The 57,671-nt window shown below is 44.1% G+C and carries 50 protein-coding genes and 2 pseudogenes (1 of these 52 running past the window's edge); 5 read left to right on the top strand and 47 right to left on the bottom strand.

Features of this window, described 5'->3' with window-relative positions:
* On the bottom strand, nucleotides 1-416 hold the start of the coding sequence (locus BI182_RS02140) for a chemotaxis protein CheA (RefSeq protein ID WP_286805199.1). Its footprint begins 1,663 nt before the window's first position; 416 of the gene's 2,079 nt are visible here — the first part of the coding sequence; its start codon is at nucleotides 414-416; its stop codon lies beyond the left edge, outside the window.
* 12 nt (nucleotides 417-428) lie between these two features.
* Nucleotides 429-1,025 (bottom strand): TetR/AcrR family transcriptional regulator, encoded by a 597-nt coding sequence (locus BI182_RS02135; RefSeq protein ID WP_070372344.1) that lies wholly within the window; start codon nucleotides 1,023-1,025, stop codon nucleotides 429-431.
* 254 nt (nucleotides 1,026-1,279) lie between these two features.
* On the opposite strand from BI182_RS02135, the gene BI182_RS02130 reads away from it, so the two are divergent.
* Nucleotides 1,280-2,902: an NAD(P)/FAD-dependent oxidoreductase gene (locus tag BI182_RS02130; protein ID WP_228883049.1), complete on the top strand. Its 1,623-nt coding sequence runs from the start codon at nucleotides 1,280-1,282 to the stop codon at nucleotides 2,900-2,902.
* 114 nt (nucleotides 2,903-3,016) lie between these two features.
* On the opposite strand, the gene BI182_RS02125 is transcribed toward BI182_RS02130, so the two are convergent.
* The 8 genes from BI182_RS02125 to BI182_RS02090 form a co-directional block, all read right to left on the bottom strand.
* Nucleotides 3,017-3,484 (bottom strand): flavodoxin family protein, encoded by a 468-nt coding sequence (locus BI182_RS02125; protein ID WP_148636305.1) that lies wholly within the window; start codon nucleotides 3,482-3,484, stop codon nucleotides 3,017-3,019.
* Between the two features lie 260 nt (nucleotides 3,485-3,744).
* Nucleotides 3,745-5,883 (bottom strand): clostripain-related cysteine peptidase, encoded by a 2,139-nt coding sequence (locus BI182_RS02120; protein WP_286805198.1) that lies wholly within the window; start codon nucleotides 5,881-5,883, stop codon nucleotides 3,745-3,747.
* A 315-nt stretch (nucleotides 5,884-6,198) separates the two neighbouring features.
* Nucleotides 6,199-7,869 (bottom strand): formate--tetrahydrofolate ligase, encoded by a 1,671-nt coding sequence (locus BI182_RS02115; protein ID WP_286805197.1) that lies wholly within the window; start codon nucleotides 7,867-7,869, stop codon nucleotides 6,199-6,201.
* Nucleotides 7,870-8,426: 557 nt separating this feature from the next.
* Entirely contained in the window at nucleotides 8,427-9,821 is a 1,395-nt protein-coding gene (locus BI182_RS02110) for an SLC13 family permease (protein ID WP_228883048.1), read from the bottom strand.
* A gap of 136 nt (nucleotides 9,822-9,957) precedes the next feature.
* The gene (locus BI182_RS02105; protein WP_228883046.1) at nucleotides 9,958-10,938 is read right to left on the bottom strand and encodes a uroporphyrinogen decarboxylase family protein; all 981 of its coding nucleotides are present in this window, start codon (nucleotides 10,936-10,938) and stop codon (nucleotides 9,958-9,960) included.
* A 14-nt stretch (nucleotides 10,939-10,952) separates the two neighbouring features.
* The gene (locus BI182_RS02100; protein WP_070372351.1) at nucleotides 10,953-11,582 is read right to left on the bottom strand and encodes a cobalamin B12-binding domain-containing protein; all 630 of its coding nucleotides are present in this window, start codon (nucleotides 11,580-11,582) and stop codon (nucleotides 10,953-10,955) included.
* Between the two features lie 86 nt (nucleotides 11,583-11,668).
* Nucleotides 11,669-13,036 carry an MFS transporter gene (locus BI182_RS02095; protein WP_070372352.1) on the bottom strand — a complete coding sequence of 456 codons (1,368 nt, stop codon included), beginning with the start codon at nucleotides 13,034-13,036 and terminating at the stop codon, nucleotides 11,669-11,671.
* 757 nt (nucleotides 13,037-13,793) lie between these two features.
* Complete coding sequence (locus tag BI182_RS02090; RefSeq protein ID WP_070372353.1) at nucleotides 13,794-14,297, bottom strand: GNAT family N-acetyltransferase; 504 nt, start codon at nucleotides 14,295-14,297, stop codon at nucleotides 13,794-13,796.
* A 765-nt stretch (nucleotides 14,298-15,062) separates the two neighbouring features.
* On the opposite strand from BI182_RS02090, the gene BI182_RS02085 reads away from it, so the two are divergent.
* The gene (locus BI182_RS02085) at nucleotides 15,063-17,435 is read left to right on the top strand and encodes an ATP-dependent DNA helicase (RefSeq protein WP_286805194.1); all 2,373 of its coding nucleotides are present in this window, start codon (nucleotides 15,063-15,065) and stop codon (nucleotides 17,433-17,435) included.
* Between the two features lie 22 nt (nucleotides 17,436-17,457).
* On the opposite strand, the gene BI182_RS02080 is transcribed toward BI182_RS02085, so the two are convergent.
* The 19 genes and pseudogenes from BI182_RS02080 to BI182_RS01990 form a co-directional block, all read right to left on the bottom strand.
* Nucleotides 17,458-17,748, bottom strand: a complete 291-nt coding sequence (locus BI182_RS02080; protein ID WP_084633748.1) for a nitrous oxide-stimulated promoter family protein — start codon at nucleotides 17,746-17,748, stop codon at nucleotides 17,458-17,460.
* Between the two features lie 13 nt (nucleotides 17,749-17,761).
* On the bottom strand, nucleotides 17,762-18,004 hold the full coding sequence (locus BI182_RS02075; RefSeq protein ID WP_175440961.1) for a hypothetical protein: 243 nt from the start codon (nucleotides 18,002-18,004) through the stop codon (nucleotides 17,762-17,764).
* A gap of 15 nt (nucleotides 18,005-18,019) precedes the next feature.
* Entirely contained in the window at nucleotides 18,020-19,273 is a 1,254-nt protein-coding gene (dinB, locus tag BI182_RS02070) for a DNA polymerase IV (protein WP_070372356.1), read from the bottom strand.
* 236 nt (nucleotides 19,274-19,509) lie between these two features.
* Nucleotides 19,510-20,046, bottom strand: coding sequence for a hypothetical protein (locus BI182_RS02065; protein ID WP_286805187.1), 537 nt, complete (start codon nucleotides 20,044-20,046; stop codon nucleotides 19,510-19,512).
* An 11-nt stretch (nucleotides 20,047-20,057) separates the two neighbouring features.
* Complete coding sequence (locus BI182_RS02060; protein ID WP_286805185.1) at nucleotides 20,058-20,756, bottom strand: urease accessory protein UreH domain-containing protein; 699 nt, start codon at nucleotides 20,754-20,756, stop codon at nucleotides 20,058-20,060.
* Complete coding sequence (locus BI182_RS02055; protein ID WP_286805183.1) at nucleotides 20,756-21,544, bottom strand: acyl-CoA dehydratase activase; 789 nt, start codon at nucleotides 21,542-21,544, stop codon at nucleotides 20,756-20,758. Before BI182_RS02055 ends, BI182_RS02060 begins: the two co-directional genes overlap by 1 nt.
* 121 nt (nucleotides 21,545-21,665) lie before the next feature.
* Entirely contained in the window at nucleotides 21,666-23,036 is a 1,371-nt protein-coding gene (locus tag BI182_RS02050) for a 2-hydroxyacyl-CoA dehydratase subunit D (RefSeq protein ID WP_286805182.1), read from the bottom strand.
* Nucleotides 23,017-24,843, bottom strand: coding sequence for a 4Fe-4S binding protein (locus BI182_RS02045; RefSeq protein WP_286805181.1), 1,827 nt, complete (start codon nucleotides 24,841-24,843; stop codon nucleotides 23,017-23,019). The genes BI182_RS02050 and BI182_RS02045 overlap by 20 nt, the downstream gene beginning before the upstream one ends.
* Nucleotides 24,840-26,105, bottom strand: coding sequence for a 2-hydroxyacyl-CoA dehydratase family protein (locus BI182_RS02040; RefSeq protein WP_286805179.1), 1,266 nt, complete (start codon nucleotides 26,103-26,105; stop codon nucleotides 24,840-24,842). The genes BI182_RS02045 and BI182_RS02040 overlap by 4 nt, the downstream gene beginning before the upstream one ends.
* 216 nt (nucleotides 26,106-26,321) lie before the next feature.
* Entirely contained in the window at nucleotides 26,322-26,921 is a 600-nt protein-coding gene (locus BI182_RS02035; RefSeq protein ID WP_286805177.1) for a carboxymuconolactone decarboxylase family protein, read from the bottom strand.
* Nucleotides 26,922-27,209: 288 nt separating this feature from the next.
* The gene (locus BI182_RS02030) at nucleotides 27,210-28,217 is read right to left on the bottom strand and encodes a uroporphyrinogen decarboxylase family protein (RefSeq protein WP_286805175.1); all 1,008 of its coding nucleotides are present in this window, start codon (nucleotides 28,215-28,217) and stop codon (nucleotides 27,210-27,212) included.
* 276 nt (nucleotides 28,218-28,493) lie between these two features.
* Nucleotides 28,494-30,575, bottom strand: coding sequence for an HD domain-containing phosphohydrolase (locus BI182_RS02025; RefSeq protein ID WP_286805174.1), 2,082 nt, complete (start codon nucleotides 30,573-30,575; stop codon nucleotides 28,494-28,496).
* Nucleotides 30,576-30,742: 167 nt separating this feature from the next.
* Complete coding sequence (locus BI182_RS02020) at nucleotides 30,743-30,949, bottom strand: 4Fe-4S binding protein (RefSeq protein ID WP_286805218.1); 207 nt, start codon at nucleotides 30,947-30,949, stop codon at nucleotides 30,743-30,745.
* 33 nt (nucleotides 30,950-30,982) lie between these two features.
* Nucleotides 30,983-31,492: a flavodoxin family protein gene (locus BI182_RS02015; protein ID WP_286805173.1), complete on the bottom strand. Its 510-nt coding sequence runs from the start codon at nucleotides 31,490-31,492 to the stop codon at nucleotides 30,983-30,985.
* A gap of 877 nt (nucleotides 31,493-32,369) precedes the next feature.
* Nucleotides 32,370-33,530, bottom strand: a pseudogene (locus BI182_RS02010) (iron-containing alcohol dehydrogenase).
* A gap of 237 nt (nucleotides 33,531-33,767) precedes the next feature.
* On the bottom strand, nucleotides 33,768-34,574 hold the full coding sequence (locus BI182_RS02005) for an MBL fold metallo-hydrolase (RefSeq protein ID WP_286805172.1): 807 nt from the start codon (nucleotides 34,572-34,574) through the stop codon (nucleotides 33,768-33,770).
* A gap of 809 nt (nucleotides 34,575-35,383) precedes the next feature.
* Nucleotides 35,384-37,561 (bottom strand): molybdopterin-dependent oxidoreductase, encoded by a 2,178-nt coding sequence (locus tag BI182_RS02000; protein ID WP_286805170.1) that lies wholly within the window; start codon nucleotides 37,559-37,561, stop codon nucleotides 35,384-35,386.
* A 14-nt stretch (nucleotides 37,562-37,575) separates the two neighbouring features.
* A complete protein-coding gene (locus BI182_RS01995) occupies nucleotides 37,576-37,752 on the bottom strand; it encodes a 4Fe-4S dicluster domain-containing protein (RefSeq protein WP_286805168.1) in 177 nt (58 codons plus the stop codon).
* Nucleotides 37,753-37,971: 219 nt separating this feature from the next.
* Nucleotides 37,972-38,601, bottom strand: a complete 630-nt coding sequence (locus BI182_RS01990; RefSeq protein WP_286805167.1) for a cobalamin B12-binding domain-containing protein — start codon at nucleotides 38,599-38,601, stop codon at nucleotides 37,972-37,974.
* 403 nt (nucleotides 38,602-39,004) lie between these two features.
* Between BI182_RS01990 and BI182_RS17225 the strand changes: the two genes are divergently transcribed.
* The 3 genes and pseudogenes from BI182_RS17225 (at nucleotide 39,005) to BI182_RS01980 (ending at nucleotide 41,374) form a co-directional block, all read left to right on the top strand.
* On the top strand, nucleotides 39,005-39,391 hold the full coding sequence (locus BI182_RS17225) for an IS110 family transposase (protein WP_353744731.1): 387 nt from the start codon (nucleotides 39,005-39,007) through the stop codon (nucleotides 39,389-39,391).
* 624 nt (nucleotides 39,392-40,015) lie between these two features.
* Nucleotides 40,016-41,134, top strand: a pseudogene (locus tag BI182_RS01985) (IS91 family transposase).
* A 51-nt stretch (nucleotides 41,135-41,185) separates the two neighbouring features.
* The gene (locus tag BI182_RS01980; protein WP_286805164.1) at nucleotides 41,186-41,374 is read left to right on the top strand and encodes a hypothetical protein; all 189 of its coding nucleotides are present in this window, start codon (nucleotides 41,186-41,188) and stop codon (nucleotides 41,372-41,374) included.
* Nucleotides 41,375-41,410: 36 nt separating this feature from the next.
* Here the strand turns inward: BI182_RS01980 and BI182_RS01975 are convergent, their stop codons facing one another.
* The 18 genes from BI182_RS01975 to BI182_RS01890 all read right to left on the bottom strand — a co-directional run bounded on the left by BI182_RS01975 (nucleotide 41,411) and on the right by BI182_RS01890 (nucleotide 57,449).
* Entirely contained in the window at nucleotides 41,411-41,965 is a 555-nt protein-coding gene (locus tag BI182_RS01975; protein WP_286805216.1) for an IS66 family transposase, read from the bottom strand.
* Between the two features lie 182 nt (nucleotides 41,966-42,147).
* Nucleotides 42,148-43,173 carry a tyrosine-type recombinase/integrase gene (locus tag BI182_RS01970; protein ID WP_286805162.1) on the bottom strand — a complete coding sequence of 342 codons (1,026 nt, stop codon included), beginning with the start codon at nucleotides 43,171-43,173 and terminating at the stop codon, nucleotides 42,148-42,150.
* A complete protein-coding gene (locus BI182_RS01965; RefSeq protein ID WP_286805160.1) occupies nucleotides 43,166-43,564 on the bottom strand; it encodes a site-specific integrase in 399 nt (132 codons plus the stop codon). The genes BI182_RS01970 and BI182_RS01965 overlap by 8 nt, the downstream gene beginning before the upstream one ends.
* A gap of 134 nt (nucleotides 43,565-43,698) precedes the next feature.
* Complete coding sequence (locus tag BI182_RS01960; RefSeq protein ID WP_286805158.1) at nucleotides 43,699-44,019, bottom strand: DUF6618 family protein; 321 nt, start codon at nucleotides 44,017-44,019, stop codon at nucleotides 43,699-43,701.
* Nucleotides 44,020-44,029: 10 nt separating this feature from the next.
* Nucleotides 44,030-44,830 (bottom strand): ExeA family protein, encoded by an 801-nt coding sequence (locus BI182_RS01955; RefSeq protein ID WP_286805156.1) that lies wholly within the window; start codon nucleotides 44,828-44,830, stop codon nucleotides 44,030-44,032.
* Nucleotides 44,827-46,074 carry a helix-turn-helix domain-containing protein gene (locus tag BI182_RS01950; RefSeq protein WP_286805154.1) on the bottom strand — a complete coding sequence of 416 codons (1,248 nt, stop codon included), beginning with the start codon at nucleotides 46,072-46,074 and terminating at the stop codon, nucleotides 44,827-44,829. The genes BI182_RS01955 and BI182_RS01950 overlap by 4 nt, the downstream gene beginning before the upstream one ends.
* Nucleotides 46,075-46,136: 62 nt before the next feature.
* Entirely contained in the window at nucleotides 46,137-46,658 is a 522-nt protein-coding gene (locus BI182_RS01945) for a hypothetical protein (protein WP_286805152.1), read from the bottom strand.
* A gap of 145 nt (nucleotides 46,659-46,803) precedes the next feature.
* Nucleotides 46,804-47,517, bottom strand: coding sequence for a tyrosine-type recombinase/integrase (locus tag BI182_RS01940; protein WP_286805150.1), 714 nt, complete (start codon nucleotides 47,515-47,517; stop codon nucleotides 46,804-46,806).
* Nucleotides 47,514-48,749 carry a tyrosine-type recombinase/integrase gene (locus tag BI182_RS01935; protein ID WP_286805148.1) on the bottom strand — a complete coding sequence of 412 codons (1,236 nt, stop codon included), beginning with the start codon at nucleotides 48,747-48,749 and terminating at the stop codon, nucleotides 47,514-47,516. The genes BI182_RS01940 and BI182_RS01935 overlap by 4 nt, the downstream gene beginning before the upstream one ends.
* An 82-nt stretch (nucleotides 48,750-48,831) precedes the next feature.
* A complete protein-coding gene (gene tnpC, locus BI182_RS01930) occupies nucleotides 48,832-49,896 on the bottom strand; it encodes an IS66 family transposase (RefSeq protein WP_286805147.1) in 1,065 nt (354 codons plus the stop codon).
* Between the two features lie 139 nt (nucleotides 49,897-50,035).
* Nucleotides 50,036-50,410, bottom strand: a complete 375-nt coding sequence (tnpB, locus tag BI182_RS01925; RefSeq protein WP_286805145.1) for an IS66 family insertion sequence element accessory protein TnpB — start codon at nucleotides 50,408-50,410, stop codon at nucleotides 50,036-50,038.
* Nucleotides 50,407-50,736, bottom strand: a complete 330-nt coding sequence (tnpA, locus tag BI182_RS01920; RefSeq protein ID WP_286805143.1) for an IS66 family insertion sequence element accessory protein TnpA — start codon at nucleotides 50,734-50,736, stop codon at nucleotides 50,407-50,409. Before tnpA (BI182_RS01920) ends, tnpB (BI182_RS01925) begins: the two co-directional genes overlap by 4 nt.
* Before the next feature lie 36 nt (nucleotides 50,737-50,772).
* Nucleotides 50,773-50,967: an IS66 family insertion sequence element accessory protein TnpB gene (tnpB, locus tag BI182_RS01915; RefSeq protein ID WP_286805141.1), complete on the bottom strand. Its 195-nt coding sequence runs from the start codon at nucleotides 50,965-50,967 to the stop codon at nucleotides 50,773-50,775.
* On the bottom strand, nucleotides 50,964-51,293 hold the full coding sequence (tnpA, locus tag BI182_RS01910; protein ID WP_286805140.1) for an IS66 family insertion sequence element accessory protein TnpA: 330 nt from the start codon (nucleotides 51,291-51,293) through the stop codon (nucleotides 50,964-50,966). The genes tnpB (BI182_RS01915) and tnpA (BI182_RS01910) overlap by 4 nt, the downstream gene beginning before the upstream one ends.
* A gap of 259 nt (nucleotides 51,294-51,552) precedes the next feature.
* Nucleotides 51,553-52,962 carry a PucR family transcriptional regulator gene (locus BI182_RS01905; RefSeq protein WP_286805139.1) on the bottom strand — a complete coding sequence of 470 codons (1,410 nt, stop codon included), beginning with the start codon at nucleotides 52,960-52,962 and terminating at the stop codon, nucleotides 51,553-51,555.
* Nucleotides 52,963-54,211: 1,249 nt separating this feature from the next.
* Nucleotides 54,212-54,622, bottom strand: coding sequence for a GlcG/HbpS family heme-binding protein (locus BI182_RS01900; RefSeq protein WP_286805137.1), 411 nt, complete (start codon nucleotides 54,620-54,622; stop codon nucleotides 54,212-54,214).
* A gap of 208 nt (nucleotides 54,623-54,830) precedes the next feature.
* Nucleotides 54,831-55,841 (bottom strand): aminomethyl transferase family protein, encoded by a 1,011-nt coding sequence (locus BI182_RS01895; RefSeq protein ID WP_286805136.1) that lies wholly within the window; start codon nucleotides 55,839-55,841, stop codon nucleotides 54,831-54,833.
* 210 nt (nucleotides 55,842-56,051) lie between these two features.
* Nucleotides 56,052-57,449 carry an IS1182 family transposase gene (locus BI182_RS01890; protein WP_286805135.1) on the bottom strand — a complete coding sequence of 466 codons (1,398 nt, stop codon included), beginning with the start codon at nucleotides 57,447-57,449 and terminating at the stop codon, nucleotides 56,052-56,054.
* Nucleotides 57,450-57,671: the final 222 nt, after the last annotated feature.

Genomic DNA, 57,671 nt, shown 5'->3' with positions numbered 1-57,671 from the left:
TTGTTATTTTCTTTAAGCAAGACCAGATGTGCTTTTATCTTCTCTATCAAAATTTCCGGATTTCCATCAGCTTCAGCCCCATTTTTTATTTTTTCCAACTCCTGTTTCATAAAGTCAATACCTTCAAAGACCAAGTCTGACAGGGTTGAAACATCGATATACTGAGGCTTTTCTTCCCGAATAAAGTAAAACATATCTTCGGTGGTATGCGCCAGCACAGACATATTGTTAATCAGCATCATCGCCGCCGAGCTTTTTATCGTATGCATAATCCGGAATATTTCATTAATGGTATCACTGGGGTAACTGCCCAGGGCCTCGGTTTTTATCACCGACTGTTCCATTTGTTCCAATTGCTGGGAGGTTTCAAAAATAAAAACTTCCTGCATTGGGTCATTGATATATTGCTCTGCCAATCGGTTCCCTCCTTAGATTTTGTTTTCGATAAAGCCGCTTATAATTGTGTCGACCATTTCGGCAGTTTTTTCTTTAATTGAAAAACAATACCTTTCCATTCGCCATTTCAGACAAATTTCCTTGCTGCCGCCGGTGAGAATATTTTCCAGTAGAACTGGATCCATATGTGCGCCAATGAGATTCTGATCTTTGGCCGCTTGAATTGTTTTGATGATAAAATCTGCCCGTTTATAAATGATTGCACTAACCTTTTCCGCCAACTCCTCATCGCACATCAGGCTATCATATGCTTGAATCACCACCGTAATTTCCGGATAGTTCTGATAATATTCGGCATAGGCATTATAGAAATAGCGAATCGCTTCCAGTGGCGAGAAGTTTTTTTTAACACAGGTTTCAATGATGGCATCATCATACTGAGAAAAATGATCCACTACCGCCAGCATAATATCGGTTTTAGTCTTAAAATGCCGAAACAGCGTTCCTTCCGAGACACCTTCCTGATTAGCTATCATTTTTGTCGACAAATTCTGAAGCCCCACCTCATTTAGCGTTTGAATCGTTGAAACGATAATACTTTCACGCCTTTTAATCAGTGATTTTTGCATGGCGTTCCTCCTAACGGAGTGATTACTTACTCCTATTTGAATTATACCCTTTTCCTCTTAATTGTCAACTTCTTCTGTGAAGTTCTTAAGGTTCTTTTGTGAATTTTAATCGAATTCTTTCACCCATCCCTATCTCCCTTCACCGTTGACAATCTCGTTTTCGATTGATCACCACTTAGCCACTTTTTATGTTTTTGACTTTGACAAAAGCCATGTTATAATATTTTTTATCTATTACACAACAGGAGGATCGGATGATTCGAATTCCCAATCTCAAACTCGAGATTCAGCAGGCCAAAAACAATGGGGCCGAAAAAGAGGCCTTAAGAGGCGCTATTCTGTCTAAACTAAAAATTAATCCCAAAGATTTAATCACTTTTAAAATATTTAAAAAATCCATTGATGCCCGCAAGAAAAGTGCTATCGTGTATATCTATACAGTTGATGCCCGCCTAAAAAATGAGGTGGCTGTTCTAAAAAAGGGTAGTAAATCCGGTATTATTCCCAGTCCCGATTTATCCTATCAACCAGTCTCACCGGGAAATGTTTTACTAAACCACCGACCGGTCATTATCGGCATGGGTCCTGCCGGTCTTTTTGCCGGTCTGATTCTGTCCCGCTCCGGTTACGCCCCCATTATTCTTGAACGGGGTGACGATGTCGATCACCGAAGCATCAAAATTGACACCTTCTGGCAAACAGGTGCGCTTGATCCAGAGAGTAATGTTCAGTTCGGTGAAGGCGGGGCCGGAACCTTTTCTGATGGCAAACTGACTACCCTGATTAACGATCCCCGTTGTCGCAGCATCCTTGAAGCGTTTATTGCCGCTGGTGCTCCTGAAGAAATCCTTTATCTCAGTAAACCCCATATCGGCACCGATCTGCTGCGAGAAACGGTGAAAACCCTGCGTCAGACAATTATCGATAATGGCGGCGAAGTCCGGTTCCGCTCCCAGGTCACCGACTTCCTGATCGAAAACGGTCGTCTGACCGGATTGATTATCAATGATCACAATCAACTCGACTGCCAGGTAGCGTTGATGGGAATCGGACATAGCGCCCGGGATACCTTTGAAACGCTTTATAAGCGGGGTATCACGATGACTCCCAAAGCCTTTTCCATCGGAGTGCGGATTGAACACCCCCAAAGGCTAATCGACACTGCTCAATACGGATCTGCTGCCGGATCTGCTGGCCTGGGAGCAGCCGACTACAAGCTTTCCTATCATTCCCCTAACGGACGATCGGCCTACACCTTTTGCATGTGTCCCGGGGGGTATGTGGTGGCCGCTGCATCAGAACCCAACAGCGTCGTCACCAATGGCATGAGCGAACATCGACGTGATGGTCAAAATGCCAATGCCGCCCTCCTGGTCGGGGTACAGCCTGAAGATTTCGGTGATGACCACCCCCTGGCTGGGGTTGCCTTTCAACGCCACTGGGAGGGTCGGGCTTTTGCGCTGGGCGGCCAGAACTATCACGCCCCAGCTCAACTGGTGGGCGATTTTCTGGCCGATCGACCCAGTAGCCAATGGGGTCAAGTTAAACCAACTTATACCCCGGGTCTCAAATTGACTCAGTTAAAAGACTGTCTGCCGGATTATGTGGTAGCCACCTTAAAAGAGGCACTAATTCACTTTGACAAAAAGATCACTGGCTTTGCCATGGCCGACAGCATTATGACTGGAGTTGAAACCCGAAGCTCTTCACCGGTTCGAATCAACCGCAACGAAAACCATCTGTCTAACATCTCCGGACTCTACCCGATGGGTGAAGGTGCCGGTTACGCTGGTGGAATCATGTCTTCAGCGGTGGATGGCGTTAAAACTGCTGAACAAATTATTCAGGTCTATGCCCAACTTACCCCTAAAAAATAGTTTAACCACCTTTCGCTTTTCTAATAACACCGCAAAAGAGCTCCTGAAGATTTTCTTCAGGAGCTCTTTTGCGACAAGTTACTTTCGTATTTTCAGATCGAATCCGGGTTGTGCTTAAACTGCTTTGCAAATTTCAGCGATTAAGTTGGCAATCTCTTCATCGCGTTTTTTATTCTTCCAGCTGACAATAAATGATTTTTCCACTCTGCCACCTTTTAATTCCACCACTGACTTAATCTGCCGATTTGCCTTGGTTCCGCCAGTAAATTTGGATGCCAGCTGTTTCGTCACAAAACTGAATACTCTTTTCCCCTCCAGGGATGAAACCTGTTCCAAGTATTCTTTCATCACCCCTGCCAATGAAAAGGCCCAAACCGGACTGGCAAAGATTACCACGTCGTAAGGGGTTACATCCGGTTTGCTGGTAAATACAATCGGCGGTTTAACGCCAGGATCATCATTTTCCGGAACGATTCGCTGAATTTCAGCATCCAGACCTTTTTTTACCAGAGCCGATTTCAACTCGTCGGCGACTGAAAAGGTGTTGTTTGTTTTAGAAAAGACAATAATACCAATCTTCATTTCACGCTCTCCATTTTCTTTAAAATGTGGTTATGTTTAGAATACAAACAAAGCTCATGCATTTTTGGTCATTTATAATTCTCTTGTTGACACTAAGGTACCTCATTTTATCATTTTTTTCAAGTCTTTTCGTAAATTTTACCACAAATTTTTCTAAATTATGGCAACTTTTTCGTTAACTGCTCTAAAAAAGCAGCCTGAGACCAGATGCTTTTCTCAGACTGCTTTGATTAATTACACAACTTCGTCATCGATTATTTTCATTGATTAAAATAGATCTCGCCATTGGCATCCACCGTAAAAATTTCAAAATCAGTATAGAGCGAGCTGCCAAAAATGTCATCAATCTGGAAAGAATAATAGTAGTCGCCCACGGCCAATGGTTCTTCATAGATCACCGGATCATTGTTAAACGTATATGCCTCGCCTTCGTAAACACCCTCTTCATCGGTTTTCATACTATAAGAATAATACACCGGCGTGATCAGATCACCTTTTTTTAGCTTGGTAATTTCTTTCGCCGACTGACCCGTGACCGCATCGATGCCATCCCAGGCTCCGATAATTGTGATGGTATAATTGCCATCGCTGGCAAAGTCAATTTTTATTCGTAAGTTGGTTTCCACCCCATTTAACATCACCGGCGAAGTATAGATATTGTAGGTATCACCCTGCTCAACAATATAGGTGGCCAAGGGTTGTCCATCCGGCAGTGAAACCCAGTAACCGTTGAAATTATCTTCAAACTTACCGGTATTCCAATCGGCGGTGATGTTGTCATCCAGACCCAGTTCGATCAAGGTCTCCCCATCTCCGGCATCCATAAACACATCACAATATACAGCATCTACATAATCCAGGGTATCGGCTGAAATGGTAAAGCCGTACATGCCATTGGCATTAATGGCGGGCTGTGATGAAAAGGAAACCGCACTTTCGTCTTCACTAAAATTATAAGCCTCGGTGTCCGTATGATCCAGGTCAGACCAATACTCAGATCCGGCTGCTTCATTATAGCCACTGCTCCAGTAGAGCGAGTTTTCCCCAAACCAGTCGGTATCGCTATACCCTCCGAAATCACCATTGGTGTCACTACCATAGGCCATTTTATCAACAAAGGACATATAATAGGGACTGACACAGATATCTTTAAAAATTGACAATTCCTCAGAACCCTGAATCGCCAGCGGATAATAAATCGCCAAGCCGTGAGAATCAGCCTTATCACTGCCGTTTTTCATGTAAACCACGCAGTCCTGAAGGGCCGCCAACGCCTGATCAACACCTGCGACATTTCCGGTAAGGTTTTTTAATACCGAACCCAGGTCAACCATATTGGTATAGCCTTCAGACTTGTTGTTACCACCATAGTTTTGGGCTGTCGTGATCCCTTTGATCATTTTGGAAAGAACATCGGTATTCGTGGTGGCGTTATACATTTCTTTTGCCACGTCATTAAAGGCATACACCAGTTCATCGATTTTGGACAGGTCAATACAGGACAGGGTCGCCTCATTCTGACTGTCAATGGCAACACATGCTGCATAAAACGAATCCACGATCACCTTGCCCAGCTCAGCACCACTGGCAGCCGGATTGCTGCTGATAAAACTGCCCATGGCAGTATAATCCCAACCATAGCCGGGTTCCAGTTCTTCTGATGCCACCATATAGCGGGCATGAGGTGCCAGCATATTGCCCGTTTCCACCGTTCCCATTAAACAGGCATCAAAGCCGATGAATTCAAAGCTATCCGTCATATTCGAATAAACCGAAGTCAGTGCGTTTTCCACTTCCAGCAGGGAAAGACTGTCGCTTTCATTCTGCTCATCAAAGCACACCCCAGTGATGCTGCCGCCCCCGTGATTCCAAAAAATCAGCCCCATTTTTTCAGCCGGATAAGCCGATACCCCCCAGTTCAGAAATTCTGCCAGAGTTTGGGCGCTACCCATATTGGCACCATCCTCCTCTTGTATCTGCTCCATATTCTGGTTTTCAATTACAAATCGCTGGGTCAATGAATCATCCACCAGATCATTATCCCAGGCATTGGCCCCGCCGGTCTGTACCACAAATTTTATCTGATCCGACTGGGTAGCATCTATCATTTCCTGGAGATCCATCGTAGCCAGACCACTTTCGCTTTCCAAATCTGAACCACACATATAAACAAAAATAGTCCAGGTTCCGCTCGCACCCATTTTTTTTGTCTCACTTCGGGTCAACCGTTGAATTGTCAGATCCCCACTGGAACTGACCTGCATATCCGTACTTCGGTTCAGTGATGTATCCAGGCCACTGTTTTTGTGGGTACCAACGCTTCCGCCATCATCTGAGCAAGCTGTTAATGACAGCACCATGGCAAAAACGATCAGAAATGCCATCAATCTTTTTTTCATGTTCAACCTCCAGGTTAAATGATTTTACTGGTAATTTCATGTCTTAACCATCAACGGTTAAACCCACAGCCGACAATCATTGCTGCAAAGGCTTTAACCACAATGGATTTTTACATAATACTGACTCATATTATACGCTTCCCGGATTGAATCGCAAAGAAATTTCGCACCTAAAATCACTTTTTCACGATAACTTTATAAAAAAACACAGACGCACATTGAAGTGGTCTGTGTTTTAAATGGTTTAGGGAACAAACGGTCACCCGCTCCAGTCAGAAAGACATTTAATGAACGGAATCCATAATTTCAAAATGATCAGGACAAACCGATGATTTCACCGTCTTCGGTAATATCCATACCATTAGCGGCGGGTACCTTGGGTAAACCCGGCATTGTCATAATGGCGCCGGTGATCACCACCACAAATCCAGCTCCTGCTGACAGACGCACTTCTTTTACATGGATATTGAAATCCTGAGGAGCGCCCAACAGGGTTTGATCATCAGAGAAAGAATATTGGGTTTTAGCCATACAAACTGGCAGGTGGTCAAATCCCAAAGCAACAATTTCATCCAATTGTTTTTTTGCTTCCGGCTCGAATTCTACCCCATCAGCCCGGTAGATTTCTTTGGCAATGGTTTCAATTTTCTGCTCAATTGGCAGTTCCAGTGAGTAAAGTGGTTGATATTGAGACTCACCCTGATCACAAAGCTTAACCACTTCATGGGCCAGTTCTTCGCCGCCTTTGCCACCCTGAGAAAATACATCCGAGAGGATTACCTTGACATTTTTATTTTCACATGCTTTTTTAACTGCCTCAAATTCAGCTTCGGTATCCGTCGGGAATTTATTCAAGGCAACCACAACCGGCACTTTAAACTTTTGCAAATTTTCCAGATGTTGAATCAGGTTAGCGCTGCCAGATTCCACCGCTGCCACGTTTTCGGTTGAAAGCTCTGTCTTGACCACGCCACCATTCATTTTAAGTGCCCGGACAGTAGCAACGATCACTACGGCATTGGGTTTTAAATCAGCATAACGGCATTTTATGTCAAAGAATTTTTCGGCCCCCAGGTCAGCACCAAATCCGGCTTCGGTTACTACATAATCGGCCAATTTCAAGGCTGTTCGGGTAGCCAGCACCGAGTTGCAGCCATGGGCAATATTGGCAAAGGGACCACCATGAATGAAAGCCGGGGTGTTTTCCAGAGTCTGAACCAGATTCGGTTTGATGGCGTCTTTGAGTAACAAAGCCATCGCCCCGGTAGCTTCCAGGTCATCAGCAGTCACAGCTTTGCCTCCGATGTTGTAAGCCACAATCATCCGACCCAGCCGCTCTTTAAGATCGGTAAGACTGGAGGCCAGACAGAGAATTGCCATTATTTCTGACGCAACGGTAATGTCATAACCGGTTTCCCGTTCCACCCCATTGGCACGGCTACCTTGACCAACAGTGATCATTCGCAACGCCCGATCATTCATATCTACAACTCGACGCCAGACAATCCGGTCGATATCGATATTTAACAGATTTCCCTGATGAAGATGATTGTCCAGTAGCGCCGCCAATAAACTATGGGCTGCGGTAATCGCATGGAAGTCGCCGGTGAAATGGAGGTTGATATCATCCATCGGTACAACCTGGGCATAGCCGCCGCCAGCAGCGCCACCTTTGACCCCAAAGCATGGTCCCAGCGAAGGTTCTCTCAAAGTGGTGATGGTTTTTTTACCAATATAATTCAGGGCCATGGAAAGACCGACGTTGGTGGTGGTTTTTCCTTCACCAGCCGGGGTGGGGTTAATGGCGGTGACCAGAATCAGCTTACCATCTGGTTTGTCCTGATTGTCTTTCAACACTGACAAGGATACCTTGGCTTTGTGATTACCATAAAGTTCCAAGTCATCTCCGGTGATCCCCAATTTTTCAGCCACCTGTGCAATCGGTTGCAATTTGGCTTCCTGTGCGATCTGTACATCTGTTTTCATCTTGTCTTTCTCCTTTTAAAATAATTTTGTTATTCTCAGAGTCTCTTTTTTAAATCTGACCCACACGCCGGAATTATGTTTTGCAAACATCCTGTGCACATGTATATACAGATTTTCCATAGATTACCATCTTTTATTCTAGATGTCAATATTTTTCTATGTTGAGGCAATTTATTATCTTTACTTGTTTGTTATTTCTCAAACAAGTATTTTTAGTTGAATATTTTTGTTATTTTTGTAACGATCGACCACCACACATCCGAATATACACTGCAAATTTTTACCTTTTTACTTATTTACTATTATTTTTCCATCCCACTTGTAAACGTATAAAAGAATGCCCTGAACAACTTAATTGTTCAGGGCATTCGAAATCAAATTCGTAAAATATATTATTTTTTTATTCTTTTGTTGTCACTTTTTTAACCAGTACATTGCTTAATTATAATATACCCGTTAAGCTAACTGATTTTTTTTGCATTCAATGAAATTTTTCGCTTTTTTACCTGGAAATTTTTTTCTTCTTTTTTTAATCTGATCCTGACGAATACAGTTTTCTATGCCAAACCAACAATCGTTCCTCCAATCGGTATCCATAAAGCACAAAGCGCAATAAAAGCCAATTGCAACCAAACCGTCGCTTTAGGCATATCGGTCATCTTGTAATAACCAGCTGTGTAGGTAATTAATGGAATTGTATCAATTGGAAACAGATAGCAATTTCCAGCACAAAGTCCCAATGTGATGATTAACAAGGCCGGATGGATGCCCGTGGTCGCTGCCAGGCTAACGATTACCGGAGTCAATACGCCAATCAGTGCTGGCGCTACCGGAACAACCAGCATGATGATAAAACTCATTGCTGCCACAAAGAATACCCCTTCCATTGTTGAAATGGACAGGCTGGTCGGCAGAACATGGGTTACAAACCACTCACTGACTCCATTGACCACAATCGTATTGGCTATACATAAAACCGTCCCAATCAGAATAAACGATGTCCAGCTTACCGCTTTGATATAGCGATCCCAAGTTAGAATCTCAATGCCCGGCAAAAAGAATAAGGAGCAACCCAACAATGCGACAACAGTAACCTCAATTCCTGGAACGAACGAACTGAGAATCCAGAAAAACAACATCCCTGACGCGATGGTAATAACCTTCCATTCAGTTTTAGAAATTTTTTCTTTAACTTCGATGGTTGCCAGATAGTTTTGGATTTCTTCCTGATCAATTTCCGCTGGCGGATAGATTTTCATCAACACAAACCAGGATAGAGGTAGCATTAATACTACAATGGGAATAGCACAAACCATCCATTGAATAAAAGTGATTTGAACACCTGCCAAATTTTGCAGCAGACCAATTGTTAGTATATTGATCCCACTACCAGCCGGAGTCATGACACCACCCAGCATTATTGCAACAGGAATACCAATCATCAGGGGCCGAGCTGTTTTCTGACGATCCGCCTCATTTTTATACAGTTTTAAAAAGCTTGCCCCAATGCCCATAAAAACGACCACAGTAGGAACATCCGTGACAATCGATGAAACCAATCCCCCGGTAACCATTATTGCCAGAATGCATGTCTTTACGTTCTTGCCAAACTTTTCCAGCAGAAGATGCAGCACCCGCTGAACAATTGGCGTGGATATCACTGCTTCTGCCAAACCAAATGATGCCAGTACAAAAAACAACATTGTATTACTGAATCCGACCAAACCCGTAGCCAAATTTTTAGTAATTCCCAAAACTGGCAACAAAGCCAGGCAGAGAAAGCAAATCACCCCTACTGGCAGGGCTTCGGTAATCAGCATAATCAAAAAGAAAATTAAAAGTCCAATGGTAACAAGACCTATATCTGTCAAACCCGCAGGAATTGGCAACAGAAAACTGGCAACCAGCACCCCAATACCCATGATCATTCCGAACAACTGCTTTTTGTTCATAACACACCTCAAGTTTTTCAATCACACAATAATACAAACAGGAAGCCAATTCAGTTACGAACAGACTTCCTGTCTTTAGAACTAAATCTTGATTTTACCTGAAATCAATACAGATCTCATCATGATTTATCGTATTTTAGAACATTTCCTTTGACATTTTGTCAATTTCTTGATTGATGGTTTCATAAACCCCTGGGAACGAATCAATCGGTAGTCCTGAGGTCTGAGAGGGAATAAAATACAGTTTGCCATTTTCTTCACAGGTTTTTTTCACATATTCTGCTACAATTTCTGGGGTCCAATCAGGGAAATCAACCAAACCACTGTGAATACCACCCATAAAGGTAATTTTGTCGCCGTATTCTTTAATCAGTTCAGGAATGTTATTGGTGTTCATTACACCCTGCCAGATATCGATACCCATTTCGATCATCGATGGCACCAGGTTTGCGGCATAGCTGTCACTGTGGTGAACAATCAGTTCAACGCCATTCTCTTTATAATAGCCATAGATTTTTTTGTAGGCCGGTTCAAAGAATTCTTTAAACATCGCTGGTGAAATAAAAGAATTGATCTGGCTGCCCCAGTCATCATGATGGAATACCGCATCAGGATGAAGATGATCGATAAATTCTTTAGCCAGTCGCAGTTCAAAATCAACCAGGAAATCAATCAACGCATGCATTTCTTCTGGTTCTTCGTAGTAAGCCATTAAGGCCTCTTCCATACTCATCAGGTAATGGATATGTTCAAACAGACCGGGCGCCACAAAAACAGTGACATACTGATCATTCCGATCAACCGCATTAGCCTCAGCAATCGCCGTCGCCCAAGCTTCTTCGGGATAATCAAGCTTCGGCGCTTTAACATAATCCCGCCATTTGGTGATATCCTTAACAACGATGTGCTCCTCATCATGAACCGGAAATGAGCCCAATTGGCCTTCCGGCCAGCTCAAGGTAACGCCCCATTCATTAACTATCGTACCACCGACCGGTGGTTTTAAACGACTGATCGGGGTTTTCATCATCAGGGCAAAGGGTTCATATTGTTTGACAAAGCGATCCGGATTTCCACCCTTCATTACTTCAACTAAATTTTGTCTTTTTGTTAACATTTTTCTCTCCTCTCCTATGCTGTTGCCAGTTCTTTGGCTTTTACCGCAGCACTACCGGCATCAGGAGCATATCCGTCAGCACCAACTTCAACGGCATATTCCGGCGTGACCGGAGCACCGCCAACAATCACTTTCATCTCCGGATAAGCAGCTTTAATGGTCTGTACTGCTTCTTTTAAGGCTGGCATGGTGGTGGTTAACAAACCGGAACAGGCCACCAGTTTGACATTGGCATTGTCTTTAACTGCTTGAACAAAGGTATCAGCAGGGACATCAACGCCCAGATCAACCATATCAAAACCAGCACTTTCGATCATCATCGAAACCAGATTTTTACCGATATCGTGAAGGTCACCGGCAACCGTACCGATGATGCAGGTACCCAGCGAGGCGGAACCATCACCAGCCATCAGTGGTTTTAATACTTCCACGCCTTTTGACATGGCTTTAGCAGCAATTAGCATTTCCGGGACAAAGATTTCGCCGGATGAGAATTTATCCCCAACGACGCCCATGGAATCAACCATGGCCTGGAGAATCTCACTTGGGGTGCTGCCTTCATCCAGTGCTTCCTGTACCAGTCCGGGAACCAGTTTCGATTTTCCAGCTTCGACTTTTGCTTTGACTTCTGCTATTTTTGACATGATTTATCTCCTTAAATTAAATTGTATATTCTAAACCGGAGCAATGTGTGAATCGCTCCGGTTTCATTGAACTTTGTTTTTTATACTTAAGCCAATTTACGTTCTGCTAATTCTTTATTGATTTCTTCCATTCGTTTTGGTGTTAATGTATAAAGCCCAAACATCATCACCATTCCAATAATCATAATGATTGCCGGATAAAGGGCGAAACCATTTTTAATTCCCTGAATCAGTTCTGGAGTCACGGCCATATCAGCAACATAACCAACTGAAGCCAGCACCGCTGAAATGATAACCGAACGGACAAAAATAGATACTTTGATTGGCATACTGATCAGTGACATGATAAAACCACGGGCATTTTTGCCGGTTTTCCAGTCGCCATAATCAACGGTTGCAGAGTACATTGCCACACCCAGAGAATCTGGCAAACCATAACCAATATAGGCAGCAAACATGATGATTTTAAAAGCAGTTGCTTCAAGCGGCATAAACCAGACAATTAGCAAACCGATAATCAAAAGCGACAGGGCGATCATATAGGTGTTTTTTTCGCCAAGTCGTTTAGCAATCGGTGATGCAATCATGGCTGCAAAGAAGTTGACAATGGTTAATCCGGTCATGAACAATGCCAGTCCAGGCAAATCGTTAATGACATATTTAAAGTAGTAGAAGGCCATTCCAAAAATAACGAAACGTCCCAGGTATCGTCCCAGTTCCACCAGCATCAGCCCCATCAATGGAGGGTTGACAACAATTTGTTTGAGCATTTCGCCCACTGACATCTTTTCAGCCGGTTTGCCCGCTTGGGCTTCGGTACCGTTTTGAGCATAGTCTTTGGTGATTACAAAATAAATGATGTTACAGGCAATCATAATCACACCGGTGATCGCTGCCATATAGGTGTAACCTAAAACCGGGTTGCCGACACCAGCACCAATAGCGGCGATGGCTTTTACCCCAAAATAGGAGAACACCAGAGCACCCGCTGCATTGAACATTCCCCGGTTACTGGCCATTGAGATTCGTTCTTCCCGAACCGTGGTCAGCGCATTATTCATGGAAATATGGGCAGCATAAAAGGTATTCCAAACCAAATGGCTGATGGCGAATCCTAAAAAGATGATAATAGCATTAATTTCCGAGGTTCCGCCAATCTGCGAAAACTGCAAAATATAAAAGAGCGCCGCAATGGGTGGTCCGACCAATAGCCATGAACGGTATTTCCCCCACTTCATGTTGCTTTTTTCAAGAATAACCCCTGATGTTGGTACGGCCACAATATCAACAATACTGGTGGCCAATAAGATGGTACTTACTAATGCCAAAGGAATTTTTGCAAAGTCGGTGAGGAAAGCTGCAAAAAACATGACTTCAATATTGACTAAGGTCTGAAACCCAAATGACGGTAATCCATAAAGATTAATAGCCGACTTTTTTAATGGTTTGTTCATAATTCTTTCTCCTTTTTAGTTTCAACTTTAATAACAATTTCTACTAAAATAACTGTCGACACTATTTGTCTGATCAGCCAATCTCCCTATAACAACAAGCAAACAGCAACACTTCTATCCAGTCGTTCCGCAACCAGAAATTATTTTGCACCATAACGATCATCCTGAAATAATGCAATCCTTTTCATAATGCCTTTCTTCATTAAAATAGAGTTTCGAAGAAGCGGTACTAAAGATATCATGACATTTTTACAAACCGTAAATAAAATTGTAATTACTAATTCATTTACAACATCATTGTACTCGTATTCAATGAAGCTGTCAATGTTTTTTTAGTAAAAAATTTCAGTTAATCTATTTTTTAAACTTTGTACTCGTTTTCTTCATTGATTTTTTATATGATTATTCGTTTTTTTTGGCAACTTGTCTGTTTTTACTGTTATTTTTGACATTATGTCCATCATCACATTATTATTTTTTAATTTGAATTTACAAAATACCGTTTAATACCTTTCAAATTTCAGAAGAAATTCCAAAGCACGTTCCTGCATTAACATTCGTTTGCTTATATAATGTATTCCCCGCCACAAAAAACTTAACCTGATATATTTTCCTTTTTTTGACTGAGCAGCTTCACCATCAAAAAAAGAACTTCGTACGAAGTTCTTTTTTCAAGCTCTATAATTTTTTGAAGATATCATTTATTTTAAATATGTTTAATCAATAATTCTATGAAATTACTATAGCCCGCACCGTTTTATCTTGTCAAAGCATACATACAGGAGTCCTGAAGTTTACCATTCTTATAAATACTTTTCTGAAAAACACCTTCCAAATGAAAACCAGCTTTTTCAATGGTTCTGCGCGCCTTCTGGTTATCAGCAAAGGGCCGAGCGTAAATTCTGACCAAATCCGACTCATCAAAAGCTTTTTCACAGATCTGCTTAATGGAACCAGTCATGATTCCCTGTCCCCAATAGGGTTCGCCAAGCCAAAAACCCAACTCACCACTTTTGCAACTGACATCTTCCTGCATCAGCAGACTGATCGCTCCAATCGGCGCATCATCGATTGTGATCGCCTTGTTTAGATGCCTTCTTTTATTCTGATGAATGCTTTTAGTAATAAACAGATGGGCATCATCCAGAGTGTACGGATAGGGAAAGGTGTTTCGTAAATTTCCTGCTATCTTTTCATTATTGGCCAGAGGCACAATATTTTCAGCATCACTTAGCTTCCATTCTCTTAGTCCAAATTCCATTTTTTGACCTCCTTTGATCATCGCCATTGATTTCTAGTTTTTTCTAAAAAACTAATTTGTACTCGTTTACTTTTTAATTTTCATCAGCTTAACATCTTTGGAATTTTATGTCAATATTTTTTCTTTTTGCAACCATTTATTACCTTTACTTGTTTGATATTTCTCAAACAAGAGGTAGTGCTGAAACTATATTGTTCGTTAATTAACAAATCATTTTTAATCAAGATGTTGTTTTTCGATAGATTTTATTCGGGTAACTTTAATACAGATACATCAAATTCAATTTATGGATAACATACTTTTTATCCATTGTCTGATAGCTATTGAACAACTTTTTATTTCTTTATCAATTCCACATAAACAAATCAGCTATTTAAATGATCTTGATAGTTAATCTACTGCTATATCTATCAAATTGACACCATATCACTGCTAATACTATGAAAAATATTTCTCCCTAAAAAACCGATAATAACGTTGCGATTAAATGCATTTAAATGAAAAAAATCACTGTCTTGAGGCTTTGTTCCACCATAATAATTTTACTTTTCAATTTTTTTTGCCCTAATTTTTTTATTATTTTGAACTCTAGCAAAGAGAAAATTAAGTATTTTTTAAGATTCATCGTTTTGATTGTTACTCTGACAATCGTTGTCGTTTCCTGCTTTGATTCCTAGATCAGCAAGCAAATCTGCTATACTTTCTTCACCATTTAGCATAAAATTAGAGCATCAAAGCGTCATCATAATAATCATAGGTGAAAAAATGAACAATCAACCCGAAATAAAACTATCCGTCCGCAATCTGGTGGAGTTTATCCTCCGCTCCGGAAATATCGATTCTCAGTTTATCAGCAACGCCAGTGCACTGGAAGGAACCCGGGCCCACCAGAAGGTTCAGAAAGATAATCGAGACAAAGGCTATGCCCCAGAAGTATCGCTAAAACATCGTTTCGAATATGAAGGCTTCTGTTTCCGAATCGATGGCCGGGCCGATGGCATCATCACCAGCGAGTCCGGGATTATTGTAGACGAAATCAAGTCAACCAGCCGGCCGTTAGAACAGATTGACGAAGACTACAGCCAAACCCATTGGGCCCAGGCTAAATGCTATGCCTATATTTACGCCATCCAGAATGAACTACCAGTAATCAGCGTACAGCTGACCTATTTTCAGCTGGATACCGATGAAATCAAAAAGTATCTAAAAATCTTTACCCAAACTGAACTGACTGTTTTCTTTTACGATTTAATCAATCAGTACCTGGTCTGGGCTGCTCTGACCAGCAACTGGGTGACTCGCCGCAATACCGCTATTCGGGCTCTTGCTTTTCCCTTTGAGCGTTATCGCCCGGGCCAGCGGGAACTGGCAGTAGCGGTTTATAAAACCATTGTCGAACAGAAAAAACTTTTTGTCCAGGCTCCCACCGGAATTGGCAAAACAATGTCAACTCTGTTTCCCGCCATCAAATCGATGGCTGAAGGGCATACTGCCAAAATTTTTTATCTAACCGCCAAAACCATTGTCCGGGAGGTTGCCGAGGAAGCCTTTGCTAAAATGGCAAATCAGGGATTGGCTTTCAAAAGTGTCACTCTGACTGCCAAGGACAAAATCTGTTTTCAGGAAGAAACCATCTGTGATCCCGGTCACTGCTCTTATGCCCAGGGGCATTTTGACCGTGTTAATGCCGCACTGCTGGATATCCTTAAGCAGGAAGACCGCCTGACCCGACCCGTCATTGAAAACTATGCACACAAACATCAGGTCTGCCCTTTTGAGTTTTCTCTCGATTTAACCCTCTTTAGTGACTGCGTGATCTGTGATTACAACTATGTTTTTGATCCCCGGGTTTATCTCAAACGTTTTTTTTCCGATAACGGCGGCGACTACAGCTTTTTGATTGACGAAGCCCATAATCTGGTCGATCGGGCCCGCTCAATGTTTTCGGCCGAACTTTATAAAAAACCATTGCTGGAGCTAAAGCGATTGTTTAAAGATAACGACCCCAGTCTTGCCAAAGCTCTGGGAAAACTCAACACTCACATGATCGGGCTGCGAAAATTGGCTACAACCAACTCACCTCACCGCCAAAAAGAGGCCCCCAAAGATTTCTTGCTGCTGGTGATGAAGTTGATTGCTCTGGCCGAAGTATGGCTAGTCAGCAATGAAGGCCGCCCGGGTCACGAGAAACTACTGGAACTGTATTTTAACGCCCTGACCTTTATGCGCACCGCCGAGTTTTACGATGACCACTTTCTAACCTACGTCGAAAACGCCAACGGCGATACCCGTATCAAACTTTTTTGTCTGGATCCTTCCCACTTGCTGGGAGAAGCCCTCAAACGAGGCCGGGCGGCGATCTTCTTTTCGGCCACCCTGTCACCACTCGACTATTTTTCAGAAATTCTCGGTGGTGACCCCGACAGCTATAAAATTAGTCTGCCATCGCCCTTCGATGTTAAAAACCGAGAACTACTGATTGCCGATACCATCTCAACCACCTTCCGCAATCGCGAAAAAACCTACTCCACCATTGTCCGTTGCATCAAAACGGTACGGGATCAGCAGCCAGGCAACTACATCGTCTATTTTCCATCTTATAAATATATGAATGCGGTGTTTGAAATTTTTAGCGCCAGCTACCCGGAGGTCGTCACCATCCGGCAGGCTCCGGAAATGAACGAGGAAGACCGGGAGCTGTTCCTGGGTCAGTTCCGACCGGCACCCGGGGCTGCCCCGACCGGGATGTTGGGCTTTGCGGTGCTGGGCGGGATCTTTTCCGAAGGCGTGGACTTAAAGCACGAGGGCCTGATCGGCGCCATTATTGTCGGAGTCGGTCTGCCCCAGATCTGTTTTGAACGTGATATCATCCGGGATTATTTCAATAAAAAAAACCACACCGGCTATCAATATTCCTACCTCTATCCTGGCATGAACAAGGTTCTCCAGGCTGCCGGACGGGTGATTCGAACCGAAACCGACCGAGGCGTGATCGTTCTGATTGATCAGCGCTTCAGTAGCCCTAGCTATCGTCAGTTATTTCCACAGGAGTGGTTTCCCCATCGCCAGATCCGGAATGAGCCCGAGCTTAAAAAAGCCCTCCAGGATTTCTGGGCCATGACTATACCGCAAAACTGACGTAAAAAAATCTGCTGTCGCACTACGACAGCAGATGTCTGATAACCATAATGGGGTGATGAAAAATCAGCCGCGGGCCACTAAAAGCCATGATCTTGCGAATTTTTAGCTGATTCTCTTTATTATAGCAGGGGCTTGGACAGTGATTGCAAAAACCCTTGTTTTCGCCATAGCGGCAATGATCCAATCGGTTCAAGGCATAACTTAACAGGGTCTGGCACTCCGCACAGAGATCGTGTGATCGATGTTTTTTGCGGCAATAGATTTTGAGCATCACGGCAAGGATCCGTTTTTCCTGGTCTATTTTTGGCACTCGGCTTTTTTCCTTATCTTTCTTTACTTTCGACAAACCATTTGGGTTCTTCATAATAGAGACAGACTTCCTTATTCTGGATCCGGCAGGTGTAGCGAATACCCTGCCCGCCCACCTTCAGGGAGACCCCCGGGCGCATATCCAGAACCCGGTCAATAGAAAAAACCCGACCGTCCTCCCACAAAACCTGGAGGGGGATGATTCTGCCATCTTCTTCAAACTTTGCAATCACCTGGACAAATTTTTTTATTGCCATTTTCTTAATTCTCCTTTAAAAGTATCCAATTGGATGGATAACATGATCTTTTTTGGGATCCAGGCCGCTCATCGAATCACCAATGGTAACCGCCCGACGCAGAACCAGATTCCCAAAGCGCTTGCGTAAATCATCAACGGTATCATCGAGCTGGGCCTGACGCATCCGCAACGCTTCATTGCCAAAAACATCCAACTGAATCGGGGTTGAATCCGGTACCAGATCAGTGACCCGCACCCCCAGGGAGCGAATATCCGAACTGAAATCATAATTCTTTTCAAACAAGGCAATGGCGGCTTCAGCTATTTCCCGGGTCAGATCCGAGGGTTTTGCTAGCTTTGTTTGCCGGGTGAAGCTGTGAAGTTCTTTGTTACGGACATGAATCGCTACTGTTAAACAATAGCAGCCGGTTTCCCGCAACCGCATCGCCACACTTTCAGTCAGCATATAGAGGATCAGCTTGACATCCTTCAGGTCTTTTAAATCCCGGGGGGTAGTGATGCTGTTGCCAATGCTTTTGAGAATCCGTTCGTTACCGTTATAATGCTCGTCAAAGGCTTTTACCGGGCTGTCATCAAGGCCATTGGCAAAGCGCCACAACACCATCCCCATCTTACCAAACTGGAGCACCAGAAAATCTGGGGATGTTTGCGCCAATTGTCCAATGGTATAGATACCATATTTCATCAGTTTCTTTTTCGTGGCTGACCCCACATAGAGCAGATCCCCAATTTCCTGGGACCAGACAATTTTTTTGAAATTATCCCGGGTGATCACCGTGATGGCATCGGGTTTCCGATAATCCGAACCAAATTTGGCAAAGATTTTGTTCCAGGAAACGCCAATCGAAACGGTGATACCCAGTTCCTCCTGAATGGCCTGGCTGATTTTTTCGGCAATGGTTCGGCCACTGCCGTGAATCCGGGAACTGGCCGTGACATCAAGCCAAGCTTCATCGAGACCAAAAGGCTCCACCTGATCGGAATAACGGTTATAGATTTTTCGGGCCAGCCGGGAAAAACGTAAATACAATTGATAATTTGGGGGCATCACCAAAAGCCCAGGACATTTCTCCCGGGCCTGCCACAGGGCCTCGCCGGTTTTAACCCCAGCAACCTTTGCTTTCTGGTTCTTCGCCAGAATAATCCCATGACGTTTTTCCGGATTGCCACCGACCGCCACCGGAAAGTCCCTAATCTCCGGATGATAGAGACATTCCACATTGGCATAAAAGCTGTTGATATCAGAGTGTAAAATAATCCGTTCCATGACCCACCTTTTTAACCCACCTCGATAAAATTAGTACATATGTTCTATGACTATTCTATACCCCCTACCGTGCTTTGTCAATGCCTAAATTATTAATTACTCTACCAGCAATTTATTGCAAACAATCCAAAAAAACAAGATCCGTGTAGGCACGGATCTTGTGACGATCGATAACATGGTGTTATTCTTCTTGATGGTCTGAGTTATTTTCCATCATTATTATCACAACCTCTTTTTTAGCTATAGGTTGCATAATATTCAGCTTCAGTCTGCTGCGCCTTCTGATTACCCACGCCACAACGGGGATTAAGCAACGAGCAATTTTTGCCGCATCCGCCGCAGCGGAATTGTGAGAGATATTCACTTAAACTGGGAACATCCGGTTCCGGTTCGGTGACTACCGGTTCAGCCACGACGGGCGCGGCTTCAACAATTGCCGGTGTTTCGACGGGTTCAGTGACAGCTACCACAATCGGTGTCGTTGTTTCAGCAGTAACTGCCATAGTCGTTGTATCCGTCGTTGTTTCCGGCACCATTTCAGTAACGGTTTCAGTGGTTGCCGCTTCCGTAGTCGTGGTATTGGCAGCAACGGTTGTGACGACACTTTCGGTATCGCTGTCGGCGGCCGCATTTTTGACAACAATCGCCGGGGGAATTTCTACCTGAGCAGCCATCACCTGTTCATAACTGCGATAGGTAGTGGCCACTGTACCATAGACGATCAGCAAGGCGGCCACAGCTGCACCAAACTGCTTGATAATTTTGATTTTCATTTAAAACCTCCTTAAAACAAATTGAACACTGCCCCGATCGAAAACAAGGTTAGTAATACGTAACTGCCGAGCCGAAACCACTGCAGCTGTTGGGGGATTTCTTTGGTGATTTTTGCTGACAGGATCCCCGACAGCAGCACCATCAGCAGCACCGGGGTCAGGGTACTGGCAGCAGCAAACACGCCGCCAACCAGAGCCGCGGTGGCAACCGGCAAGGTAACCGCTACCCCCATCATCAGCAGTAACGGAGCGCAGGGGGAGGCTCCATAGGCAAATCCAGCCATAAACAGCGGGATCAAACCTTTTTTATCCTCCTTTCGCTCTTTTTCCCCCCCTGCACAACCAGAACAGCTAATGGCTGATCGGGCGTTTTTTCGATTATCGATCAGCCATTTGCCAATCAGCACCATCCCCAGGGCAACCATCGCCAGCTCCATAATCAAACTCAGGTTGACCCCAAATACATAGCCAGCGGCATCGATAAATTGACTACCAACTAGCGCCGCCAGTGTGCATAAAAGCACTACTGCCGTAATTTTTCCGATAAAAAAACTTAAAAATTCAAGCAGCGATTTTTTCATCCCACCAGCATGGGTGATGATATAGCTGGACAAGAAGACCGTAACTGCCGGACTACAGCAGGTACCACAGCCCAACCCTACCGACAGTGCTGTAGCCAGCACCGGAATCAGTAATGCAAGGGTCATCATCAGGCCCTCTCGCTGGCAATCAGGGCAGCCCCAATGGCACCGTTAAACTGCGGATATCTGGCCACATAAACATCCCGCATCATTTCTTCTTCAAAGGCTTTGTGGACCCCAATATTCAGGGCGCCGCCACCGGTCATCAGGATATCCCCGCCCTTTTCGGCTTTTTTCATCATTTTGATGATCCGTTTAGCCATTGATAAATGCATTCCGGCCAAAATATCCCGGCGATCATATTTCCGGGCCACCAGCGAAACCACTTCCGACTGGGCAAAAACTACGCAGGTGCTGTTGATGTCGCAGGGCGCCTTACTTTCCAGCGAAAGCGGACCGACCTGGTCAATGGTGGTTTCCAGAATCTGAGCAATGACCTCCATGAATTTACCGGTTCCGGCAGCACATTTATCGTTCATGGTAAAGTTTTTAACGGCATAATTTTTGTCGAGATAAATGATTTTACTGTCCTGGCCGCCGATATCAATAATCATTCCCGGCCGGTATTCCCGGGGCGCAGTCAGGCGCACCCCATAGGCATGGGCAGTGATTTCGGAAATATCGTCATCAGCGATATCAAAGACCTTACGGCTGTAACCGGTGGCCATGGTGTAGCGGACCTCAGCACGTCGGATCCCCCGGCGGCTACACATTTTTTCAATTAAGCTATTAGCGGCGGCATTGTTATCAATCCCGGTATTGGTGACCATCGCATCGACCACTTGATTCTGACAGATCAGCGCTGCCTTGGTATAAGTTGATCCGCCGTCTAGTCCGGCGTAATAATTTCTGTTCATGTTATTCTCCTGTTTTCTCATTTTGTTCAAAACCTCACCGACTACCGCCAGTCGTTATCTCAGGTTATATGTCTCGGGGCGAACAACCGCTTGACGATTAATCGGGACAACCGTTAGCCGGCTATTTCTGTTTTTTGGATCGCTCAGCCAGATCTTTTAGTTTGATCAGCTCAATAAAGGCCTCGATCCGAATCCGCAATTGCTCAATGTCTTCTTCGTTATAATCACTTTCGACCCGGATCACCGGAATCCCCAGTTTGCCCAGCTCGTCCTCAAGGGTCTGGTACTCAAAATCATAGACCAGACAGCCCCGTAAAACGTGGTACACCACCCCCTGAACCTGGTGATCGGCAATCATCTGTTTGATCCGGTAAACCCGCTGGTCATTGTCAACAAAAGTCGGACACGTACAGGGCCGGGTGTAGCGGTTAGCCAGAGAACGCATTAAACCGTCAAAGCTTTGATCCACCACAACAGTGGGATCATAAATCGAACGCTCACCCATACAGGTTTCGTCCCCCACCAGAATGCCCCCAGTCTCTTCAATCAGCAGCGGTATTTTGATGTTCGGGAAAATAATCGGTGACCCGGTGACCATAATCCGGGGCTGCTTATCTTTACTGACAAATTGCTTGTCTTTTTTGCGCCGAGCCAGTTCCCGATTAAGCAAATGCAGCTGCTGGCTCCACTGCGCCAACGGCATATATGAAAAAGCATTCATTAAAGCCATCGCGTGAGTGCCTTTAATCAAGGCCGGGACATGCTTTTTGTACTCATTGAATTTCGACATTTCATACTGGGCAAAGCCCATCTCGTCAATGCTTTTGGCCAGACTCTGATAACTAATCGTCTGGCCGGTGACTGCTTCCAGCTCCGGAATCAGCTGGTAGAGTTCCTGGACATACTGCTCCATATCAGCGTCATCGCTTTTAGACGTTGGTACATGGAGCGAATAGGTTGGAACCATTTCCTTTAACATCCCGGCCATTTTCTTTTTACAGTCGCAGGTGATCGGCACTACCATCAGGGCGCAGTCTTGGTAAACCGGCATCACGTCCATGGTTTGAAAACCCATTACCGCCTTGATCAACGGACAGGCATCCCGGGGCACCAGATCGTCACCAATCGCAAAGGCGGTATAACTGCCGCTGCATAATTTTACCGGCTGAGCTCCAACGGCGTAAATCAGCTCATGGGGCACCATTACACAATAGGTGCCGACAGTTTTAGTATCGGCCGCTTTTTCGACATTTTTCATTTCAACATAAATGTCTTTGAGAACCTTAAAAAATGGCTGCATTGCTACCGGCGCTCCGGGCAATTCTGCCAGCCGCCGCAGATATTTACCCGACACCTTGGTGGCTTTATCAATAAAGCGCTGGCGTTGCCGTTGTTCCATGGCTGTCAGCTCTTTGGTTTTGTTTTCAGCTGCGCCGTTATGATCAGCTAAACCGATTTCTTGGCTATTTCTCTTATTTTTGATCAGACTCATTTTTTTCTCTTTTCCTGATAAATCGTTTCAGTTTCTTTTCAGATTTTTTATGACCAGACATAAAGGTTTTTCGGGATGCCCGGTAAAATTTCAGGCCACTGAAGCTCATTGACAATGCTTTGTTTTCCGGGCATTTATCGATGCATTCACCACACATGATACAATCAGCTGTGGTAACATCGGTTTCTTCCCGCTCAGTATAGATGGTTTTAATCCCCATCGGACAGGCTTCATAGCAAGCCCCACATTCGGTACAAGCCTGACAGTCCTTTTTAATGCGGAACAATGAAAACTTGTGCCCCAATCCGATTAAATAACCGAGGGGACAGATATTGCAGAAGAACCGGCGTTTAAAAAAACCGCCGATAATTACCACGATCATGAAGAAGCCCCCTAAAAACAGCGATACCTTAAAGCCAGCAAAAGCCGGAGACAAGGTAATTGCCGGACATATATCGCAAAAGTTACCGCCAACAAAACTGAGTCCCAGAAACAACAGCAACATCGTCCATTTGATTGGTTTTAACTGACGATAGAGTTTTTCACTCAAGGGCAATCCTTCAATTTTCAGCCCCTGCCGGGCTTCGTGGGTAAGATCCTGAACCAGTCCCAGGGGACACAGAAAGCCACAGATAAACCGGCCCAGCACCACAATGGAGATCAGCAGCGAAGCTAAAAAGATACCAATTTCCGACCAACTCAGATTAACCAGGGTATTTAAATGGGCCAGCGTATAACAACTGCTGGCAATCAACTGATCCTGATTGATGGGGCAGGCAAAAATCGGAATTTCGATCGCATTGACCCATTGGCCCAGTAATTTCCCGCCATAGATCAGTGTGAAAAAGCTGATGATCATGGTGAGCCAGCGTAGCGTCATAAAGCCGAATTTCCGCTGTCCCTTCATCGTCCCCACCGGACCCAAGCTCGTTCGCTCATTGGCAAAGCGACCCATTACCGGATCTTTTTTGACAATCCGGCGGCGCAACCACAGACACAAAATGATGCCGATGGCCGAAAGCAGCACGATGATCATAAACGGTGTCATTGCCGCCAGGTAACGGCTGGAAAACAGAGTATTGTCTTCGACCTGATAACTCATCTGATAGACATTGTCGCCATTGTCTGCGGCATAGGTAACTGCGATGCCACTGCGGATATCCAACAGTGACACACCTTCAATGCCCCCCGCGCTATTGGTGGTCACCTGGCTTGTCCCACTTCGCTGCGAAGTCAGCGTTACGGTTTGATCAGCCAGCGGCTCGCCTTCAAATAATACATTAAGTGTAGTTCGATCAGTAAATATGATCTCCAGCGGAAACAGTTCATGATCAAAAATCGGTGGCGTGGGCCGATAGCCCTGGGTAAATTCCATATCGGTTTTGGCCGCCAGATAAAGCGTTTCGCTGCTGCCATCGCCATCGAGATCGGCAGTTTGCTGTGGTAGAGTGGCAATAAAACTACCTAAATAATCCGGACTCATCACAGCCATATTATCAGCGGTCATTTCGGTAATCCCGTTAACGCTGAGTGCATAAAGCGTTGCGGCGGAAGCATCCTGATTGCTCATCGTATTTAAACTAATCTGGTTATTGTCATAACTGAAATAAAGCTTGCTGCTGGTGTCGGTCTGCTCCCCAGCTTCTTCTGAGCTAACAGCGGTGACCATGGTATAACCGGTGGCATCGGTACTAAACTGGTAGAACACCAGGTTATAGGCAAATAATGACAACAGCATCAGCACAACACAGACAAGGATGACTGCTGGCGTTACTGTTTTTTTGATATTCTGATAGATTTTTTTCATACAGCTCTTTTTTCCTCACGATAGCGATGATGGGCCAGCATTTCCATAAACGCCTCCATTCTGATTCGTAATTGTTCCACATCCTGATACTGATAGTCAGTTTCCAACCGGAACACTGGAATATTCGCAGTTCCGAATAGCTGTTCAAAACGCTCCAGTTCAAAATCATATTCAATCTGACCTTTCAACACATGAAAAACCACTCCTTCAATGCGCCCCTGTTTTAAATGCCAGAGCGCACTTTGATAAAGCATGTCATTTTTGGCATAGGCCGAAGAACAGTCATAACGGTAATGGGTCTCAATGATCGCCGTAAAGGGATCGCGTTTACCGGCTTTATGCTGGCTGCTGCTGGCGTAGATTTTTTGAGTACTGCTGTCCAGCGCTGCTCCGATTTGCAGACCGATATCGCCAATCAAAAAAGGGATCTTATAATTGGGCAGATATACCGGTGACCCCATCAGCAGGATTTGCGGTTTGTTTTTTCCCTTTTCATAAATCACCTGGCGACTTTCCAACAGTTCCAGATTCAGTTTGCGGAGATGGCTGCACCAGCTTTTAAGATCAGTGGAGTAATAATACGAATTCAGAATTGCCATCCGTAACGCCCCGGAAATCAGGCCGTCTTTTTCCTGGCAGACCTGGATAAAATCACGCATCAGCTTCCGGGCGCCCTCAACCAGCTGGGTAGCCTGGGTCAGCTTTTTTTTCGTCAGCCGCTGACCGGTATGATCGCTAAGTTTATCAGCCAGATTTTCCATCTGGCTCTGCCATTTAAGACCCGCCAGAGGATCGCCCTTTTCCGGGGGAATATCCACCGTGACGACCTTTTTTCCGGCTTTGCTCAGCAGATAAGCCATTTTGCGGCTGCTGTCACAGGTAATCGGAACGATGATCAGGGCAGCTGCGCCCAGATCAAAGTGATCATTGAGCAGAAATCCCAGCACCGAGCGACTGACCGGATCGGTATCCCGGGGTACTAAATCGTCGGACCAGGCCACCGTACCCAGGCTACCGCCGAGTATCCAAAAAGGTTTGGCCCCGGTGGCATAAATCAGTTCTTCGGGAATGCTACTGCCCAGCACAATCACTTGTGGCTGGCGTTTCTTCATATTGTCCGGTTTAAAGTAGCGATAGATTGTATTTAAAAAATAGCGCAGTTCCTCGATCTGACTATTCTCATTGAATAAGGTTCTCAGGGTATCCATGTATTCACTTTCATAGCTGCTAAACAGTTGGTTTTTTTCGTGATTAGCTGTCATTATCTAACCTCCAAAGGCATTTATGTTTCAATGTTCATTTCATGTTGCTATTGTAATATGTCAGTTTGTGGATGGTTTGAAGCTTATCTGAAGATTAGGTGAAGACTGGCTTTTTAGGGATAAAAAAACAGAGGTTATAATCCTCTGTTTGAAAAAGTGTCTGTATTTCAGCGTTTCGGACAGCAAAACAGTCGCCGGATCACTGCTTTCCTGATTTTATTCATCCCGATGATAAAGTAAGCAACGGTCGCTAAATCCAGCGGGCGGGATGCCCAGGCCCTGATTCAGTCGGGCCCAATAATTAACACTGGCAATGGTACTGGCCAACATCACGATTTCAGCTTCACTAAATGCAGTAGTCAGGTTTTTGATGAACTGCTCCGATAGATTCGGCGGTGTGCTTGACAGGCTGATGGCATACTCCAGCGCCAGCAGTTCACGCAGGCTGAAGCTATCAACCGACTGGACAGCCCGGTGCCCCTGTAAAACGGCCAGTTCATCGTCGGTGATGCCATTCTTGACGATCCCGACGGCGTTCATATCAATACAGAATGTGCAGGAGCAGATCAGTGAGGCCTGGAGCCGGACCAGATTGAGCAACCGCCGCTCCTGCTCGGTCTGCCCTTTTGCGGTCATCATCTCCAACACCCCGGACCCGATCGCCGCGCGGGGATACCAGGTTAACAGCCGCGCCGGCAACAGGTCTTTGCCGGTTTCTTTTTTGGCGATAAACAAGCCGATCCGCAGTAATAACGGGATTTTTTTCGGTGGTTTAATGTACGTTTCCGGCTGGTTAATTTTGTGGGCTTTTTTCATGGTGTACCTCCGCTTATTTTTATATTGACTGAATACCGTTATTTTAACGATTTAAACGGTGCACCTAAAACTGCAGAATGGCTTGAACTTTAAAAAATGTTGGATAACTTTTGCAATCTGACCGGCCTGGCCGCCGTTATTACCGACAAAAAAGGCAACCAGGCAGCCTTCCCACCCCAACTTACCGAAACTAAAACAGCCGGAGAAAATTCTCCGGCTGAGGGTGTAAAAGATAACCCAGTACCGACAATTGGTCGGTACTGGGTTTATTTATCAGATCAGAGGTTATTATTTTCCGGCGTTGATCAGATCAATTTCCGTGGTTATCGCTTCGTAGACGCCTGGATATACGCTACCCGGCCCCCCCTGGGTGATGCAGGGGATGTAATAGTGGTTGCCACAGCGGGCTACGGCCTTGCGGACTTCGGCACCAACACTTTCCTGAGTCCAATTTTCATCATCAATCAGGGAGTTGTCGATATCGCCCATGAAGGAGATCTGGCCGCCGTATTGTTTAATCAGTTCCGGGACATTATTGTTCGAAATACAGCCCTGCCAGATATCAATCCCCATTTCAATCATGTGAGGAACTAGATTGGCTGCATAGGAATCGCTGTGATGAACAACCAGTTCGACCCCGTTAGCCTTATAAAAACCGTAGATTTTTTTGTAAGCTGGAACAATAAACTCCGCAAACATATCGGGAGCCATAAAGGAGTTCAGGGAACTGCCCCAGTCGTCATGATGGAAAAGACAATCCGGTTTGTAATATTTGATCAGTTCCGCAGCATAGCGCAGTTCGTAATCAACAATGTAGTCGATCAGGGCATGCATTTCTTCCGGTTCTTCATAAAAGCCCATAAGACAATCTTCCATCCCCATCAAATGATGGCATTGTTCAAAGACGCCAGGAGCGACAAAGACGGTGGCAAACACTTCGTTGCGATCAATCGCTTCGACAGCCGGTAAAAAAGGTGCCCAAGCTTCCGCTGGCAGGTCAGTCTTGGGTGCTTTAACAACATCCCGCCATTTGGTAATATCCTGAAGGACTTTATGTTCCTTGTCATGTAAGGGAAAAGCTCCAGGAGTACCAGCTGGCCAGGCAAAAGTGATTCCCCAGGCATTTTTGACCGGTTCGCCGCCAGGCATCGGAAAACCACCTTGAGCCGTAATCGGATCACCCATGATCATTCCATAAATAGCGTCAGTACACACAAAGGCCTCGTACTGATTGACAAGGCGGTCGGGATTGCCACCTTTAATCGTTTCCAATAGGTTCTGTCGTTTCGTTAGCATAAATCATTTCCTCCTACAAAATATTAACGATACACAATTTAAATACGTGTATATTTGTAAAATCAATTATATCATCAGTTTAGTCCGAACACAAGCATTACTTAACCGGTTAAATTTTATTTTTGACGACGTTATCATCGCCTATCTAGAAGGATTCTAAAAAGCCTCATATCATCAGATGTTTTCTGATGATATGAGGTCTTATCTTCATGTTCTGTTATTTTAAATATAATTAAGAAAACCTTCTATCATTATTGAATAAACCAAGCTGGTTTTTTAAGCATCGGCGCTACTTTCTACAACGTTGCTATTTTTTTCGATGACCTCGTGGATGAACGCCGTCACCAAGTCCGGATCAAACTGGCTACCGGCATGGCGTTGCAGCTCAGCAATGGCTTCCCGTTCCGCCATCGCCGGACGGTAGGAGCGGTTCTGGGTCATCGCATCGTAGGCATCGACAATCGCCAGAATCCGTGCCAATAGGGGGATCTCCATGCCTTTGAGACCCTGTGGATAGCCGTTGCCATCCCAGCGCTCATGGTGACAAAGAATATATTCGGCAATCTTGCGAAGTTCCGGCACAGTCTGGGTGATCCGATAGCCGACCTCGGGATGTTTTTTGATTTCGACCCATTCTGCCGCTGTCAGAGGGGTATTTTTTTTTAGCAGCTTGCTGTCGATGCTAATTTTACCGATATCGTGGAGGGTGGCCACCAGTTCCAGAGCCACCAACTCCTCCTGATCCAGCCCCAGCACCCGACCCAGTTGTTTGGCCAGATCGGCCATCCGCTCGGCGTGGGCTTCGGTTTCGTTGCTTTTTTCAAACAGCGTGTTTTTAATTGACGCCATCACTGCAGAATGAAAGCTCTTATATTCCAGCAATTTTTTGCGGTACATTGACTCCTCAGCCAGTTTAAATACTTTTTCCAAGGATTCATGGGCGCTGGTTTTGGTCGCAAAGCCCAGCGAGATGCTGGTGATAATCAGTTCATTGTCCAGCTTGTAGCCAGCTTCACAGGCACTTTTAAGCTTTTCAACCAGGGCCCCGGCTTCGCTATAACTGGTCTGCGGCAACAGCATCACAAACTCATCGCCACCGGTGCGAACCAGCACATCCTGGGGCCGGGTACAGTCGGCCATGATCCTGGCAATGCTGATCAACAGTTTGTCCCCTTCGCTGTGGCCAAAGGCATCATTGATCAGTTTGAGCCCGTTGATATCGCCGATGATCAGCGATAGCGGCAGATAGTCTCGGTGATCCAACCGCTGCCGTTCAGCTTCGTAATAGCTGCGGTTATGGAGCCCGGTGAGGGCGTCGTGCTGACCAAGATAGAGGATCTCGGCTTCATGTTGCTTGCGCTCTGTAATATCTCGACTGATCCCGATCAGCCCCAAGTTCTGGCCATCATGGTCGTAGTAAGGGGTTTTCAGGGTTTCCAGATAGACTTGGCGACCATCGGGATAGGTGACCATTTCCTCGTTGCGGCGGGACTTTTTTTCGCGCATCATGATCTCATCCATGGTCCGAAACAGGGTCGCCGTGTCGGAATCAAAGAGATCAAAGTCGGTATGACCGACCAATTCATCGACAGTTTTTCCGGCAAACGCTTCAAAAGCTTTGTTGCAGCCTAAATAAACGCTTTGCTGATCCTTATAAAAAACCAGATCCGGGATCGAGTCCAGCAGTGAGCGCAGCAGCGATTCTTTTTTCTGGAATTCATAATAGAGGTTTTTATAGTTTTCCCGGCTTTGCCGAAGATTGTCGTCTGTGGCCTGGTTTTTGAGGCCCTGGAGCATCACCAGACATAGCAGCAGTGTTCCCAACGGATAAATAATCAGCACCGGCAGGGTGATCGCCTGGAGCACCGCCAAACTCTGGGAGTTGGGCAGCGTCAGCATGTCGGCCAGCATGACGAGATGAACCAGCAAGCCAAACAGGTACAGCTCGGGCCAGACATGAGCGGATTTTTTGACAATCTTAAGAAGCCGGTAACGATGCCAGAGTAGCCCGATTACTGCGGAGGTCGCCGTCACCAGAACCCCAGTCAGAGCGCCGCCGCCACCTAAATAAAGGCGATAAAGCGAGACCAGCAGGGCCGCAATGACTGTTGGCAGATAGCCCAGAAACAGTCCAGAAACGCTGATCAGAATCGAACGGGTATCAAAGATAATGCCGTTGGCAAAGCTGACGGTGTTGATCATCAGGAGAATCCCCACCCCACCAAGAAATAGGCCGAGAACTGCCTCTGGCCACTTTTTGCGGCGGTCAATGCCGATAAAAAAGAGATTATATACAATGCTGATGGACAACAGTAGGGCCGTATTTATGAGCAGGTCCTTGATCAATTGGGACGACATGATTGTCTCACCTCTTTTCGGGTTGGTTGTTTGATTGTTATTATACCCGCTTTTACTGGTTTAATCCATTGCTTTTGCGGGGCCGCGAGACGATCAAAAAAGGCAACGCCAGCTTTTACCAATGGCCTGTAGATTCACAGTAATTGGTGATGAATTGTCGGCAACGCTTATTCGATTTTTGTTTGGCCATGGTGATGACTGATGTGAACCTTTGGCAACTCCGAATCTTTCATAATTTGCTTGACGTTGTAGTGGATAAAGGGTTTCATCAGCGGTCCCGAGCTGATAGCTTCTTGGGGGCATTCCTTTTCACATTCCAGACACATGATACAATGATCGCCCCAATTCGGGTAGCCTTCCCCATTGGCGTGAATATTATAGGCCGGACAGCTTTCGATGCAGAGCCCTCATTGGACGCACTTCTTTTTGTCGAGATGGAAAAAATTCTGATAGATATGCCGGACAAACCAGCGCTGAGCCAGGATTTGTTCGATTCGATACATTAATGACAGTTTTTGCGAGACCTCCAGCCAGCGCGTTTCATTTTCACCCTGGCCCATATCCAGCCCAAACTCGTAGGCGGCGGTTAATTCGTCCGGCGCCGGATGAGCGTAGGAGGGCATACAGCCTTGTTCGTTATAGGGCAGAAAATAGTCGGCGCCATAAGAATAACACCAGCCCCGGATATTGGCGTTTTTAGCCACCAGGTCCCGTTTGAGCATATCCCCGGCGTTCAGGGCATAGGAACCGTTGGTCAGAACGGCAAAGGTCTTTTTACCGTCTAAATCGGGAAAACTTTCCAGGCACTCGATCACATTGACCGGGATCTGAAAATAGCACACCGGCGATCCGATCCTCAGCAGGTCGTAGTCCTGCGGGTTGGGGCAGAGTTCATCTTTAATGTTGCACAGCCGCATTGCCAGACCCGCCTGCCGCAGTCCGTCGGCAATTTTTTCAGCCAGTTTGACCGTTGAATGATTCAGAGAATAATAAACAATTAAGAAAAACCTCCTTATTCAGGACGGTTACCCGAATGTTGGCGATTTAAACAGGGGTTAAGGAGATTTAATTTTGACGAAAAAATGACCAAAATACGGTTTTTAATCCAATCGAGACCAGAGTCGGTAGATTTTTCAACCAATACTTTCTAACACTGCCAGGCGAAGACGATCCCACACGCTTACAGTTCTTAATTTAAGTGTGCCTGGTACTGGGACTCCATTTAAAAACTCCAAAGTAAGGCCCGGCGCCATCAGCTACTAAATCCATTTAAGTTAAGTGTGTCTGACACCAAAACCAAAGCCCCAACGACTTTTCATACTATTTTTCCATCCCCCGATCAAAATATTTATCACATAATTTAATTTTTGTCTTTAAATCAACATATATTAAATCTTTCTTTATTTTTGATTATACGCTTCGGATTAATCCCTGACAACAAGAGGGTAAATACTTATCTATTTATTCGCTTTTTACGCCATATAATATTGCCTCATAATAATCTCATTAGCTTTTATAGATGCACTATTTGTAAACTTTAACGTCATCAGATCGCTAAGCTGACTCATGAAATTGGGCACCTGACTTTATAGAGCAACACAAAAAACAGCGATCCGCAAATCGCTGTTTTTTGTGTTGCTCTGGGATTTTTGGGGAACGGCTACTGAATATCCTTTAGATAGTCCCGAATCATTAGTTTAAAGAACTTATATTGTTCGACAAAATGACACTGATTAGTGATTCAGCTTACCCTTAGGATCGGAGCTAACCTTTTATTTACTGCAAATCCGGCACCTACAACGCGTTTTTAAAAATCTGAATAACGTCTTCGAGCTTGGCCTGCCGCGGGTTCGTGGCACTGCAAGCGTTTTTCATGGCGTTGACAGCCATCACTTCAAAATCTTCTTCTCTGGCGCCCAACGCTGCCAACCCCGATGGAATGCCTATATCCTGGGACAGCTGGACAATCGCAGCGAGGCCTTTTTCAGCAGCATCACGTACCGACAGACCACTGATGTTTTCACCAAGGGCGACGGCAATGTCAGCCAACCGTTGAGGGTTGCTGTTTAAATTAAAGCGCTGGACATGCGGCAACAGGATTGCATTGCAGACGCCATGAGGCAGGTCATACCCCCCCTAGCTGATGGGCCATCCCATGAACATATCCTAAACTGGCGTTATTAAAGGCCATCCCACCCAAAAACTGGGCGTAAGCCATGTTATTGCGGGCAGTGAAGTTCTGGCCGTTGGCCACCGCCTGGCGGAGATTTTCACCGATCAGCTTGATTTACATCAGCGCGGCGGCATCGGTGACCGGGGTGGCAATGGTTGACATATAGGCTTCCACTGAATGGGTCAACGCATCCATCCCGGTGGCGGCGGTTAAGCCCGGCGGCATCCCCATCATCATGACCGGGTCATTGACCGAGATCGTCGGCGTGCAGCGCCAGTCAACGATCGCCATCTTAACGTGGGTATCGGTGTTGGTGATAATACAGAAACGGGTCATCTCACTGGCAGTGCCGGCCGTGGTGTTGATCGCAATCAGCGGTTTCATCGCTTTTTTGCTCTTATTGACGCCTTCAAAATCGCGGATATGGCCGCCGTTGCCGGCCACCAGACCAATCCCTTTGGCACAATCATGGGACGATCCACCGCCTAACGAGAGGATTAAATCGCATTTATTTTCTTTGAAGATGGCCAGGCGTCATGGACGTTGATGTCGGTCGGGTTGGGTTGAGCACCGGCAAAAACGACGACTTTCAGTCCAGCCGCTTCGATAATTTCTTTAACCTGATCGGCGACGCCCATTTTTTCCAATCCGGCGTCGGTGACAATTAAGGCCTTTTTCAAACCGAGCGCCTTTGCCTGGACGCCCACTTCTTTCACTGAACCCGGTCCCATCAAATTCATGACGGGCATAAAAAAACCAAATACTTGATCTGCAACTGCCATAATAAAGTACCTCCTTGAATTTTTTCTTTTATTTTGTAACCTTAATCCGTTTGACCAAACCCCGCCTATATTAAACCGGCATCACCTCCATTGGCTTATTCTGGAAGAAAACGTTTATTTGCAAACGTTTACTCATTGTGTTTACTTACCACTATTTTTGTAAATATCACATATTCTTAAAAAAAATAAGAAAAACCACGCTTCATGATATCGATGGTTTTTCTATGATGTTTTAACTCAAAGTTCAAATTCTTCCAAGTCATCCGGCACCAGGAGCTTGCCACTGAAAAACGGCACCCCCTCGGCCGTGTACAGAGACTTGCGCCGGGCCAGATTGCGATCTTCGGAATGATAGAGCAGCAGGTTGGTCACGGCCAGCCGGGCCCCGATTTCACAGGCGTCCTTGACCGTGGTATGGGCCTTTTCATAAGGTTTGAAGCGCTCCCGTTCAGCATAGAGACAGAAGGCCTCATGGAGCAACCAGTCAGTCCCAAAAGCGTACGGGTACTCGTGTTCGTGATAGGGTTCGTCACCCAGAAAGGTCAGCCGCCGCCCCGACGACAGCGTCATCGCAAAACCGAATTGCTTTGCTTTTTCGGACTGGATGTCAAAAAAAGTCACCATGTTGCCAAGAATTTTCTTAGTCTGTTTGTCCTTGACAACCTTAAATACGATCCGATCGCCAATCAGCTTGACAAATTTCTCCGGTAGCGTTAGCTTGACGATCGTCAGCGCCGTTTTCTTCAGCTCAGCATGACAGTAAATGGTCATCTGGCCCTGATAGCGACCACTGCGAATCTCGGTAATGATCATCCGGATCAGCCATATCAGCCCCAATAGATGATCAGTGTGGCCATGACTGATAAAGACCTCATGAATCTTGTTCAGGCTGATATCAGCACGCTCCAGTTGGGTCAGAATACCGTTACCGCCACCAGCATCGACCAGAAAATAGTCCTCGCCCTTTTGAATCGCAAAGCAGGTATTATAACACCGGGTCACCGCCGCATTGCCGGTTCCAAGAATAATTAAGCGTTCGTTCATGTTGTTCCTCCCTTTTTGACAGCGTTCATTAACCGTTACGTCGCTGGATTCACTATACCACCATCAACTGCAAAGATCAATGGAGGGGGCAACATAACCGAATGAAAAAATCCCATCCACAAGAAACTTGCGAATGGGATTACACTGCGATTTATGGCGTGCCCTGGGCGTACCCTACCGTATGTACGACAATAATTCATAAAAATATGAAAAATTGATTATGCATTACTTAAGTTTTCGTCACTTTTCTTCGTTGAGTAGGATATCAGTTTCGAGAGAGATAACAATTCGTATCTTTGATTACAACCATATAGCATAACTAACTTCAGGAAAAACATCCATACTATTGACCTACTGATTACGAATCAATCAGCTTGCTTTCAATAACTTTTATAAGATTGATAAATGGCTTTATTATGCATTTTTTCAACTATCGTTTTTAAAACAATCAATGAAATTGCATAAAATATTTTAACTTTTTTAAAAATAAACACCAAATAAACACCAAAGTCATGGGTCTATAAACCTTTGTTTTAAGCCATTTCAAACACCATATTCAAAACATTTTTTGCATAATAATTGATAAACTAAGCTTTTTTAACATAATGAAAACGCTAAGAACTTCGCGGTTATTGATCATTATCTTTTGTACCCAACACCCACATTTCGGTGTTGGGTACATATAAGGTCTATACGAATTTAAGAACTTACTCTGCACAAATTTCTAAGTGTCTTCCTGTTTTCATAATATCAGGAACCCTCGTTTTTGCATTAATCTCTTTTATTCATTTTTTTGTATTCGACTTCTGTTAGCTTTTATGATAAAGAATCTGTTTTAAAGCACTTTGGATCACATTCATTAGATAATCCGTATCTTGGCTTTCAGTGAAAAGATTTTCTCCAAAATAAGGTTTTAGTTCCAAGTTGACCGTTTCTGTTTCTGGGCTATTTAGAACTTCACCTATATCAATATTTTTGAAACTATTATTTTTCTCGCTAATTATTTTCGAAATTTCACTTGGCTTAGCTGACCCCAAGTCAGACGAAAGGATATATGCGATATCCTGTGCTATCTTAATGTTATCAAATCCCAGTTTATTATCGATAGCCCGCTGTACTTTTAAAAACCTTCCTTCGGTATTGACAAAGGTGCCCTCCACTTCCGGGAAAGCCAGAGCCGGCAGTACCACATCGGCTTTCTGAGCGGCATCAGTAATATGGGTGTCCTGAACCATCAAAAAGTCATAACCGCTTAAATCGACATTGGGATCCTCACCAAAGAGGAGCAGGGCTCTGGCACCTTTCAGTACGGCAGGGGTCTTGGTTACCCCCAGAGCACTAAGACCAACGCTGTTATTTTTAACGGCTACCCGGAAGATCCCTTTTCTGATACCGTCGACCTGATCAAGCAACGCAAGCAGATTTTCGATCATAGCTACCGCTTCATCGGTAACGTATTTATCACCGATGACGATCACCATATTTTCAGCCCGAATCAGTTCCTTACCTATTGCTTGAGCTTCCTCACTGATATCAAAATCAGACAGGGATGCTTTCAACAGTTCCAGATTTGAGAGTTCAGTTTTTTTCATCCTGTTTTCTAGTACATACCGGGTGATTTCGCCGAGAAAAGGCAACTGATCATGCTTTAAAACAAATTCTCTGCCGATTTTATCATATCCGCTTTCCTGAGGACTGATTGCCATGATCGTTGCACCAGCCCCTTTTGCCTGAATCAGCTTGTATCTGACAATCGGGTTGTCCATTGGCATCAGCCCGAGAACCAGTATGGTATCTGCACTGACAATGGCGTTCATATCCCGGATCTGATAGTCCCCTTTGAAAACAGCTGTTTCTCTCGCTTTGCGGTTGCTGAAACTAAAGGTTTCGGCTTGCAGCACCTCAGCCAGTTGGGTAAAGGTATAGATTTCTTCATTGGTATACCTAGGTGAAATGCCCATCTTCACAGCTTCATTGCCATAGCGAACAGCGATACTCTGAGATTTTTTAGCAATGGTCACTAGGGCATCGTACCAGGTGGCCTCTTCCAGCTCCCCTTGTCTGTTACGGATCAGGGGTGCAGCCAGTCGGTCGCCCCATTGTACCAGATTAGTGCCAAAGCGACCGCGATCGCACATGACTCCCTGGTTAAATTCATCGTAGTTCTCTTTAGGAACGGCCTTGATCAAAGTATCCCCTTTCGATTCGATGACGATCTGACAACCAGCCGAGCAGTAGCCACAGGTGGATACGGTTTTATCAGTGTTCAGAGGCATTGGTTTAAGGCCAGTGAGTCCCTCCCTGAGGGCACTGGTGGGACAGACCGCGATGCACATACCGCAGCTGATGCACTTGCTGTTATCCCGGATCACAAAAAGCTGGTCGTCCTGGATTTTCGCTACCGGATTCCTACCCCTGAAGCGTTCTGGTTTGACCTCATACTCATTGGCATAGGCAACCAGTTTACACTCAAAGTAATCCTGACAGCCGCATTCCAGACAGCGGTTGCCTTCTTCCATGGCTTCCTGAGGGTTGTAGCCGGCTACGATTTTGAGAAAGTTTCCCCTTCGTTCATCAGGGCTCCGGTGAGCCATGGCCGGCCGTTTGTTTGTTTTCATACGTTCCAGTAAACCAACGTAGCCCTGACAATCGGTGGTGCCGGGACAGGCACTTTTACAGGGGACGACGCAGTCTCCCACATGTTTGGATAAGAGCAGTTCCAGTTTGGTTTTCCGGGATTCAATGACCCGGGGGGTTCTGGTGATGACTGCCATGTTTTCGCTGATTTCAGTAGTACAGGATTTTAAAATCTTTGGGTTGCCAGCAACCTCCACTATACAGAGACCGCAGGAGCCGAAGATCTCCAGGCACTCGTTATAGCACAGGGTGGGAATATCGATTCCATTTTCCCGAGCGACGTCTAGAATGGTTTGGCTGGGGATTCCGGTGACTTCTTTTCCATCGATGTTCAGTTTATATTGTTTCATTCTTCCACTCCTTTCTAGTCAATGATGACGTAATCAAATTTACAGACCGTGAAGTATTTGCCACACTTGATGCAATGGTCCTGATTGATTTCATGGACCTGCTTCTTTTCGCCGGTAATGGCAACGACGGGACAGTGCTTCTTAAAGGTACGGCAGCCGACGAATTTATCTTTATTAATGGTGTAGTTCAAAAGCGGTCTGCAGCTTCTGGCGATGCATTTATGATGATAGCTATAAAATGATCCCAGTTTCTGACTGCTTTTTTGCTCGTTCTATAGTGAAAGCAGCGTCTTGCTTTTCAATAGCTTCCATGACCACCGGTATTGTTCAGTAATTTATCTCCAATTACAATCATAAAATCTCTGTTTAATTTATTCAATTTGCCATTTAGATATCTGATTTACGAAATCTTATACCCATCCCTGACAGATTTTTACCCCTTCCGCGGCATTGGTCGTAAATGCATCGGCACTTACAGACTCACAAACTTCTTTTGTAACCGGATTGCCTCCAATAATAATTTTTGATGTAATTCCTTCTACCTTTAATGCTTCTGCTGTTTCCTTCATGGCGTCAATTGCCAGTGTCAGTACGCCGCTCATTCCAATAACCTGCGGATTGAATTCTTTTGATTTTGCTACAAAATCAGCTACCGCTATATCGATTCCAAGATCAATCACCTTAAAACCCGCTGCTTCCGACATGCTTTTGAAAATTTTTTTGCCAAGATTATGCAAATCACCCTGTACGGTTCCAAGAACAATGGTACCTGCCGCTGTTTCTTCGCCACTTCCCAGTACAGGTTTTAATATATTAATTGCTTCTGTTAAAAGCTTACCCGCAAAAATTAAATCCCCTAAAAAATAATCACCTGATTCAAAACGATCCCCAACAGTAGATATCCCAGCCTGACAGGCAGCTACCGCTTCCAGTGCTTCTGTTTCCGATGGACTGGTTGCTACAAATTCCTTTAGCAGGTCTATAACCTGATCTTCTTCCAATTCTCCCATTGCCTGTTTTAATACTTTTAAATTTAACATTTCGTTTTCTCCTCATACAATAAATTTAAACATAAAAGTGTCTAGTTACTTTTTTAGTCACTTGGATATTGAACCCTATTCCTGGATAATAGAGATCTAGATTAAGGATCTATCCGATTAAGGCTGGTTTCTCCTATAGCAAAACTGCTTTTAAAAACTGTCTCACAGCTGTCAGTTGTGCTGCAGACTCACAAGCTATATCGCTTGCTTTTTATCCCGAATATTAGTGCCTCGGGCAGCTTATGTTTGGCAGGTATCGAATACGCATACACGCGGTTGTTGCCATACTGTTGGTAACCAGGAATAGGTTTCAGTATCCAATCCGTTCCAAATTTTCAAAAAAAAAGGAGGTCCTTTCCATCAAATTACTTATTGGTATTGACGTCAGTTCCAAAAACTTGACATCTGTTTCCTTAACAACGAAGATCAGGTTTTACTGGAGAAGTCCCTTCCAAACTCAATTGCCAGAGCTTCCCAAATCAGGGGGCATATCTTAAGCTTTAATCATTCCATCCAATACGACCGGAACATCATCGTCGGTATGGAAGCCACTTCAGTTTACAACTTTCACCCTTCAACTTTTCTTGCCGAAAATCAAGATCTCAAAGCCCAAAATGTTGAGGTGGTTGTCATAAATCCGAAAGCCATCCATCGTTTTAAAGGGCTCTTTGATGAAGACAAAACCGATCCCTTTATCCCTTCCAGAGTGCCGCTGATTTGGAAGTCACAAAACCACCACTTCAGGTGGTTTGACATTAGCCCTATAAGAGCTTATTACTTGATCACCTAAAGGTGGGCATTGCAAGCATAATTATCATCTTGCCTCTATAAGAGTCTATTATCTCATTTCTTCGTTTATAACTTCTTCTTTCTATTCTTGGATATATCTTTTCGTTGCTTCCTCAGTGATATATCAGATGTTCACTTTTCACTTTTTTATATCCCATAAATTCTGACACACTAAGTTTTGGTGGCATGCTTAAACACCGTAGCACACACCGTTTCTTCAATTATTTCCGCATCATTATTGGACCTTCCGCCTGCCCATTAGATGACTTAGTCATTTTCCCAACAAATTCATTGACTCTTTTTCAATCTGTAGCGATATTTCTATCAGACTTTTCGTCGTCTGATCAGTAATCAGATTATCAACCACCACTTTTTCATTAGATAAAAGTAACATTTGGTAAAACTTTCTTTTATTCTTCCCAAGAATGTGAAGTCAAGTACCTAATCAATATATTACTCAAATAATTCAATTTCTACAATTTGCATACTGTATGTAATTTCCTTAAATTATTGCGCAATGTGTTTATTCATAAAAAAGTGCCTACGGCACATCAACACCCCTGCCCCTCAATCTTGAGGGGTTTTTTGGGTTTTATTTATCTTCCATCTGGTGTAAAATTCAAGCATGAGTATTTTACAGCATATTTTTTCTGATTATTATGACCTGATTCGTACCTTAACACTGCGACTTGTTGTTGTTGAAAATATTGATAAAATGGTTCATTGCGGAGATTTTTCGAGGGGTTTTGCCTTATACGGCTGTAGTCATTGCGGCAAGTTAAAATTTGTACCATTCCGCTGCAAAAGCCGTTTCTGCCCTACCTGCGGCAATCTCTATTCACGGAAACGCTCCACCGCCATGTCCTTTAAACTGCTCAACTGCCGTCATCGCCACTGTGTTTTTACGATTCCTGAACAATTGCGCCTTTTCTTTTTAAAGGACCGCTCACTGCTCTCTGATCTTTTCCATTCCGTCAGGGATGTCATTCTGCGCCTTTTTTCAAAAATGAACCGCTCTGAAAACTTCACCCCTGGTTTCATCGCTGTTCTTCACACCTTTGGCCGTGATCTCAAGTGGAATCCTCACATCCATGTCCTTGTTTCAGAAGGGGCTGCCGGCAACAGGTCTCCCAGGCGCAAAGTCAGTCATTTCAATTTCAACTTCCTCCGCTTTGCCTTCCGGACCGCTCTGCTTGATCATCTGGCCGACCGTCTCGGTCCTTCTTTTAATCCCATGAAATCCCTGATTTATAAACTCTGCCCCAAGGGGTTTTATGTTTATGCCAAACCCAACGTCTGCAATCCCCATCAGGTTGCCAACTATATTGGCCGCTATCTGGGACGACCCGTCATTTCCACTTCCCGGATTGACTCCTATGATGGCCAATCCGTCACCTTTCATTACAACCGCCACGAAGACGGCGTTCTTGTTCATGAAACCCTTTCCGCCATGGACTTTATCAAGCGGCTCATCCGCCATATTCCTGATAAACATTTCAAAATGATCCGCTATTATGGGCTTTATGCCAAACACCACCCGCAGATGCCGTACTTCCGCTATGCCATCAATCCCGATAAACGGAATATTCTCCGCTCCTTCAACCGCTGACGCGATTCCATCGCGCTTTCTTTTGGCCTTGACCCGCTCCTTTGTTCCTGCGGCCATACCATGAGCATTTTAGAAATCTATCACCACCATACAGCGCTTTTCCATCAATACCTGAAGAATCCCGATTCTTCCTGACTCACTCTTTTTATGCTATAATGGGATATCTTTTTTCCCAGGAGGTTTTTCATGCCATCACCCGCCGATGCAAAAGCGCTACGCAACAAATATATCCAAAATCCCCCCGAAGGCATTTCGCCGGATGAAATCCGTCAGATGTCTGTCGATGATCTGCTCGATATGGATTATTTTCTTCACGAAGACGATGATCTCTTTAATAATGCTTTCTTCGTAAGTGCCTCAAAAGATGGCGTATAGCAAGGCTGAACCAAACCTGCTATACTGAGGTCATCATTATTTGAGGCACTTTTTGTAGTTATGATTGAGTCTGCAAACTTCAGGTAATTCCTGAGACCATGGCAGGTATTTTTCAAGTACTTCCGGCCGGTTCAGATAATCACTGTTGGGGATTTCAGTCAGAAGGTAATTCAGATATTCGTAGACATCGAGCTCATTGGCCCGAGCGGATTCCACCAGCGTATAGAGAACCGCATTGGCGGTGGCACCTTTGGGCGAATCGGCAAAAAGCCAGGCTCGTCGGCCAGTTGCAAAAGGCCTGATGCTGGCCTCACAGAGATTGTTGGAGATGGGAAGGCGTCCGTCTTCCAGGAAGGTTTCCAGATATTTCTTCTGGTTTCTGGAATAGTTCAGGGCCGCAGTCAGCTTTTCATTCGTCGTTGGAATGGCCGCCGTTTCGTCAACCCACGACCAAAAGGCATCGAGGATGGGGCGTGACCTTTCCAGACGCTGTTCTCTGATCTCCTCATAGGTAAGATCCTTTATTTCGTTCTCGACTTTAAAAAGCAGGTCGATGTGCGCCCGGCCTTCGGCACCTTTGGAACCCGGGATTTCTTTGCCATTGCTGGTCAGCGGGATGCTTTCGATATGATAACGGCGACAGTGGGACTTATCCTACTTCTCGAATAAGTCCCATTATCCGAGAAATATGATTATCCGAGAAGAATCCCTAGAAGCCGCATAAAATCTAAAGATTCTATTGTTTTTCTCAGATAATCGAAGCAGGCATTCGACTACAAATTCAAAAACTCAGGCATATTATTTTTCTTGACTGCTTCTTCCTTTTCGCTAAAATTCTCTGGAAACCATTTATGGTTCCATTCCTTAAGGTGTTTATCCACAGTGTTCTGAGATAATTCAGCATAAATCTGCGTCGTTTGAAGAGATGCATGACCCAGGAAATTTTTGATAACAACAATCGGTACACCAGCCTCTAACATATGACTGGCCGTTGAATGCCTCATGGAATGAGGCGGATAGCTGTCTTCACAGAATAAAGATGGATTTTCTTTTTTTGCAACGTGCACATATTTTTTAAAGATACCTTCGATGCATGATACCGTCATCTGTTCATGGGTTTGACTTGAAAAAATATGTCGATCTGGTTTTGACTCGATTCGTCTGTGAGCAATATAATTCTGTAATATCGTTGTGCAGGCATCTGAAATACCAATTCGCCTTGTTTTACTACCTTTTCCCTTAATATTGATGGTAGCACCTTTCGGATTAAACTGGATATTTCCAACGGTCAGATCGCATATTTCTTGAGCCCTTGCCCCACTTGCATACATAAGACTGAGCAAAACCTTATCCCTGAGACCTGTTTCCTTAATATTATCAGGTAATTGAAGGAGTATCTTTATTTCCTGTACCGAAAATACTGCCCGTTGCTTCTTTTGAGCTTTTTTCATGGGGATTTTAATCACACTGCTCCGAAAGATTGATGCTGCATCAAAATCCCGATTCTGCGCATACTCAGAAAAAGATATGAATGCGGACAGTCGCTGATTCTTCGTTGATGCACTACAACCGCGTTCTTTTTCAATCCAGTCAAAAAACGCCATTAGTGTATAATAATCGAGCTGTTCAAAGGAAATCTTATCTGCAGGGATATCCTTCTTTGAGAACATGAATTCAATCAATAATCGAAAGGCATATTTATAAGAAATAATGGTATTAGGACTAGCGCCAATCGAACACGTCATATAACTGCTAAGGTAATCATCAAGTAACTTCAAAAATTTCGAAGGCTCACTCATCGTATGTTACCTCCGGAAAAATATCTGCAGTATAATCATCAAATATTTTCATTGCTTCTGGAAACAACTCACTACTGAATTTCAGGTATTTTTCTGTTTCTTTCAGACTATCGTGCCCCAGATAGATGGAAAGATATGGGATAGTATCATCAATTCTGCATCCATTTTTTTCGGCGTTGGCAAAAGATTTGAATACAAAGACATGCCTGAGGCAGTGCATACAAGGTCCTCTCTGATGTTTTTGCCGATTGGACAAAGATATGTTGCCTAACTTTAAAATGTTATTAAACTGATACCTTGCAGAATAGATACTAACCGATACTGTTGGATCAGCTGTCGGGAACAGATACACTTTGTAGTCCGTCAAATTATAAGCACCACCATCCAGCATTTTATTTTAACCAAAATAGCCGGAAATAGGGTTATCAGGGCACATTATTGACACCTGATTCGGCAGATTAAATAAACCGCGCTATTAATGGAGCAAATTAAACGATCTAAAAAAGCAGGTTTCCCTGCTTTTTATCAGATGGCGAGATGGGATTTAAGAGCTTTTAAAGCACAGATGATGCTGATGGCATCGGGTTCTGATAAATCCGGATTATTGATGGTCAGCTGTTCCAGATTCCAGAAGGTATCGTTTAAAGCGGCAAGCGGGGTCGATACCCCCAGATCCGGGATGCATAAAAAGTTGCCGTGGGTATAGGTGCCGCAAATGATATGAAAAGAGCTGTTTCGGGCGGTCACGGTCAGTTCATAGGGGTCAACGGTTGTGATCAGTCGAACCTGTCCTTTCCAGGAAGCTTTCCCGGACAGGTTTTTGCAACAAGCGTAATCAAAAGTCATGCCTGCCCTCCTAAAGCTCAGTATCGTTAATGGCCTGCATCACGATATCGGCATCAATGGTGGCTGCTTTATGGCTTTCGCCGATCAAAAGACTGGCGTTGCAGAACTTGTTGATCATCCGCGGGGTGCCGTCGGCTGCGTTAAGAATGGCCTGCAGGGCATTGTCGTCAAAAACAGGCTGATGGCAGCCGGCCCCCTTTAGTTTATCGATCACATAGGTTCGACCTTCCTCGCCGGTTAAGCCACCCAGATCATAATTCATGACAAGGCGTTGGCGGAGGGGTTCATGAATCCCCAGGCGCAGGGTTGAATTAAGGGCCGGCAGGCCGGCCAGCAGGATGGCCGCCCGATCTCTTGAATCCATCTCGAAGTTGAAGAGAATCTTCAGATCATTTAAGATGGCACTGTTGATATGGTTGGCTTCATCAATGATGATGACCGGTGTTTTGCGCTTTTCAAGGGCAAGACGGGAGATTTCCTCCTGAATAATCCGGAAATTATCGGGTTTCCGATAAGACGGCGAAGCCCCGAATTCGCTCGCCAGATGGCGATAGAAGTCATTGGGGGTCAGGGTGGAAAAACTGGAGTAGATGACCTTGAACAGGGAAGGATTGAGACCGGCGGCCCAGTTACGGATTGCCGTGGTCTTGCCCCGTCCGGGGCTGCCGGTGAGCAGGCCGAAGCCTCTGGTTTTAACCAGATAATCGAGACGAAAAACGGTTTCCCGGTATTCGCTGGTATCGACCAGGATCTCTTTTGAATTCTTCAGAAAGGGGTTGAATTCGAGCCCGTAGCGTGCGGTATAGTTCATGCTACTTCACCCCGGCATAAATGGATTTTTTCCCGTTTGACAAAGGCATTCTCGTGTTTGTTAAGCAGACGGATGGGTGTCAGGGTGCCATCCGCTTCAGTGATAAAGATTTTTTCCATATCCGGGGAATAGCGCAGACAAACCCGTTGCCTGGCAAAACAGCAGTCGACTTCGTATTCGACCTGATCGATGGAGATGACGCTGTCGATGGAAACCCGCCGTTCGATCTCCAGCAGAAAATGCTTTTCGATTTCCTCATCGGAAAGACGACGGATGTGTTGGGGTTCCGAAAAGAAGCGATCCTGGGGTGACAGGCCTTTAAGCGACGAATGCGGGGTCTGATTATAGCCCAGGACATAAGCCCAGAGGTGGTCACGCAGCCCGGAAAGCGACGTGAAATCGCGGATATCCAGACTGGCCAGCCACTGATCTTTCATGGTGCGAAACCATCTTTCAATTTTGGCCTTCTGGATTGGCATATAAGGCTGGTTATAGTGAAGAACCGAACCGGTACGGGCTGCCAGCAGCTCCATCTGTTTGTTCCTGAAGGAGCTGCCATTGTCAAAGTTGTAGATTTGTGGGCGACCATACCGGGCGACCGCTGATTTCATGACCGACATCAGGTTCACGAAATTATCATTGAAGAAAACATCAATCCCAACAATCAGGCGGCTGGCATCATCAATCTGGGCGATAATGAAAACCTTGTGTTTCTTCCCGTCCGGCGTTTTAAGATAGGGACCGACACTGGTATCCCCGCACCAGACCTCATTGATGTGCGGGCGTTCATAGCGTCGCAGGTCATGGTTGGTGGTGGTCTTCATCTCAAGCGCAAGCCGTTTAATAAAACGGTTGACCGTCGATTCCGACAATTGACCGGTGGTAACACTGCCGCTCTCACGCAGCTGGCGGAAAATGGCGGCCGCCGACATCCGCGGATAGTTTTCTTTCAGGTACCGGATCTGGGCCTGAAGATCGTCATCCAGCTTGCGGGGCTGGCCGCTGTCCGACCGGGAGGAAGGGAGCAGGCCATCAAAGCCCTGATGCAGATAATTGCGGTACCAGTACTTGATGGTTTGTGGTGCAAAGTGCCGGGTTGATCCGTCGGCCAGCACCACCCCTTTAAGGGAAGCGTCACGAAAGAAAGCCTCGTTGGATGGATACGCATCAGAAAGGCCTGAAATAAGGGGAGCGATGACAGCATAGCGCATCAGCGCGACTGCCTGAGCTTTATTCTGGTTCATGGTTGAAACCTCCTTGGTTTTTCATCCATTATATGAAAAAATGTCGGAGGGATCGTGTCAGCTTATGTGGGTTCTGGAAAGAAAACATTCGGGGTCGGTTTAATCTGCATGAACTGCCGGCCGAAGCTTTTAAAACACTGGCTGATGAAGTGACCGGTCATCGAAAGCGTCAGCCCGATGGCAAGCCGCCGTTGACGCCAGTGGCAACGATACTGGCGAATCACATGTCGGATATTACTTTCATCAATCGCCGGATGATGACTCATAATCGCAGCCAAGTCGCCGGAAGATTCATAACAGCAAAGGATTCGGATCTGATCGGAAAGACCAATCTGAGAATAAGGGACAATTGCTGACAGCAGCAGGGCATGGGTTCTTTTGCAAACGGCACATTTCACCCGGCAGATCCGCAGTGGCATCAGGTAAGCTTCAACCTTGATACAGCGCCGGTAGTAGCCATGGACGGAAAGACAGCCTGAACAGCCACAGCTGCATGTAAGCTGGTGGAACTGAAGAGCGTTAAGCGTATGATCATATAAAATTTGCGAAATGGGATTGCAATTATCCGTAAAAATCGTTATCATATAAACTGTTATAGTGGGGCTACAACCTCTCTGTGATGTCACGAGTGGCAGAAAGTTGACTTTGTTAGGGTTGTTTCTGCCACTCAATCAAAAATAGTATTTTTATGATAACACAAGAAGGTACCGGATCAAACAATCTGACGCATTATGCTGCAGAATATTTTATCCGATACCTTCTTTTATTTTGACTGATAATGATGAAATTTAAAGCGTATAATTTGCTGAATAACAACACTTCTGGATAGCCCACCATACCCAAAGCCATACAGTATTTTTTGAGTATTTCTGTCAATGCGGGATGCATGGGTACCCGTCTCTGTTTATTGCCCTTTGTATAGTTAAGTGTTAACACGCCCGTATTAAAATCCACATCTTTAAACTTTAATGCTAGCGTTTCGCCGATACGCAGACCACATCCGTACATGAGACGCAGAATCATTGGATACTCAACATGGATAAGGGTATTTTTTTGAAATCTGCCCATTGGTAAGGTATCCGCAATGGAGAAAATCATATCGATCTCATCATCAGAGAATATATAGGGTACATAGTCATCGCTAACTTTAGGGATTGGTGGTATATAAGCATGAATCCCGTAACTCAGCAGGCTTTCTAAAAAAATCCGGATAACAATTACCACGTTAGCAATCGAACTGCTTTTCCCGGTCAACGTGCGTACCCAGCCAACCATTTGTGCTTCCGTCAGGTTTTTAGTTTCGCAATTGATTGAGCAGAGATACTCATCAAAATTCTGAAGCGTATGACGGTCATGTTTATATGTGCTTTGGCTTTTTGAAACCTTACGTAATTCCAAAAAATCAGTCAGTTCGTTGTTTAAGATACTCTTGAACTGGATCATGCGTTGATCCCTCCGTCAAGAAAAGCTTTAAATGTGCCGGATGGTCTGGGGACTTCGATTGCGCATTCACGAAGTTTATCCAGATCAAGTTTTGCATAATGTTTGATTGCATCGGAATCGGTATGCCCCAGGATTTTTGTAACTGCTTCGTAGGGAACATCATCGTTAATCATTGAATTGGCTAATGAGGAACGGAATGTATGAGGACCGTGTTTTTTCACAGTGATATCAATACCCGCCATCTTAAAGTATCGTGTCGTTACAAATCTCAAAACAGAAGTGGTTATTTCCTGAAAAGGTGCATTTTGACGTAAAAACACGGTATCGCCAGTTACTTTAGGTCGGGCATTGTTGATATAATCAGTCAATGCGATCTTAACTTCTGTTAACATCGGAAGTCGTAATCGTTCACCTGTTTTTTGCTGTATAAAAGTAATCTGATCGCGCTTAAAATCAAGATCAGCCAGCGACAACTTTACAATATCTCCGGATCGCATACCAAGCCTGGTTGCTAAAATTAGCATTGCATAATCGCGTTTGCCAATATTACTGGTACGGTCAATTACCTTCTCAATTTGGAAGATCTCCTTTTCACTATACGTGTCAGGGAGATGGGTTGACTTTCGATAACGTGGTACAAGTGTCGAAAAATCGGCTTCAATTATTCCGTTGATGCTTAAGAATTTTAAAAAAGCTCTTATAATGGCCCAGCCATCTTTATTCTCAACCCTCAGGCAGGCTTTAGCAACATCGGAAGGTTTTAGCGAATAAATGTTCATGCAACCAATTTCAATACAATCTTTGAGAAAACAACGTATGAACCGTTTCTTTGCCTTTATCGTGTTAACTTTATTGCCAGCTTCATTGCATTGCAGAGAAAAAAGATCTAAAACATACTCAAAGTTATCAGGCAATAATTCAACTTGATGTTGCTGCTGAACCTTATATTCAATTCCGGAATAAAAATCATTCAATCTCCGGATCGCTGTGATTATCGCTTTTTGACGAGAAATACTCAGTTTATTTTTAGCAAGATAAAATTCGTAATAATGCCGACCAACTTCAGGAGTATAAGCATCAATACCATTTTCATCCATATAGGGTTCAATTTTTCTGAGCGTCCGGCGATAATTATCTAATGTCAATCGATCATAAGATTTATCATCAAGGAATTGAATCAACTCGTGCAGTAAGTCACTAAACGATAGGGTTTTAGTCTTTTCAGAGTTCATGGGTATACCTCCTTAGATTTTTTATAATTCTATTCTAAAGGAAGTTACGATTATTCGATAAAGTAATTGTAAAGTTAATTATTCATGCGGCTTCTGTGGATTCTTCTTGGATAATCATATTTCTCGGATAATGGGACCAACATAAGTTGCGCTGGATATTCTCCACTTTATCATAGCCAGTATACGCATCCGTCGTCAAATATCCATCAAACCCGGAAAGCAGCTGTCTGGCAATTTCCCCTTTACGACTGGATGAGTAAAAGAAGAAAACCGCCCGGATATTCTCACATGCACCACTCCGGATCACCCACATATAGGAATCGCTGCTGGCTTTTTTACCATCCTCCCGGTTACACTGGATCCGTGTCTCATCCATATGCAGCACCTCACAGGAAAGCAGTTCGGCATGAATGCGTTCGTAAACCGGGGTCAACCATTCTTCGCTGCAGCGGTTTGTCCAGTTGGCCATATTCGACCGGGATAGAATCAGACCCAACCGGTACCAGTCTTTTTCCTGCCGGGCAAAAGGCATCCCCATGGCAAACTTCTGATACATGACCTGGGCCACCAGCGACGGCGTAGCAATGGAATGGGCGAGTAGTGGCACTGGTATGGCGGCTTTCTGAAAATGATCCTTCGGGTTCTCACTGCCTTCTTTTCCGCACTGGGTGCATTTGGCAATCTGCTGAACAATCTGCTTCACCTTCAGTTTGGCCGGTTCATAGGTCACTTCGGTCCGAACGATTCGTTTACCGATGATCATCAGCTCTCCGTCACATTTGGAGCAGACTTCATCGTCAGGGATAATGTATTCTTCAATCTCCTTCGGAAGACCGGCCAGCATTTCCTGCCGGACTCCGGGTTGACGGACTTTACGGGTATGACTGGGAACGGTTATTTTCTGTTGTTCGCTAAACAGTTCTTTGGCAAGTGACTCGGTTGATTCAAACAGAGACACTTGTCCATCCAGGTTTTTTGATGTTTCGGTGGAGGGGCCGAACAGTTTCTTTCTGGCCTGCAGAAGTGCCTGCACCATATTTTCAATCCGGATATTCTGTTTGGCAATAATTTCGTCTTTGGCAGCCAGTTCTTCTTTCTGTTTTTCCACCAGCGCCCGGAGCAACTGCAGTTCTTCCTGTCCTGTCATCGGTATCCATTCCTTTGCTTTTTCTTGGTATTATTATACCATTTTTAGCGCCAGAACGCTACCATTTTCGGAGTTGAAATGGCTTAAAAAAGCCATTTCACACCACCATCCCGAGTTTACTCACACGATTTTCAGGCTATCAGAAGCAGCTATTCTCAAGCGTCATTGTCACCGGCTGAAGGGCTTTTTTCTGTTCGATTTCAAGCCCCTGAAGCAACCACTGAACCTGCTGGCCGGTTATTTCTCTGACTTCTGATGGGGTTTTCGGCCACTGGAATTTCATGCCATTGAGCAGCTTCTTACTGGCCAGAATAAAGCCGTTGCCGTCGTAACGTAAAACTTTAAGGGCATTTCTTTTCCGGTTGCAGAAGATAAAGGCACATGCGTCCGAAAACGGATCCAGCTTGAACTCCATGTTGACAACCATGGCCAGTCCATCCATCTGTTTTCTGAAGTCGGTGGCACCACAGGCAATGTAAATATGGGTTGTGCCTCTGATAAACCGATCCATCATGACTGTGAAAGCTGCCGGATAAACTGCGTTGCCAGGGAGATATCACGTTGATCCGACAGAACCATCTCAAAACCCCGCCATCGGATAATCAGTCCCGCTTCCGTTATTCGATCATCTGAAGCAGACGGCATTTCCAGTTTTGCAAACAGTGGTGATGCGGTATTTTTATCGTTCCCTTCCATCTTTTCTTTTTGGATCCGCTGCTTCCAATAATAGAAGGTGTGTTTGCTGATCTGCTTTTCGGCGCACCAGGTGTCGACAGTCATTCCGCTGGTTGCCTGTTCTTCGAAACGCTCTTCCCACAGCTGTCTTTTTGATTCGTCCATTATATCTAAACCTCCTGAATCTCATTTCAGGTTAGTTTACACTAAATGGATCGGATTTTCACTACGCCATCTTTTGGGGCACTTACAGATAAAGGCACATGTGTTTGAAAATGGATCCAGCTTGAACTCCATGTTGACAACGACGGCCAGACCATCCATCTGTTTTCTGAAGTCGGTGGCACCACAGGCAATGTAAATATGGGTTGTGCCTCTGATAAACCGATCCATCATGACTGTGAAAGCTGACGGATAAACTGCGTTGCCAGGGAAATATCACCGTGATCCGACAGAATCAGTTCAAAACCCCGCCATCTGATAATCAATCCCGCTTCCGTAATTCGATCATCAGAAGCCACCGGCATTTCCAGTTTTGCAAACAGTGGTGTTGTCGTATTTTTTTCAATTGGCTCCATCTTTTCTTTTCGGAACCGCTGCTTCCAATAATAGAAGGTGTGTTTGCTGATCTGTTTTTCGGCACACCAGATGTCGACAGTCATTCCGCTGGTTGCCTGTTCTTCGAAACGCTCTTCCCACAGCTGTCTTTTTGACTCGTCCATTATATCTAAACCTCCTGAACCTCTTTTCAGGTTAGTTTACACTAATTTGACCGGTTTTTCACTACGTCATCTTTTGAGGCACTTACGCTTTCTTCGATGAGGATCTCTTCATCTTCTGATCTTTTTTAATTCGTTTGAAGGCTTTTTTTGTTATATTCTTTTTTCCTTTTGGGCGTTTATTTCATTTTTTCTTGTTTTGCGTAATTTCCTATTAAATAAAAATAGCGCCTCGCGGCGCAAATTAACAAAAAACATTGGATTAATTAATACCCTGACACTCAATAATTTTATATGAAAGTAAAACATATAAAAGATCATTAACATCACTAAGATCCATTTTTATTATTTCGTTGATTTTTTCCATATGCTTGATAAAAGTACCCCGGTGAATAAACAATTCCTGTGAAGATTTAACTGCATTCATTTGACAATCTAAATATGTTCTCAATTCCTTAAAATATGAAGTAGCATTTTCTTGATCATACTCTAAAAGTCTTAGTACACCTTTTGCACATAGGGTGTCTGGTGAAAACTCTTTGCAAGTTTGTAATGCTACATAATTTAAAACATAATCTTCAAACTTAAACAGCGTCCTATCAGGATTAAATTTAATGCCAATATCAATTGCGGTACAAGCTTGTTTAAAGTACGTGGATGCATTTCTAATATCACAGAAACTATTACTTATTCCAGCCTTGTAACCCAAATTTTTTAATTGATATTCTAAATTGACCAAGAAGTTGCTGCTTTCATCGATAAAGTTAGAATATATAAAAATTACAAGCACATCATCATGCACAAATACAACGGAATTTGGAATTACTGTCTCTAAATGCTCACACAAATACTTACCTAATAACATTTTAGAAGTATCCACTAATTTACACTTCACACATACATAGTACTCTTTTTTACTCAGATACTCTTCATTCCGTAAAAATCCAGACTCAATGTTCTCACCATTTAGGTTCATAACAAAATACGCTTTCAACCAATCGGTTCGGCTACTTTGTATATAGACATACTTATTTACACATTTTGTAATATACGAACTTGCATGCTCCAAAAGTGCTTCATCTGAAGGTCGGAATTTTCTATTTAACTCCACTAAATAACAACCACATACATATCGATCATCTTCGTAAACGTTTACGCACAAAACGTCAGCATTTATTCTATCGCTGAAACCATGAAAAGCCCTCTTTCTTTTTCGATTATGGTCGATTTTATCTTTACATTCTAGAAATATTTCATAGGAAACTTTCATTTGATCATCGTCTTGACAGTGTAATTCTGGAAATTGAGCGGCAAAATCTTTATAGTCTTTGGAGTACGCAATGAATTTCAAATCAATGTCAACGAGGCTCATGGGATTATTGAAAACTTCTACAACCTTGTCAACCAACTCAAACAAATCCTTATTATTATCGACTATCTCCCTTAAGCTATTATTCCATTCTTCATATCTATCAAATAAACCTTGCAGAAAATTCATCACAAAAACAATGTCATATTTAGACGCCAAACATATAAGAGTAAAACTAGCAGAATAATAAATTTTATGTTCAGGGGTTCCGATACAGACTAATACTACCGACTTAGTAAAATTAGGGTGATCAGAGAGATCATCCGCCTTTGCCACATAAAGCCTATCTGATTCAAAGTCCATTCCAAACTTATATATCAATGGTCTTTTCAACTTAAGTTTTCGGCTATTGGGTCCATAGAATTGAACCTCCTGAAAGGATTCGGATAAATTATCATATAAAATATCAGGATTAAGAAACAGCAAACTCACTCCAATCAATTTTTATTAGTATATTGTTTTCATTATATAATATCTACAGCTTAAGTTAAAGTATACTTTCCAACTATCGGTGTTTTTCAAGATAATTGACGGTCTTTATTGATTTTGACCAACGTTTTGTGTGCTTTTCGCGGGAAGCTTGGTAAATAGCTGTACGGTTTGAAAAAAAGACCGATCCATTCCAATGTGCCGCAGAATGCAGAGCCAATGGCTGGTTTCTGGAAATCATGTTCTGTGAAATAACTGCTTTTCACACCAGTATACTGGCATTTTCAGATGATTCCACCGGCCATATTTCTCAACCGACGATCTTCCGGCTGTAGAGATCCTGGTGATGAACGCCCCCGGTGATTATTCATGCTAGCTTGCTTCATTCCCTAATACATGGACGATCCAGATGGAATTTAGTGATGTTTCATCTGCCAGCCGGGGAACGATCTAACTGTGTGGCAGACTCTGATGATTTTCAGAAGTCACAAGTCCAATAATCTCCTTCCATTATTCCGGGGACAATTTATAGAAGTGCCCAGGACGAATGGCTAAGGAGCGCTGATCTTCCAGACGCGTTGCCGGATTTCTATCACTGAAATGTATGTTCACTGATCGGAAGGACAGAAATTGTCGTGCACCATGCTCCGTGGCTTCTTCAATTAATTCAACAGACAGCTTGCGGTCTGAGGCTAGAATCATTCGTCCTAGGGATTCCCCCAGACCGCTTGGGCATTTTTTCTGAGCGTAAGTAACGCTGATGTTTCTGCCAGAGCTGCTGCTTTTCTTTTTAATTCACGATTGAGCTGACCTGCTTTAGGGGTTCACTCAGATCCTTTTTAAGTCTTTAGGGTTCCTTTCTACCACTGCCATTGGCATTGACGCATGCATCCCTTCAGGCTTCTATCTGTCCAACGTAAACACCTTTTTACCAGCAGTATTTAGCCAGCTCTGCCTGATTTCATTTGAGTGGTTTCCTGTGCAATCAGAAATTTATTTTCACTGAACCAGGTTTCTGACGTACTGCTACCTGATGGTGTTGTCATTCCAGAAGCCTTTTCCTCTCTTTTCCATATTCATACACGGCACCTACTGAATCAAGTTATTAAATTATGCCTTCTTCTTATTCAATTGCTGCCAGTCCAGCTTCAGCAACTATCATATCTTCTTCAACAGTTCCGCCGCTGACGCCGATACCACCGATAATCTGACCATCGCATTTGATTGGAAAACCGCCACCGAATACAACCATCCGACCTTTGTCGCAAGTAGCCAAGCCAAATAGTGAACCCGATTCCTTGCAGAGATCAGCCGCTGCATCGGTACTCATTTTTAGAGCAACGGATGTATAGGCTTTATTCGTCGCAATATCAATGCTGGCCAACAATGAGTCTTCCATGCGGTTTAATAGAACCGGTTTTCCTGCATTATCACAAACCGCTATGACCATCGGGACATTGATTTCGATCGCTTTGACTGCTGCCGCATCGGCCATTTTCTTTGCCTTATCTAATAATTTTCCTGTTGTAGTCATCGTATCCTCCAAATTTAAAATATTATTTTCTTAAACATCTAAAGCACTTTTGGCTATAATCATAACTTCATCAACACTTACGCTGTCGATTCCAATTTCACCGATAATCCAACCATTGCATTTAAATAGCAAAATGATCACCTAACAACTATCCTAACGCAGGGGGTCCCCTTAAATTATCTATATCATAAAAATACAATCAGCTTAATTATTTGTTTCTAACCCTTGCATTATCAACATCATAGAAGATACGATCAGTAAGAATTGCTGTGTACTTACCAATAATTACTTGATCTCCCACTTTTGCTTTTGCATTTTCAATCAAAGCAAACCCAAGATTCTTTTCAATGGTATATCCATATGTAAATGTAGTGACTTTACCAACAACTTCGCCATTAATCTTAACCTGTTCTTTGGTTTCGATAACAGCTGCATCATCATCAACTGTAAAACCAAGCAAAGAATGTTTCGGTCCCTGTGCTTTAACAATTTCCAAAGCAGCTTTCCCTAGAAACTTTTTATCCCAGGAAACGGTCCAATCAAAACCAACTTCCAAAGGATTTGTTCCTGCAAGATCGCTCATAAGAACATATCCTTTTTCTCTCGGCAAACTTGTGATGATAACATCAGTTGCAATTATTGAAATACCGTACTTGACGCCATAATCTTCAAGCTTTGATTCGACCAATGCCTTGTCATCAGGTTTACAGTAGATTTCATAACCCAGTTCACCGGTATATCCGCTACGTGCGATTTTGACTGGCACATTATCAATCATATTATCTTTAATCGTAAAAAGCTTCATATCATTAATTTTCTCTTTGAGAAAATCGTTCAATACTGCACCAGATTTCGGCCCCTGTACTGCGTACATAGTAGTAACAGGTGTTATATCCTTGTAACTGACATCCATTTTTTCTTTATGTACGTCAAACCATTTAATCATATCGCTAATATATAGCGTAGAAACCCAATATAATTCATCATCAATACGGAATACAATGACATCATCAATGATGACACCATCTTCATTAAGCATTGTTGTATATTTCGCTTCGCCCACTTTTGCTTTCGCAATAGAACTTACAAAAATATAGTCTAGAAATGCTTTTGCATCTTTTCCCGTTACTTCTAGTAACTGATGCGTGAAATCATAGTATCCCACTGCATTTCTAATTGTTTCATGCTCTTTTCTAATTCCAGCTTCGTTTTTTCTCATATTTTCTCCTTGTACATATATTACTTTTTGATTAAAGTAACATTAAGCAAAACTTTCTCTTATCCTTCCCGGGAATGTGAAGTCAAGTACTTAATCAATATATTACACAAATAATTCAGTTTTTACAATTTTCACGCTGTATATAATTTTCTCAAATTATTGTGCAATGTGTTTATTCGTAAAAAAAGTGCCTACGGCACTTCCAGACTGTCAAAGAACCCGGTTTTCAACTGAAAATCGGGTTCTTTGCGTGAATAGCCAAAAAAGAAGCTGAGCTTTGGATTTCCAAAGTGCCAGCTTTTTCAAATTCATGGCAGCATATTTAAGCCGAACCCAGCTGGAAACTGAATTCAAGCCCCGGTAAAGCGTATAACGCATGGCGTGTTTTTCCTTGGCATCAGCAAAGACCCGTTCGATCGTCTGGTTTCTGAGAGCATAGGTTGTTTTACCAATCGGTGAATGGCGTATATCTTCAGCCATTTCCAGGTAATCCTGCCAGACATGTCGAGTCACCGTCTTTTCGCAGGATTTGTTCTGGGTACATAAATGCCTGGTTGGACAACGTTCGCAATTAAATGGTATGCTTTTGAACTCCTGGTAACCGTGTCGATTCGTTGTGGCATAATAGAGGGTTCGATTTTCCGGACAAATCACCCAATCATTATATTCATCATAGACATACTCATAACTCTTGTGATAATTCGGCTTGGTCATGGGGCGTTTGTATGGCAGTGAAGGAATTCGGCCGTCATCAAAAATCGTCTTGCAGATCCATGGCGTTTTATAACCGGCATCAGCGGTAATGATCTGGATCTGCGGATACCGTTTTGTCACGTTCTTATACAGAGCATCAAAGACCTGGCTGTCATGATGGTTTCCCGCCGTTACCACCACATCCAGAACAAAATTATTCTGGTCGCATACGGTGTGGGCACCATAGGCAAAGCACTTCTTATGTTCACCTTTATGAAAGACGCCACAATCCGGATCGGTTGTGGACGCTGTCACATTCCGGTCTTCTGGTGGTTTTGTATCATCAAATGGTTTTTTCCCATGTTCCTTTCGATCGGCATTGACTTCTTCCATCAACTCGTCTTCATAAGTTCGTGCGGCTCCCGGAATTGCCTTTTTGATACGCTTCTTCAGATTGGCATTGGCTTTGATATGAGTGGCATCCACAAAAACCACTTCCGGTTTAAGATAGCCGGCTCGCTCCACTTCATAAAGAATCCAGGTGAAAATATCTTCAATGACCGATTCCTTGAAACGATGTCTGAAATTGTAGCTCACAGTGGCAAAATGAGGGATCGGTTCATTCAAGGTATATCCCAGAAACCAGCGATAGGCGATGTTCATTTCAATGTCTTTAACCGTTTGGCGGAGGGAACGAATGCCGTACAAATGCTGAATCAAAGCCATTTTGATCAGCACCACCGGGTCAGCGCTGGGGCGTCCATTATCGGCACAGTATAAGTCTTCCACAAAATCATAAATGTGTGTGAAGTCAACAGCTCCATCGATTTTTCTCAATAAATGATCCGATGGAACCAGTAAGTCTGTATTGACAAGCTCAACAATATCTCTTTCCAGCTTTTCCCGTTTCAACATTTTTCTTATCCACCTTTGTTTTTGTTGATTCTATTATATAAAAAAGTGCCTACGGCACATCAACACCCCTGCCCCTCAATCTTGAGGGGTTTTTGGGGTTTTATTTATCTTCCATCTGGTGTAAAATTCAAGCATGAGTATTTTACAGCATATTTTTTCTGATTATTATGACCTGATTCGTACCTTAACACTGCGACTTGTTGTTGTTGAAAATATTGATAA

The sequence above is a fragment of the Acetobacterium sp. MES1 genome, from assembly GCF_002237635.1.
Taxonomy (GTDB): Bacteria; Bacillota; Clostridia; order Eubacteriales; family Eubacteriaceae; genus Acetobacterium; species Acetobacterium wieringae.
Note: the sequence above shows the minus strand (reverse complement) of the source record. Positions and strands in the feature narration are given on the sequence as shown.

Excerpts from the sequence above, each read along its gene's own strand:
- BI182_RS02135 (WP_070372344.1), bottom strand. The coding sequence starts at position 1,025 with ATGCAAAAATCACTGATTAAAAGGCGTGAAAGTATTATCGTTTCAACG.
- BI182_RS02130 (WP_228883049.1), top strand. The coding sequence starts at position 1,280 with ATGATTCGAATTCCCAATCTCAAACTCGAGATTCAGCAGGCCAAAAAC.
- BI182_RS02125 (WP_148636305.1), bottom strand. The coding sequence starts at position 3,484 with ATGAAGATTGGTATTATTGTCTTTTCTAAAACAAACAACACCTTTTCA.
- BI182_RS02120 (WP_286805198.1), bottom strand. The coding sequence starts at position 5,883 with ATGAAAAAAAGATTGATGGCATTTCTGATCGTTTTTGCCATGGTGCTG.
- BI182_RS02115 (WP_286805197.1), bottom strand. The coding sequence starts at position 7,869 with ATGAAAACAGATGTACAGATCGCACAGGAAGCCAAATTGCAACCGATT.
- BI182_RS02110 (WP_228883048.1), bottom strand. The coding sequence starts at position 9,821 with ATGAACAAAAAGCAGTTGTTCGGAATGATCATGGGTATTGGGGTGCTG.
- BI182_RS02105 (WP_228883046.1), bottom strand. The coding sequence starts at position 10,938 with ATGTTAACAAAAAGACAAAATTTAGTTGAAGTAATGAAGGGTGGAAAT.
- BI182_RS02100 (WP_070372351.1), bottom strand. The coding sequence starts at position 11,582 with ATGTCAAAAATAGCAGAAGTCAAAGCAAAAGTCGAAGCTGGAAAATCG.
- BI182_RS02095 (WP_070372352.1), bottom strand. The coding sequence starts at position 13,036 with ATGAACAAACCATTAAAAAAGTCGGCTATTAATCTTTATGGATTACCG.
- BI182_RS02090 (WP_070372353.1), bottom strand. The coding sequence starts at position 14,297 with ATGGAATTTGGACTAAGAGAATGGAAGCTAAGTGATGCTGAAAATATT.
- BI182_RS02085 (WP_286805194.1), top strand. The coding sequence starts at position 15,063 with ATGAACAATCAACCCGAAATAAAACTATCCGTCCGCAATCTGGTGGAG.
- BI182_RS02075 (WP_175440961.1), bottom strand. The coding sequence starts at position 18,004 with ATGGCAATAAAAAAATTTGTCCAGGTGATTGCAAAGTTTGAAGAAGAT.
- dinB (WP_070372356.1), bottom strand. The coding sequence starts at position 19,273 with ATGGAACGGATTATTTTACACTCTGATATCAACAGCTTTTATGCCAAT.
- BI182_RS02065 (WP_286805187.1), bottom strand. The coding sequence starts at position 20,046 with ATGAAAATCAAAATTATCAAGCAGTTTGGTGCAGCTGTGGCCGCCTTG.
- BI182_RS02060 (WP_286805185.1), bottom strand. The coding sequence starts at position 20,756 with ATGATGACCCTTGCATTACTGATTCCGGTGCTGGCTACAGCACTGTCG.
- BI182_RS02055 (WP_286805183.1), bottom strand. The coding sequence starts at position 21,544 with ATGAACAGAAATTATTACGCCGGACTAGACGGCGGATCAACTTATACC.
- BI182_RS02050 (WP_286805182.1), bottom strand. The coding sequence starts at position 23,036 with ATGAGTCTGATCAAAAATAAGAGAAATAGCCAAGAAATCGGTTTAGCT.
- BI182_RS02045 (WP_286805181.1), bottom strand. The coding sequence starts at position 24,843 with ATGAAAAAAATCTATCAGAATATCAAAAAAACAGTAACGCCAGCAGTC.
- BI182_RS02040 (WP_286805179.1), bottom strand. The coding sequence starts at position 26,105 with ATGACAGCTAATCACGAAAAAAACCAACTGTTTAGCAGCTATGAAAGT.
- BI182_RS02035 (WP_286805177.1), bottom strand. The coding sequence starts at position 26,921 with ATGAAAAAAGCCCACAAAATTAACCAGCCGGAAACGTACATTAAACCA.
- BI182_RS02030 (WP_286805175.1), bottom strand. The coding sequence starts at position 28,217 with ATGCTAACGAAACGACAGAACCTATTGGAAACGATTAAAGGTGGCAAT.
- BI182_RS02025 (WP_286805174.1), bottom strand. The coding sequence starts at position 30,575 with ATGTCGTCCCAATTGATCAAGGACCTGCTCATAAATACGGCCCTACTG.
- BI182_RS02015 (WP_286805173.1), bottom strand. The coding sequence starts at position 31,492 with ATGCGGCTGTGCAACATTAAAGATGAACTCTGCCCCAACCCGCAGGAC.
- BI182_RS02005 (WP_286805172.1), bottom strand. The coding sequence starts at position 34,574 with ATGAACGAACGCTTAATTATTCTTGGAACCGGCAATGCGGCGGTGACC.
- BI182_RS02000 (WP_286805170.1), bottom strand. The coding sequence starts at position 37,561 with ATGAAACAATATAAACTGAACATCGATGGAAAAGAAGTCACCGGAATC.
- BI182_RS01990 (WP_286805167.1), bottom strand. The coding sequence starts at position 38,601 with ATGTTAAATTTAAAAGTATTAAAACAGGCAATGGGAGAATTGGAAGAA.
- BI182_RS01980 (WP_286805164.1), top strand. The coding sequence starts at position 41,186 with ATGCCATCACCCGCCGATGCAAAAGCGCTACGCAACAAATATATCCAA.
- BI182_RS01970 (WP_286805162.1), bottom strand. The coding sequence starts at position 43,173 with ATGAGTGAGCCTTCGAAATTTTTGAAGTTACTTGATGATTACCTTAGC.
- BI182_RS01965 (WP_286805160.1), bottom strand. The coding sequence starts at position 43,564 with ATGCTGGATGGTGGTGCTTATAATTTGACGGACTACAAAGTGTATCTG.
- BI182_RS01960 (WP_286805158.1), bottom strand. The coding sequence starts at position 44,019 with ATGACTTTTGATTACGCTTGTTGCAAAAACCTGTCCGGGAAAGCTTCC.
- BI182_RS01955 (WP_286805156.1), bottom strand. The coding sequence starts at position 44,830 with ATGAACTATACCGCACGCTACGGGCTCGAATTCAACCCCTTTCTGAAG.
- BI182_RS01950 (WP_286805154.1), bottom strand. The coding sequence starts at position 46,074 with ATGAACCAGAATAAAGCTCAGGCAGTCGCGCTGATGCGCTATGCTGTC.
- BI182_RS01945 (WP_286805152.1), bottom strand. The coding sequence starts at position 46,658 with ATGATAACGATTTTTACGGATAATTGCAATCCCATTTCGCAAATTTTA.
- BI182_RS01940 (WP_286805150.1), bottom strand. The coding sequence starts at position 47,517 with ATGATCCAGTTCAAGAGTATCTTAAACAACGAACTGACTGATTTTTTG.
- BI182_RS01935 (WP_286805148.1), bottom strand. The coding sequence starts at position 48,749 with ATGAACTCTGAAAAGACTAAAACCCTATCGTTTAGTGACTTACTGCAC.
- tnpC (WP_286805147.1), bottom strand. The coding sequence starts at position 49,896 with ATGACAGGACAGGAAGAACTGCAGTTGCTCCGGGCGCTGGTGGAAAAA.
- tnpB (WP_286805145.1), bottom strand. The coding sequence starts at position 50,410 with ATGATGGATCGGTTTATCAGAGGCACAACCCATATTTACATTGCCTGT.
- tnpA (WP_286805143.1), bottom strand. The coding sequence starts at position 50,736 with ATGGACGAATCAAAAAGACAGCTGTGGGAAGAGCGTTTCGAAGAACAG.
- tnpB (WP_286805141.1), bottom strand. The coding sequence starts at position 50,967 with ATGATGGATCGGTTTATCAGAGGCACAACCCATATTTACATTGCCTGT.
- tnpA (WP_286805140.1), bottom strand. The coding sequence starts at position 51,293 with ATGGACGAGTCAAAAAGACAGCTGTGGGAAGAGCGTTTCGAAGAACAG.
- BI182_RS01905 (WP_286805139.1), bottom strand. The coding sequence starts at position 52,962 with ATGGACTTTGAATCAGATAGGCTTTATGTGGCAAAGGCGGATGATCTC.
- BI182_RS01900 (WP_286805137.1), bottom strand. The coding sequence starts at position 54,622 with ATGACTACAACAGGAAAATTATTAGATAAGGCAAAGAAAATGGCCGAT.
- BI182_RS01895 (WP_286805136.1), bottom strand. The coding sequence starts at position 55,841 with ATGAGAAAAAACGAAGCTGGAATTAGAAAAGAGCATGAAACAATTAGA.
- BI182_RS01890 (WP_286805135.1), bottom strand. The coding sequence starts at position 57,449 with ATGTTGAAACGGGAAAAGCTGGAAAGAGATATTGTTGAGCTTGTCAAT.